Consider the following 40,870-nt stretch of genomic DNA (forward strand, 5'->3'; position numbering starts at 1 on the left):
CGCGTTGCCGTGCGCAGTGCCATGGTTCATGCTGGGTTGATCAACTGATGGGTTGACCAATCGGGGGGGGCCGTTCATGAGCGTCGACGAGAAGGGCAGGCGGATGCTCACGGAGTTCCGCGAATTCGCCATGAAGGGCAACGTCGTCGATCTCGCGGTCGGCGTCATCATCGGTGCGGCCTTCGGCGCCATCGTCACCTCGCTGGTCGGCGACATCATCATGCCGATCATCGGTGCAGCGACGGGCGGCCTCGACTTCTCGAACTACTTCGCCCCCTTGTCGAAGGCGGTGACCGCCACCAACTTAGCGGATGCGAAAAAGCAAGGCGCCGTACTTGCTTACGGTAGCTTCCTGACGCTGACGATCAACTTCATCATCGTCGCCTTCGTGCTGTTCCTGGTGATCCGCGCCATCAACACGCTGAAGCGGAAGGAAGAGACCAAGCCCGCGGAGCCGCCGAAGCCGTCGGCGGAGGTCGTGCTGCTGACCGAGATCCGCGATCTCCTCAAGAAGTGACGCGCGCGCTTCATCCAAACTGTTAGCATCGCTGCGCATCGCGCTCAGGTTTCGTCGCCATGGCTGAAAAGAACGAACGTCCGATCAAGGTCATGGCGGAAAATCGCAAGGCCCGCTTCAACTATGCGATCGAGGATACGATCGAGGCGGGGATTGCGCTGACCGGCACCGAGGTCAAGTCGATCCGCAACGGCAAGAGCACGATCGCGGAGTCCTATGCCGATTCCAAGGACGGCGAGATCTGGCTGATCAACGCCACCATTCCCGAATATCTGCAAGGAAACCGCTTCAATCACGAGCCCAAGCGGCCGCGAAAGCTGCTGCTGCATCGCCGGCAGATCAACAAGCTGATGGGCGCCGTCGACCGTGAGGGCATGACGCTGATCCCGCTCAAGCTCTATTTCAACGAGCGTGGTCGCGCCAAACTGCAGCTTGCGGTTGCAAAGGGCAAGAAGCTCCACGACAAGCGCGAGACCGAGAAGAAGCGCGACTGGAGCCGGGAGAAGGGCCGCCTGATGCGGGCGAGGGGATAGCGAGATGAACCAACGGAACCTGCTCGAGGTCGATTGGAGCCAGATTCCCGCACCCGAAGACGACGGCGCCGCCGCGCATCTGACCGGCATGACGTTGCCGCCGATCGGCCTGCTCGCGACCAACGACACCTCGGTGACGCTGTCGGCGCTGCGTGGCCGGACTGTGGTGTTCGCTTATCCCCGCACCGGCGAACCCGGCAAGATTTCGTTGGTCGACGATTGGGACATGATCCCGGGCGCGCGCGGGTGCACGCCGCAGACTTGCGCATTTCGCGATCTGTTCGCCGAGCTGAAGGGCGCCGGCGCCTCCCACGTGTTCGGCCTCTCGACCCAGAGCAACGCGTACCAGACCGAGATGGCGTCACGGCTGCATCTGCCGTTCCCCGTGCTGTCGGACGAGAAGCTGGCGCTGACGCGCGCGCTCAATCTGCCGACGATGGAGGTCGCGGGCCTGACGCTGATCAAGCGTCTTGCGCTGATCGTCGACGACGCCAGGATCACGCATGTGTTCTACCCGGTGTTTCCGCCCGACCGGAACGCAGGCGACGTCCTGGACTGGCTCAAGGCCAATCCGGCCAAAGCCTGAACCCGGGCGCTAATCGAGATCGGCCTTCACCTTCGCGAACACCGACCGGAACATGTCCGGCGTCAGCACGCCGGTATTCGTGTTGTAGCGCGAGCAGTGATAGCTGTCGTAGAGCCTGAACGCGCCGGCCTGATGCACGGCGCCGTGGCCGAAGGGGGCCTGCGAGGCCTTCAGGTTCAGCGGCTTGAGCACGCTGTCGTGCGCAATCCGCCCGAGCGCGATGATCGCGCGCAGCTTCGGCATCGTCTCGAGATTCGCGACGAGGAACTGGCGGCAGGTGTTGATCTCGACCGGCAGCGGTTTGTTCTGCGGCGGAACGCAATGCACTGCATTGGCGATCCGGCAGTCGACCAGCTTCAGGCCGTCGTCGGGACGCGCCTGATAGGTGCCCTTGGCAAATCCATATTCGAGCAGCGTGGCGTAGAGCAGGTCACCGGCGTAGTCGCCGGTGAACGGCCGTCCCGTGCGGTTGGCGCCCTGCATCCCCGGCGCGAGGCCGACGATCAACAGGCGTGCCTTGACGTCGCCAAAGGGCGCGACCGGCGCGTTGTGCCACAACGGCTCGCGCGCCCGGTTCGCCTCGCGAAAGGCGACCAGGCGCGGACAGAGCGGACAATTGCGGTCGGGAACGACGGTTGGAGCCTGGCGACTTGACCGGGCCGCCTCACTCCTCGAAGTCGTCATCGCCCCTCGGCGCCACGGTGGTTGCGCGCTGGAGGAATTGCGGGGCGTGGTGGCGGGCCTCGCGATCGCCGCGGTCGCGCGGGGCGGGGCGTTCGGAGGGATCGCGGCCGAGCTTGGATTGCAGCTCGACGAGGTCGGTGAAGACGTCGGCCTGGCGGCGCAGCTCGTCGGCGATCATCGGCGGCTGGCTGGCGATGGTGGAGATCACCGTGACCCGCACGCCGCGGCGCTGCACGGCCTCGACCAGGGAGCGGAAGTCGCCGTCACCGGAGAACAGCACCATCTGGTCGATGTGCTCGGCAAGCTCCATGGCGTCCACAGCGAGCTCGATGTCCATATTGCCCTTGACCTTGCGGCGGCCGGAGGCGTCGATGAACTCCTTGGTCGCCTTGGTGACGACGGTGTAGCCGTTGTAATCCAGCCAGTCGATCAGCGGGCGGATCGAGGAGTATTCCTGATCCTCGATGATGGCGGTGTAGTAGAACGCCCGAAGCAGCGTGCCGCGGCTCTGAAACTCCTTCAGCAGGCGCTTGTAGTCGATGTCGAAGCCCAGAGTTTTCGCCGTCGCGTAGAGATTGGCTCCGTCGATGAAGAGCGCGATCTTGTCGGTAGAGGAAGGTGACATTCAGTTTGCTCGCGTAGTGTTCGTGATTGATCGTTTATTGTTGGCGCGGCGGCAGGAGGCCGCGCAATTGTAGAGTGCCGCTAAAACCCATCGAAACCGCAAATCCGGAGAAGTCGGGGCAAACAAGGTATAGTTATGGCGGACTTTCCATACACCCGGCGCCGCCATCGATGGCAGCCCGGGTAACCACCCATCCCAGCCCCAATGTGGGGGTAGCAGAGCCGTTTGGCGAGGCCAAATCACAAATTGGCCTTGCGAAACCGCCCCAGCCCCTATAACTAGCCCCAATCATCCACATATTTCGTCCCACCCACAACGGAGCGACAGTCCATGGCTCGCGTCACCGTAGAAGATTGTATCGACAAGGTCGACAACCGGTTTGACCTGGTCCTGCTGGCCGCCCACCGTGCCCGCATGATTTCGTCCGGTTCACAACTAACGGTTGACCGCGATAACGACAAGAACCCTGTTGTGTCTTTGCGCGAAATTGCTGACACGACCATTTCGCCCGAGGACCTGCGCGAGGAGCTGGTGCACTCGCTCCAGAAGTTCGTCGAGGTCGACGAGCCCGAGCCGGATACGGTGCCGTTGATCGGTTCCGCGGGCGCGAGCGTCGATGCGGACGATACCGAAGTCGCCGTCGAGCGCATGACCGAAGAGGAGCTCCTGAAGGGACTCGAAGGCCTTGCGCCGCCCGAGGAGCAGCCCGAGGAAGACGAGTAAATCGTCCGTCGCGATCGTCGATGTCTTGTGATTTTATCAAAGGCCCGAACCGGTGTTCGGGCCTTTGCTTTTGTTGACGTTTTCGTGGTTACCATGCGTTGTACTTGGCGATGCGTCCTGTCACTGAATTGATCGGACACAAGCGCGATCGGAGCTAAGATGTATACAGCGGGCCGGCTCGGGCTCGTTTGAAGGCAGGACGGGATGGTATATCGGCGCCGCAGATCCACGCAGATGCAGGCCGCAACCGAATCGGTTGCCGTGGCCCCGACTGCGCCGGTCGCGCGCCCGGCCAAGCCGCGTGCGCGCATGATGCGTCAATATGACCTCGTCGAGCGCGTCAGGTCCTACAATCCCAACACCAACGAAGACTTGCTGAACCGCGCCTATGTCTACGCCATGAAGGCGCACGGCTCGCAGACCCGCGCCTCGGGCGATCCGTATTTCTCGCACCCGCTCGAAGTGGCAGCGATTCTCACCGACCTCAAGCTCGACGACGCCACCATCGTGGCCGCGCTGCTCCACGACACCATCGAGGACACCGAAGCGACGCGGGCCGAGATCGACCAGATATTCGGGCCGGAGATCGGCGCGCTGGTCGAGGGCCTGACCAAGCTGAAGCGGCTCGAGCTGGTGTCGCGCGAGGCCAAGCAGGCCGAGAATCTGCGCAAATTGTTGCTGGCCATTGCTGACGATGTCCGCGTGCTCCTGGTCAAGCTCGCCGACCGCCTGCACAACATGCGCACGCTGGATTTCGTGCCGACGGAGTCGCGCCGGCGCATTGCCGAAGAGACGCTCGACATCTATGCGCCGCTGGCGGGCCGCATGGGCATGCAGGAAATGCGCGAGGAGCTGGAGGATCTGTCCTTCCGCACCCTCGATCCCGAGGCCTATTCGGTGGTGATGCAGCGGCTCGACGCGCTCGCCGAGCGCAACCGCAACCTGATCGGCGAGATCGAGGACCAGCTCTCCAACAATCTGCGCCACCGGGGCTTAGGGGCGCGGGTCTATGGCCGCCGCAAGAAGCCGTTCTCGATCTGGACCAAGATGGAGCGCAAGTCGGTCGGCTTCGAGCAATTGTCCGACATCTTCGGCTTCCGCCTCGTCGTCAACGACATCGAGGCCTGCTATCGCGCGCTCGGCATCGTCCACACCACCTGGCCGGTCGTGCCGGGACGCTTCAAGGACTACATCTCGACGCCGAAGCAGAACGACTACCGCTCGATCCACACCACGGTGATCGGCCCCGGCAACCAGCGCGTCGAGCTGCAGATCCGCACGGAGGCGATGGACCAGATCGCCGAGCGGGGCATCGCCGCGCATGTCTTCTACAAGGAGGGCGTCGGCTCGCCGACCGAATTCCTCAAGCGCGAGTCCAATGCGTTCGCCTGGCTGCGCCACACCATCGGCATCCTCTCGGAGAGTGCCAACCCGGAGGAATTCCTCGAGCACACCAAGCTCGAACTGTTCCACGACCAGGTGTTCTGCTTCACCCCGAAGGGCAAGCTGATCGCGCTGCCGCGCCACGCCAACGTGATCGACTTCGCCTATGCCGTGCACACCGACGTCGGCAATAGCGCGGTCGGCTGCAAGATCAACGGCCAGTTCGCGCCGCTGTCCTCGGAGCTGCAGAACGGCGACGAGGTCGAGGTGCTGACCTCGGAAGCGCAATCGGCGCCGCCATCGGCCTGGGAGACGCTTGCGGTCACCGGCAAGGCGCGCGCCGCGATCCGCCGTGCCACGCGGACTGCGGTGCGCGATCAATATGCCGGTCTCGGCCGGCGCATCGTGGAACGCCTGTTCGAGCGCGCCAAGATCGAATACGCCGACGACAAGCTCAAGGGCGCGCTGCCGCGGCTCGCGCGCACCTCGATCGAGGACGTGATGGCGGCGGTGGGCCGCGGCGAGATCAAGGCCTCCCACGTCGCGCGCGCGATGTACCCCGACTACAAGGAGGAGCGCATCGCGCGCTACGGCGTCAAGAAAGGGCTTGCCGCCAAGCTCAAGGAGAAGTCGTCGGAGCCGCCGCGCAGCCCGGTCGCGATCCCGATCCGCGGCATCAATTCCGACCTCCCGATCAAGTTCGCACCGAATGGCGGCGCCGTGCCGGGCGATCGCATCGTCGGCATCGTCACGCCGGGCGAGGGCATCACGATCTACCCGATCCAGGCGCCGGCCCTGAAGGATTTCGAGGAGGAGCCGGAGCGCTGGCTCGACGTCCGCTGGGACATCGAGGACTCCGCGCCGCAGCGCTTCCCCGCCCGCATCAAGGTCGAGAACGTCAACGAGCCCGGTGCGCTTGCCCAGATCGCGACCGTGATCGCCGAGCACGACGGCAATATCGACAACATCAGCATGCAGCGCCGCTCGCCTGATTTCACGGAGACGACGATCGATCTCGAAGTCTACGATCTGAAGCACCTCAGCGCGATCCTGGCCCAGCTGCGCGCGAAGGCGGTCGTCGCCAAAGTCGAACGTGTTAATGGATAGACGTCTTCCGCAGCCGTCCGTCCCCCCGATTTCGTGAGTTTCTGAAATGCCCGCAATTCCGCTTCGCCTCGGCGTCAATATCGATCACGTCGCAACCGTGCGTAACGCGCGCGGCGGCCGCCATCCCGATCCGGTGCGCGCGGCGCTGATGGCCATCGAAGCCGGCGCCGACGGCATCACCGCCCATTTACGCGAGGATCGCCGCCACATCCGCGATGAGGACATGGCGCGGCTGAAGGCCGAGATCTCCAAGCCGCTCAATTTCGAGATGGCAGCGACCGACGACATGATGCGCATCTCGCTCGCCACCAAGCCGCACGCGGTGTGCCTGGTGCCGGAGCGCCGGCAGGAGGTGACCACCGAAGGCGGGCTGGACGTGGTCGGCCAGCACAACGCGCTCGCGCCCTACATCGCTCGGCTGAACGATGCCGGCATTCGGGTCTCCCTGTTCATCGCCGCCGATCCCGCCCAGATCGAGATGGCGGCGCGGCTGCGCGCGCCGGTGATCGAGATCCACACCGGCGCCTGGTGCGATGCCGTCGTCGACGGCCACACCGCCAAGGCCGAGGCCGAATGGCAGCGGATCGTGGCGGGGGTGAAGCTGGCGAAGGCCGCCGGGCTGGAGGTTCATGCCGGGCACGGGCTCGACTATGCGACGGCGGAGACGATTGCCGCGCTTCCAGAGATCATGGAGCTCAACATCGGCTACTACATGATCGGCGAGGCACTGTTCGTCGGTCTTGCCGAGACGGTGCGCTGCATGCGCGCGGCGATGGACCGCGGCCGGAGCCGGGCATGATCATCGGCATCGGCTCCGACCTGATCGACATCACCCGCGTCGGCAAGGTGATCGAGCGCCATGGCGAGCGCTTCCTCGATCGCATTTTCACCGCGGCCGAGCGGGCCAAGGCGGAGCGGCGGGCCAAGAACGAGAAGATGGTGGTGGCGACCTACGCCAAGCGCTTTGCCGCCAAGGAGGCCTGCTCCAAGGCGCTCGGCACCGGGATCCGGCGCGGCGTCTGGTGGCGCGACATGGGGGTGGTCAACCTGCCGGGCGGGCGGCCGACCATTCAGCTGACCGGCGGGGCGCTGGCCCGGCTCCAGGCCCTGACCCCGGAGGGGTTCGAGGCGCGGATCGACCTGTCGATCACCGACGACTGGCCGCTGGCGCAGGCCTTCGTGATCATTTCCGCCGTCCCGCTGCCGAAACCCTGAGGGGGCCCGGCGATTTTGAGATTTGTGTTGTAAATCAATATCTTATCCAGTTTTGATGCGATCCTTGATTGCGTGGCCTCCGACAACCGTCTAAAAGTCCGCGGACACAAAATCAGCTTGGTCGAATTCGGCTTTACGCCGGAATTGGCCCTCACTATCAGAATCAGGACAATCTCCTTGCGCCGCGAACCGGTGGGCCGTTCGCGGGAGGAGGGCGCTCTGTGATCGCCGGGCGGAATTGAGAGAGCAATGAGCGTGACTTCAGGAACGAAAACTGAGAGCGGCGTCGGTGAAACGATCCGGGTCGTGATCCACGCTCTCCTGATCGCGCTGGTGATCCGCACCTTCCTGTTCCAGCCGTTCAACATCCCGTCCGGCTCGATGAAGGCGACGCTGCTGGTCGGCGACTATCTGTTCGTCTCGAAATATTCCTACGGCTACAGCCACTATTCGATTCCGTTCTCGCCGCCGCTGTTCTCCGGGCGGATCTGGGGCTCGGATCCGAACCGCGGCGACATCGTCGTGTTTCGCCTGCCGAAGGACGATTCCACCGATTACATCAAGCGCGTGATCGGCCTTCCCGGAGACCGCATCCAGATGCGGGACGGGCTGCTCTACATCAACGACACGCCGGTCGAGCGGCAGCGCATGAGCGAATATGTCGGCGAGGAGCCCTGCGGCTCGGAAGGTGGCGGCATCTCCCGCGTGAAGCGCTGGAAGGAAACGCTGCCGAACGGGGTGTCCTATGAGACGCTCGATTGCGCCGATAACGGCTATGTGGACAACACCAATGTCTACACCGTGCCAGCCGGCCATTTCTTCATGATGGGCGACAACCGCGACAATTCCACCGATAGCCGCTTCCTCGGCCAGGTCGGCTATGTGCCGCAGGAGAATCTGATCGGCCGCGCCCAGATGATCTTCTTCTCCATCGCCGAAGGCGAGCATGCCTGGATGTTCTGGCGCTGGCCGTGGGCGGTGCGCTGGAATCGGTTCTTCAAAATCGTCCGATGAAAGACGAAGCCAAGGACATCGCGATCCAACCGACCGAGGCGCAAGCCGCTCCTGAGAGCGAAGCTGCAGCGAAGACGCCTGCAAAGAAGAAGCGGACACGGAGCAGCAAGGCTAAGGGCACCGATGCCAACGCGGCGCTCGAGGCGCGCATCGGCCATAGCTTCGCCGACCCGAATATGCTGATGCAGGCGATCACGCATGTCTCGGCGCTGAAGTCCGGGCGCAAGCGGGGCGACAGCTATCAGCGCCTGGAATTCCTCGGCGACCACGTGCTCGGGCTGGTCGTCTCCGACATGCTCTATCACGCGTTCCCGAACGCCGATGAGGGCGAGCTGTCCAAGCGTCTTGCCGAACTCGTGCGCAAGGAAAGCTGCGCCGACGTCGCCAAGTCGCTCGGTCTGCTCGACGACATCAAGCTCGGCTCGGTCGGCTCCAGCGCCGACGCGCGCCTGCGCAAGTCCATCCTCGGCGACATCTGCGAGGCCGTGATCGGCGCCGTCTTCCTCGACGGCGGGTACGCGGCGGCGTCCGAGTTCGTCAAGCGCAACTGGACCGAACGCATGCACAAGCCGCGCCGTCCCTTGCGCGATCCCAAGACCGTGCTGCAGGAATGGGCGCAGGGCAAGGGACTGCCGACGCCGGTTTACCGCGAGGTCGAGCGCACCGGCCCGCACCACGATCCGCAATTCCGCGTCGCGGTGGACCTGCCGGGGCTCGCGCCGGCCGAGGGCATCGGCGGCAGCAAGCGCGCGGCAGAGAAAGTAGCAGCTTCAGTGATGATCGAACGTGAAGGCGTTGGCGGCGGCAATGACGGCTGAAACAAGCGGCGAGGCGCCCACTGCCACGCGCTGCGGCTTCGTTGCGCTGATCGGCGCGCCGAATGTCGGCAAGTCCACGCTGGTCAACGCGCTGGTCGGGGCCAAGGTCACGATCGTCTCGCGCAAGGTGCAGACCACGCGCGCGCTGATCCGCGGCATCGTGATCGAGAACAACGCGCAGATCATTCTGGTCGACACGCCCGGCATCTTCCTGCCCAAGCGCCGGCTCGACCGCGCCATGGTTTCGACCGCCTGGAGCGGGGCGCATGACGCCGATCTCGTCTGCGTGCTGCTCGACGCCAAGACCGGGATCGACGAGGAGGCGGAGGCGATCCTCACCAAGGCGGCCAGCGTCAATCACGAGAAGATCCTCGTCATCAACAAGGTCGATCTGGTCCAGCGCGAGAAACTGCTGGCGCTGGCGCAGGCCGCCAACGAGCGCATGAAGTTCGCGCGGACCTTCATGATCGCGGCGATCTCGGGCGACGGCGTCGACGACCTCCGCAAGACGCTGTCCGAGATGGTGCCGGCGGGGCCGTTCCTTTACCCCGAGGACCAGATGTCGGACGCGCCGATGCGGCAGCTGGCGGCCGAGATCACGCGCGAGAAAATCTATCAGAAGCTGCACCAGGAATTGCCCTACCAGTCCACGGTCGAGACCGACAAGTGGGAGGAACGCAAGGACAAGTCGGTGCGGATCGAGCAGACGATCTTCGTCGAGCGCGAGAGCCAGCGCAAGATCGTGCTCGGCAAGGGCGGCGCCACCATCAAGTCGATCGGCGCAGACTCGCGCAAGGAGCTGATGCAGATCCTGGACGTGCCGGTCCACCTGTTCCTGTTCGTCAAAGTGCGCGAGAACTGGGGCGACGACCCCGATCGCTACCGCGAGATGGGCCTGGACTTTCCGAGAGAATAACCAAGAAAAGATCGGTATCCGATGAGCGTGCCCAGCAATGTCCGGCGCTTCGAAGCGCTGCTCTATGCATCGTTGATGCTGGACGCCTTGTCCGTTGCGGTCCAGGACCGCACGCCCAGTGCCGAGGTGACCGAGCAGATGATCATGACGGGGACCTTGCTCGCCGGCGGCATGATCCTGCTCCTGGTCTACTTCGTCTGGTTAGCTGCGCATTGGCGCAAGAACTGGCCGCGCTGGGTGCTGGCGGCGGCGCTCGTGCTGTCGGTGATCTCGCTCGGCCAGATCATCGGGGAGAAGGGAATGGAGCTCGACAGCGCCATCGAGATCGTCTCTTGCGCGCTGACGACGGCAGGCCTGTATTTCTCCTTCAGCGGCGACGCGCAAGGCTGGTTCAACGCGTGAGGTTTTCGCGCGGTGCCGTAGGGTGGGCAAAGGCGCGCCCTTGCGCGCCGTGCCCACCACAATCAATTTGCATCGGGTGGATCAAATTGGTGGGCACGCTTCGCTTTGCCCACCCTACGACAGCTCGAAATGCGGTAAGATTCCTCCCATGGAATGGACCGACGAAGGCATCGTGCTGGGCGTGCGGCGGCATGGCGAATCCAGCGCCATCGTCGAGCTCCTGACCCGCGGGCACGGTCGTCATCTCGGCCTCGTCCGCGGCGGCGCCGGCTCGCGGATGCGGCCCTTGCTGCAGCCGGGGAACAGCGTCAGCGCGGTGTGGCGGGCTCGGCTCGACGAGCATCTCGGCACCTACGCCATCGAAGGGCTGAAGCTGCGTGCGGCCACGTTGCTCGGATCATCCCACGGCGTCTACGGCGTCACCCATCTCGCCTCGATTGCGCGCCTCCTGCCGGAGCGCGATCCGCATGAGGAGATCTTTGCGCTGCTCGAACATTCGCTCGACGATTTCGAGGATATCGGTGGTGCGGCCGTGCACCTCATCCATTTCGAGCTGGCGATGCTCGCCGAGCTCGGCTTCGGGCTGGCCCTGGAAAACTGTGCGGTCACAGGCGAGACCACGGACCTGATCTATGTCTCGCCGAAATCCGGCGGCGCGGTGTCGCGCGGCGCGGGCGAGCCCTGGCGCGACCGCTTGTTGCGCCTGCCGCCGTTTCTGCGCCAGGGCGAGACCGCAAGCGACCTCACCGAGCAGGATCTCCAGGACGGCTTTCGGCTCACCGGCCTGTTCCTGCTCCGCCATGTGCTGGAGCCGCGTGGACTGGGCCATTCCGACGCGCGCGCGGGCTTCATCAACGCCTTGATCCGGCAGCAGGCGAAGGCGGCAATTCCCGCGCCATGAGCCGAGCGGGACTCTGCTTTGCCTCCGGGCATGGAGTTCCGGGGAACGAACTAGGGATGGTTGAGTTCGCTTCCTCAGGTTCCATAGCGGGGACAGCCTAAATGTTGATCAGAGGATTCGCCTTGTCCGCGGCGCTGCTTGCGTTTGCGCCTGATGCAATGGCCGGCGAGCCGCAGCCCGGCGTGTTTCGCCGGGCGTCCTGTACGGTCGTCCGGTATTATGTGGCGAAATATTCTGCTGCGGCCGCAGAGACATGGGCGCGGTCGAAGGGAGCGACGGAGGCTGAAATCGAGGCCGCCCGGCGGTGCCTGACCAATGTGCCGGCGCCGGCCCAAACGCCTGGTGGGACCCAGACCCAGACCGTGACAGCCGGCTGGGCCGGGCATTAGCCGCCCACAGGGAACCAATCCATCCTTGCCCGATTCGCTTCCACGGTTTAACCGGGCGGCATGGGAAAACGAATCGTTCCGCCGGAAGAACCGGCCGAAATTCACGAGGTGCCGCTGCGTGAAGCGCTCGAGGAGCGTTATCTCGCCTATGCGCTCTCCACCATCATGCACCGCGCGCTGCCCGACGCGCGCGACGGCCTGAAGCCGGTTCACCGTCGTATCCTCTACGGCATGCGCCTGCTCAGGCTCGACCCCGGCACGGCCTTCAAGAAATCCGCAAAAATCGTCGGCGACGTGATGGGCTCGTTCCATCCGCATGGCGACCAGGCGATCTACGACGCCATGGTCCGCCTCGCGCAGGACTTCTCCTCGCGCTATCCGCTGGTCGACGGCCAGGGCAATTTCGGCAATATCGACGGCGATAACCCAGCCGCCTACCGCTACACCGAAGCGCGCATGACCGACGTCGCGCGGCTTCTGCTCGACGGCATCGATGAGGACGGCGTCGAGTTCCGCGCCAATTACGACGGCCAGTCGAAGGAGCCGGTCGTGCTGCCCGGCGGCTTCCCGAACCTGCTCGCCAACGGCGCGCAGGGAATCGCGGTCGGCATGGCGACCTCGATCCCGCCGCACAACGCGGCCGAGCTTTGCGAAGCCGCGCTGCATCTGATCGAGAAGCCCGACGCCAAGTCCAAGGCGCTGATGCGGTGGGTCAAGGGGCCCGATTTCCCGACCGGCGGCATCTGCGTCGATTCCAAGCAGGCCATCGCCGAAGCCTACACCACCGGTCGCGGCTCGTTCCGCGTTCGCGCGCGGTGGGAGCAGGAGGAGGGCGCGCGAGGCGCCTGGGTCGTCGTCGTCACCGAGATTCCCTTCCTGGTGCAGAAGTCGCGGCTGATCGAGAAGGTCGCCGAGCTGCTCGACCAGAAGAAGCTTCCGCTGGTCGGCGACATCAGGGACGAATCGGCCGAAGACGTCCGCATCGTCATCGAGCCGAAATCGAAGAACGTCGATCCCGCGCTGATGATGGAATCGCTGTTCCGTCTCACCGAGCTCGAAAACAAGATTCCGCTGAACCTCAACGTGCTGATTAAGGGCCGCGTGCCCAAGGTGGTGGGTCTTGCGGAGTGCCTGCGCGAATGGCTCGACCATCTGCGCGATGTCCTGATCCGCCGCAGCAACTACCGCAAGGCCCAGATCGAGCACCGGCTGGAAGTCCTCGGCGGCCTCCTGATCGCCTATCTGAACATCGACAAGGTCATCAAGATCATCCGCACCGAGGATGAGCCGAAGCCGGCCTTGATGAAGGAGTTCAAGCTCACCGAAGTGCAGGCCGAAGCCATCCTCAACATGCGCCTGCGCTCCTTGCGCAAGCTCGAGGAGATGGAGATCCGCACCGAGGACAAGAACCTCCGTGCCGAACTCAAGGGCATCAACGCGGTGCTGGCCTCGGAAGCCGAGCAGTGGAAGAAGGTCGGCGAGCAGGTCGGCAAGGTCCGCGACATGTTCGGACCGAAGACGCCGCTCGGCAAGCGCCGCACCACTTTTGCCGACGCGCCCGAGCACGATCTGGCCGCGATGGAGGAGGCCCTCGTCGAACGCGAGCCGGTGACGGTCGTGGTCTCCGACAAGGGTTGGATCCGCACCATGAAGGGCCATGTCGAGGATCTCTCGGGGCTCGCCTTCAAGCAGGACGACAAGCTCGGCTTTGCGTTTTTCGCCGAGACGACCTCGAAGCTGCTGCTGTTCGCCACCAACGGCAAGTTCTACTCGCTCGATGTCGCGAAGCTGCCAGGCGGCCGCGGCCACGGCGAACCGATCCGCCTGTTCATCGACCTCGAGCAGGAGGCGGCGCCCGTCGCGCTGTTCGTCAACAAGGGCGGACGCAAATTCCTGGTCGCGAGCAGTGAGGGCCAGGGCTTTGTCGTCAACGAGGACGATTGCGTCGGCACCACCAAGAAGGGCAAGCAGGTCCTCAACGTCGACATGCCGAACGAGGCGCGCGTGGTTACCGAAGTGCTGGGCGACACCGTCGCGGTCATCGGCGAGAACCGCAAGATGCTGATCTTCCCGCTCGACCAGGTGCCGGAGATGGCGCGCGGCCGCGGCGTGCGGCTGCAGAAGTACAAGGACGGCGATCTCTCCGACGTTGCCGTGTTCGAGGCCAAGGCGGGCCTGACCTGGAAGGACTCCGCGGGCCGCGAGTTCTCCGCGACCATGAAGGAGCTGGCGGAGTGGCAGGGCACCCGCGCCGACGCCGGCCGCCTGCCGCCGAAGGGTTTCCCGAAGTCGAACAAGTTCGGCCGGGGGATCGGGTAGGGCGGGCTCGCGTCCCGGACGCGCTGCAACGCTCTTGGCGTTGCTGCGCAGAGCCGGGACCCATGCTGCACGGATTGCTCTGAGACATGGGCCCCGGCTCTGCAACGCACCGCACCGGACGATGCTTCGCATCGCCGGGGGCGCTGCGCTGCGTCCGGGGCACTCGTCAATGTGTGGTACACATCTGTCTCCCCTTCGCCATTGCGAGCGAAGCGACTTGTCCGCCGAAGCCTTTGGCGAAGGCGGGTGCAATCCAGAATCTCTCCGCGGCGGCAGTCTGGATTGCTTCGTCGCTTCGCTCCTCGCAATGACGCGCGGCGAAAGCGCCACTGTCCAAATGCCATCCTGCTGATATCATCAGCCATCCCGGTATTCTCCGTTGAGACCTAACGCGATGTACGATGTCATTGTTGTCGGCGGCGGCTCCGCTGGCGCGGCTGTTGCGGCACGGCTGTCCGAGGATCCTGCGCGGCGCGTGCTGCTGCTTGAGGCCGGCCGCGACTGGCGCGCCGATGAGGCGCCCTGGGAGGTGCGGACGCCGAATCCGATCCCGATCATCCACAAGCGCGAGTACCAGGAGAAATGGCAGTGGCCTGATCTGTTGTCGCGCCGCGTTGCCGGGCAGGAGGCGCGCTTCTACTGGCGCGGCAAGGGGCTCGGCGGCTCCTCGATGATGAACGGCCAGATCGCGATCCGCGGCGTTGCCGATGCGTTCGACGAATGGGCCGCCAATGGCTGCACCGGCTGGTCGGCCAGGGAGGTGATGCCGCTATTCTCCGTGATCGAGGACGATCTGGAGTTCGGCGATGCCGAGGGCCACGGCCGCGGCGGGCCGCTGCCGGTCTATCGCGCGCCGCCGGAGACTTGGGGACCGATCGATCGCGGCTTGCGCGATGCGGCGCTGGCGAGCGGCTATCCCTGGTGCGCCGATCTCAACGGCCCCGATGGCGAGGGCGTTGCCTGCTATCCCATCAACAGCCGCAACAGCCGCCGCATCAGCACCAATGAAGGTTATCTCGAGCCGGCGCGCGGGCGCGCCAATCTGGAGATCCGCGGCCATGCGCTGGTCGATCGCGTCCTGATCAGCGACGGAAGGGCAACCGGAGTCCGTGTTCATGTCGAAGGGCAGGGCACCCACGAGATCAGCGCGCGGCAGATCGTGCTGTGCGCCGGCGCCATCCACAGTCCGGCGATCCTGTTGCGCTCGGGCGTCGGCCCGGCCGAGGAATTGAAGGCGATGGGAATTGGCGTCGCGCGCGACCTGCCGGTCGGCCGCCACTACTTCGATCACCCGCTGTTTCGCACCACGATTCAGCTTCGCGAGGAACTGCGTCCCACCGACCCCGACACCCGTCACACCAATTGCTGCGTGACCTATTCCTCGGGTCTCGCCGAGGGCGGCAAGCGCGACATGATCCTGATCGCCTTCAATCATCGCGGCATCGGCAATCCCGGGGCGATCGGTGCGGGCCTGTTCAACGCCTATTCGCGCGGCACGCTGAAACTGGCCTCGACCGACCCCGCGATCGATCCCGTGGTCGAGGAGAACATGCTGGCCGATCCCCGCGACATGCTGCGCATGATGGATGCGGTGAGACGGCTCGCCGTGATCACGTCGCAGTCGGCGCTCTCAGGCATCGCGGACTGGATCCGGCTCGCCGACACCGATCTGACGCTGCCGCAGGCAGCTGCCCTGCCGGATCACGAACTCGATGCGGTGCTGCGCCGTGAGACCGGCGACATCCAGCACGCCGCCGGCAGCTGTCGCATGAGCGGCGCCGGGGATGCCGACGGCGTGGTCAATCCTGATGGCGCCGTGAAAGGCATCTCCGGCTTGCGTGTCGCCGACGCCTCGATCATGCCGTCCGACTGCCGCGCCAACACCCATTTCACCACGGTGGTGATCGGCGAAGCGATCGCGCGGATGATGATGCGGTAGCGGAATTGAGGGAGGCGCAGGGCGTCACAACACCGGTGTCATGCCTCGGCTTGACCGGGGCATCCAGTACGCCGCGGCGTCTTTTATCCGTCACGATTGCCTCTGAGATACTGGGTCGCCCGGTCAAGCCGGCGACGACACCGCGGGTGAGGTCAGGCCACCGTCACGTCAATGGTCATTTCCAACAGCAGGCGCACGTTCGCATTCTCGCGGCGCGTCTCGCCCGAGTCTTGCTTCTCGCACGCCCTCGAAAATGACAAGGGCGCAGGGAAGGCCGGGCGCCGGCTGGCACCCGAGATCCGTGCGCGACAGAAATGCACACGGGGTGGACCACAGGTGATGCCGGTCGCCCGGCCTTCCCTGCGCGAATGGTTTTAACGGTGTCCTTCGTGCTCTCCTCGGGGAGCGTTGCACTATTGCCCCCGTCGCCTTGCGGATGATCGATGCGCGCGCCGGTCGGCCGCCACATCACCGCAAGACTTGACGCACAGACCCCGGGCGTCGGGACCACACGACTTCTCCGTCCGCGCACGTCCTCGCTGGGAATCCGAGGGGTGGCGTGTGCTCGCCCCCGAAGCCATGCGAAGACGCTGTCAGCGTCGTGTCGTTCGCGCGGAAAGCCATTGCTCACGGCTGAAGCCGCCCTGCAATGCCCATCGCGCCCGACGCCGTCGCGTCCATCGCTGCCCAGCCCGCGGTTCGTGACGATCGCGATCCGCCCCTCGTCTCGGGCCAGGGTGATCAGTCTGTACGACAAATCCGAATTTCGGTAAAGTGGAATATTTTGCGGGGACGGGGCTTGACGGGCGACGTAGCGGAATTGGTCGGCTGTTTTGCCCGACGGGCGCGCTGCGACGAGCGTTTTTTTTGAGGACGGGTGTTCGCGAATGGCAGCTTCCAAGGGCAAAGCGGAAGTCGTTCCGCTTGGTCGCCATCGACGGCTTGCGACCCGGCCGGAAGCTGACCGAGTTCGTGTATGAACCATTTGAATTGTGACCCCGACCAAGGGTCGAAGAGGGTTCGGGGAAATAGCGATAGGCGATCTTTGGCCGCTCCCGACGCCCCAGAAGCGATCGGGCGAGTGAAGAAGGCTTTGAGCCAAAATGATGAGCAATCGAGCTATGCAGAAGCGCTCAACCTTCAATGTAAGGCAATTCGGAGTTGATGGTCGAAAGACGTTCTTCTTGCTGCTTCTCCTTTTCGCGATCCCCGCGGGCGACTGCTCCGCGCAGACACCTCCGCCCCCAGTCAGCGAACATGCGTTCGAGCGCGTGCCGCCGACAGTCGTGAAGAGATTGGCGACCCGCTTTTCGCTAGGCGCATTCGCCGGCCGCTTCGAGGAGACGCGGCTCGGCGCGGTTCGTGAAGCCGTGGGCGAAGGGACCGTCCAACACCAGGGCGACGCTGGAGGTAGCATCTATTGGCTGTGCTATAGGCGCGCGCAGCATCGATTATGGGTCGTGTCCAGCGGAGAGATGGGCGGCCCGGACCATCTTGTCACAGAGGTCGTGGAAGAGCTCACCGAGAAAGACACCGAGACCTCGGCAGATTGCGCCATCATCCCGGAAAAGTTCGCGCCCCTCGTCTTCGACGGCAAGCTGCATTTGGGTATGTCGCGTTTGGAGGTAGTCAAGGCGCTGGGACCGCCGTCGAAGTCGGAAGCTGCTCAGATGGTGTATTACCACGAAGGAAAGCTCGCGGACGGTTTCGATGAGACCGCATGGTTTATTCTCCGATTTCGTGAGGAAAAGCTCGTGTCCATGCGCGGCGGCAAGACCACGACGAATTGAAGTGGCAGCTATCCGCTCAATCTGGCGCTAAAGAGACGTTGTCTCTCGATCATAAAGCAGACGCCACTTCGGCGCCGCCAAGGTCCGCTTTTGCCCCTTGCCGAAGGTCTCGCTGGTCATTGGAATGTCGCCCCACAGAGGTAGAGCGGACATCGTTTGGTTCGGCTGGAGGCGCGGCTTTTGACCCGAAGCAGACGTCGCGGCCGATTGGGTGTCACCATCGATTCCCTCAATCGCTTCCTACCGGCCGTGCGGCGGTCGAGCACATCAATTTTCGACTGAATTTCGCTGGCCTGACGCGGAATGAGGTGCGACACTCGCGTCGCGCGGTTTTTGTCACGCAGTAGGCCAGCATGGCTGACATCCCGGCCACTCGCTATGTTAAAAGTGACGACGTCCATATTGCCTATCAGGTGATTGGTGACGGTCCGCGCGACCTGCTGTTCGTCCCGGGTTTTGTCTCCAATCTTGAGGCGCTCTGGCAATCGCCGGCGCGCACCGCCTTTTTCTGCAGGCTTGCAAGGTTTGCGCGGATCATCATGTTCGATAAGCGCGGCACCGGAATGTCCGATCGCGGCTCCCAGATATTCACGCTTGAACAGCGGATGCACGACGTGCAGGCAGTGTTGGACCAGGTCGGCTCCCGACGGGCCACCTTGTTCGGAATATCAGAGGGCGGTCCGATGTCGTTGCTCTATGCGGCGACCTATCCCGAGCGCACGTCGGCTCTGGTGCTTTACGGCACCTATGCACGACGCTCGTGGGCGCCTGACTATACATTCGCATGGACAGATGCGCAGTGGAGCACTTTCCTGGATGACATAGAGCACCACTGGGGCACGACTGATGCAATGAGTTTGCTGATGTGGGCGCCCAGCGTTGCCGGGAACAAGCACGCAGTCGAGCAAATTGCTGCCTACTTCAGGGCCTCGGCAAGCCCAGGCGCGGCATCTGCAATCATGCGTATGAACCGGGACATCGATGTCAGAGATATCCTGCCTGTCACGCGCGTACCGACGTTGATTTTGCATCGCACCGACGACCGCGTCATCGACGTAAAGCATGCCCGCTACATGGGCCAGCGGATTCCGCGCGCCAAACTGATTGAGCTCAACGGCGAGGACCATATGGTCTGGGTTGGCAATCAGGATGCAATTCTTGACGAGGTCGAAGAGTTCGTCACCGGGCATCGGCAAACAGCGGAGCCCGACAGGGTGCTTGCGACTGTGCTGTTCGTCGACATTGCGGGATCGACGGAACGCGCCGCCGCACTCGGCGACGGCGCCTGGCACGTGCTGCTCGATGCGTTCTATGCCAAAGCGCGGGGCGCGCTCGGCCAGTATCGAGGGCGCGAAATCAACACCGCCGGCGACGGGTTTCTTGCCACGTTCGACGGCCCGGCCCGCGCCGTGCGTTGCGCCAGCGCAATCCGTGATGCGGTGCGCCCGCTCGATCTGAAGATCCGTTGCGGTTTGCATACCGGCGAATGCGAATTCGTCGCTCACGACATTGTCGGCATTGCTGTACATATTGGCGCGCGTGTAGCGGCGCTAGCTGCCCCGGGTGAAGTTCTGGTCTCGCAAACGGTCCGCGATCTCGTGGCAGGATCCGGATTGGCCTTCGAAGAGAAAGGTACTCACCTGCTCAAGGGAGTCCCCGACCGTTGGCGTCTGTTCCGCGCCGTAACGGGCGAGCGCTTCGGTTGACGGCCTCTTTCATATTAGGCCAAGTCTGCGATGTCGCTTGTTGGCCCATCAGCGAAGTGACGCGCTCTCGGATTGACGTCCGCTCCGTGCGGCATGGCGGACTGGATCTGCTCACCCCGAGTTCTTCGCATCTTGACCCCGACTGAGACATTGGCGCTGGGCTTCTGTCGCTCGTTTTGCGTTCAGGACCAGGGCGGCTCTTCGCTCGTCCCGGCTGCCTCGTGGCGGATCGTGACATCCGCCGAACGCAACCCGGTCAGCAATACAGTTCTGACAGTGGCAGCATCAAATCCAATATCCTTGGCATTTGGTGGATGTGCCTCGCTGTTCTTCAATCGGAGCGCAAGGTGCAATTGCTCGCAAAGGTGCTGAACGACGAGATTGACCTGATCGTCAGTCATGATCGGCTTCTCCTGCGGCCATTCCGCTACCCAACCAGGTAGCGCACTTGAGAATCGGACGGTACGCGATTGGACCGCCCATGGGATCACCCTGTGCGATGACCATGGGCGGATGAATGAGACGCATTCGGTTCGCTGCAAGGCGCGAGTCCGAAATTCGACGACATCAGCAAGAGGGCGGCGCTCCCACGCAACTGTCGGCGTTTACGGCTACTTTATGCCCGAGGACCCATTAGGCTCTATGTGCACCAAAACCTCGCCGGTTGTGATTTCGGGAACTCCAAGATCGAGGTCAGGCAGACTTGCTTGAACAAACGCCAGTATCTTGGCATTTGCTGCATTGGCGCTTTCGCGGTCGTCAAATATCATCACGGCGATACCAGCACCGTCGCCCGCATCCAGCACAGAGTAAGATTTGAATCCGGGCGATTGCCTTAGGATCTCGCCGACGCCGCTCTTGGCGCGACGAGCAGCGTCCGCGACCGAACGAACCTTGGTATACTTGCGAATGACCATGTACATGGGGCCACCACGCGCCACACGCCCGCACGCATCAAACCACATCGGCCCTAGTCGGACTAGGGCCTACTACGGGATGGGTCACAGCGCCCGGTTGGGCGGACCGCGCAACGCGCCTTTTCCAATGAGCCATCCTCGCCCCGCAAGTGGAGGCCGAGGTGCTGAGGCTCAGGAGCCCTCGAACTTGAACGATACGTTGAGCTTGGCGCGATAGGCCTCAACTTTTCCGTTCTCATCCAGTTGCATATCGAGCTTGATGACCTCTGCAACGCGAAGATCCCGGAGAGATTTCGCAGCTTGCTCGACCGCATTGGCGGCCGCCTTCTCCCACGAGTCGCTGCTGGTACCGACCAGTTCTATGACCTTGTAGACGCTATCAGGCATGTCGTCCTCCTGTTCGGTATGACCGAGGAAATCTAGCATCAGGATCTCGACGCTGATACGCGGCTCTTGGCTCCGAATGGACTGCCGGGCCTGCGCCATCGTGTCCGTTCATGGCGGATCGATGGAAAAGCGTCCGATTGGCTGTCTCTTTTCAGTCTGCCCGGACCGGGAGGCAGCACGATCCGGTTGGCGCGCAAGCTCACGCTCGAACAAAACGGCTATGGCTCGCGCCGATCGCGAGAAAGATGCCCCAAGGAAGGAAGCTCTGGCTCGCACGCGGACCATCTCGGTCACCTGCCTCGCCGAAAAAGGGGTAAAGTGCCCCAGGGCTCACATCCGAGGAGCAACAACATGACCCTACTCCCCGAGCTGGTTCCCGCCAGGATCGACTGGCATGTCTTCGCGGTTATGAGCAACGCGATGCCGCCTCGAGATCCTGATGACGACGAAGAAGATGACGACGAAGAGGATGAGGACGAAGAGGATGAGGAAACCGACGAATCGCCGGTCGTGCGCGAGCCGGACGAAGACTAAGCGGGATGCTTGGAGGTAGCCTGAGCTTCAGTGAGGGCGATCCCCAGCCTTGCGTGCGGCGCACTGGTGCGTCCGGCGGCTTTCAAGGTCGGTCTGATTTCGAGAGCCGCGGATAGACGCTGAATGGACCAAAGTTTCGGCGCAGCTCTATCGGCGTTCACGGGTAGAGGAGGTGAGCATGACCCTCATATGGCTTGGTGTGCTGCTTGTTTTCGGCGGCATACTCCAGATGGCGTTTCAGCCCATCTGGCGAGGCCGATTCAGCGGTGGAAGGTGGCTTCGCTCCGGGCGTGACACGCTGGAGCCTGAAAGGCCAGGTGGCGGCTTCGGCATCAAATCGAACTGGCCTGGACTTGTAATGGTCGCACTTGGCGGCACTTTCTTGCTGGCCGGAGCTGCCATCTGAGCTGAAATGAATGTCTCGGGCGTCGCCCGTTTTCTGGCCGCGCCAATGTGCTGGGGCCGTGTCTCTTCCTGGCCCCAAAGCCACCATGCAGCTCCGTCGGCTTCGATGTCGCCTTCCAACCGCAAACCCGACACAACGAACCGACGAGTACGTGCCTCAAATCACCCCCGCCATCCGCAGCGCCACCCCGGCCGCGCATGAGCCCGCAAGCACGGTCAGCATCCCCAGCTTGAACCGGAAGATCGCAGTTGCTGCCGCGATTGCCAGCACCAGTGCGGGCAGATCGACGCTCGTCAGCACCGGCCTGTCGAAATCCAGCGGAAACGCATGCACCGGCACCGTCTCGCGGAACAGCGTGTGCAACGCGAACCAGATCGAGAGGTTGAGGATCACGCCGACGACGGCGGCGGTGATTGCGCTGAGCGCGCCGGCGAGGCCCGTGTTGCCGCGGAGCCGCTCGATATAGGGCGCGCCGACGAAGATCCAGAGGAAGCAGGGCGTGAAGGTGACCCAGGTCGCGAGCAGTCCGCCATACGTCGCAGCCAACAACGGCGACAGGCCGCCCGGATCGCGGAACGCGGCCATGAAGCCCACGAACTGGAGCACCATGATCAGCGGGCCCGGCGTGGTCTCGGCCATGCCGAGGCCGTCGAGCATCTCGTGCGGCTTCAGCCAATGATAGTGCTCGACCGCCTGCTGGGCGACATAGGCCAGCACGGCATAAGCGCCGCCGAAAGTCACCAGCGACATTTTGGAGAAGAACAGCGCGATCTGGCTGAACACGTTGCCTTGCCCGAGCGCGAGCAGCAACACGACCACCGGCACGAGCCAGAGCGCCAGCCAGAACGCGCCGACGCCGATCGCACGCGCGGTGTTGGGACGCACATGCTCGGGCACGGCTTCGCCGAGCATGCTGTCGATCAATGCCGTGCTGTCGCCATGGTCGTGACCGGCGGGGGCGAATTCGGGACGGCCGCTCCGCGCGCCAGCGTAGCCGATAAGGCCGGCGGCGATGATGATGATCGGGAAGGGAACCGCGAAGAAGAAAATCGCGACGAAGGCGATTGCCGCCAGCGCGATCATGACGCGGTTCTTCAACGCGCGCTTGCCGACGCGCACCACGGCCTCGACGACGATGGCGAGCACGGCGGCCTTCAGCCCGAAGAACAGCGCCTCGACGAAGCTGACATTGCCGTAGATGGCGTAGATGTAGCTGAGGCCCATGATGGCGATGATGCCGGGCAGGATGAACAGGCCGCCCGCCATCAGTCCGCCGGCGGTGCGATGCATCAGCCAGCCGACATAGGTCGCGAGCTGCTGGGCCTCCGGTCCCGGCAGCAGCATGCAGTAGTTCAGCGCATGCAGGAAGCGGCCTTCGGAGATCCATTTCTTCTCCTCGACCAGGATGCGGTGCATCACCGCGATCTGGCCCGCAGGCCCGCCGAAGCTCAGGCAGGCGACGCGGAGCCAGACGCGAAAGGCTTCACCGAAGCTGATGCCGTGACCGGCATCAGCCCCAGCTTGAACGTTACGGGTGTCCATTAAGCCTTCACCTTGTTGGTCGGCCAGTTGTGGGTCTCGGTGGTGGCATCACGGCACCAGCGGTAGAAGGCGTCGTACAGCGTCATGCCGGCCTCGAGCTGCGCGAGGTCGTCGTCATACATCCGCGACAGCCCGAGCGAGGCCGCGAGCAGGCCGGGCGCCTCCGGCGCGAGGTCGGGCCGCGCGGTGTCGGCGCCGCGCACCAGCGTGGCCAGCCGTAGCAAAGGCGGCGTCGCAATGCCGAACTCCTCGATCATCACGTCGAAAGTGCAGAGCTCGCCGCGGTGGCTCCAGAACACGTTCTCGATGTCGAAGGGGGCAGCACTGAATCGCTCGCCGACGGCGACCACCTCGGACGGCGCCACGTACAGGAACACCGCATTGGGATCGACGAAGCGGCGGATCAGCCAGGGGCAGGCGATGCGGTCGACCTTGGGGCGGGCCCGTGTGACCCAGACGGTGCGGCCCTTGGCATCGCGTGGCGGCAGCTTGCGGGCGTCGACCAGCGGCAGCTTGGCCGCCTTCCAGCCCTCGAAGCCGCCCTCCAGCGTCTCGGCCTCCACGCCGAGCTGGCGGAGCCAGGCCGCCGTGCCCTGCGCGAGCTTCTCACCGCGGAAGCACGAGACGACGGCCCGGCGGCCGGCGAAGTCGCCGCCCCAGTCCGTCACATTGTCGTGGCTGAGCTTGATGGAGCCGGGGATCAGCCGTCGGTCGGCGGCAAAATCCTCGTCGGTGCGCACATCGATCAGGGCAGGGCCGTTCGCCGTGCCGATCAGCCGTGCCAATTTGTCAGATGATATGGTCGTGAACGTAGACATGATGCGTCCTCGCATAAATCGAACGGGACGCGATACTTGGGCATGTCGCCTCGTGGGGAGATCGCTCAAATCCCCATGGCGCGGATTACAGCGAAACTAGGAAGCACTGTCAATCCGTGGGATGATTGGACCTTCGAAAAGTGATGCACGGCGACTATACTGTCCGCCAACAGAGCTGAATCTCCTGGAGAATTCGATGCATTCCCATTCCATCGAACAATGGACCCACGACCACGCCTTCCTCGGCCAGAAGCACGACGAGAACGAGCGGCGCACCTGGTTCGTGGTCGTCCTGACGCTGGTCATGATGGTCGGTGAGATCGTGGCCGGCTCGCTGTTCGGCTCGATGGCGCTGCTGGCCGACGGCTGGCACATGGGCACGCATGCCGCCGCGCTCGGGATCGCCGCCTTCGCCTATCGATTCGCGCGGCGGCACCTGGGGAATGCGCATTTCACCTTCGGCACCGGCAAGTTCGGCGATCTCGCCGCCTTCGCCAGCGCAATCATCCTCGGCCTGATCGCGGTCGAGATTGCCTATGAGAGCGTGCTGCGGCTGATCAATCCGGTGCCGATCGTCTATGGCGAGGCGATTGCGGTGGCCGCCCTCGGACTGTGCGTCAATCTCGCCAGCGCGTGGCTGCTGCGCGACAGCCACGATCATCACCATCACGGCCATGATCACGGCCACAGCCATGCGCATGATGACCACGACCATGATCATCACGGCCATCACCATCATCACGACAACAATCTTCGCGCGGCCTATGTCCATGTCATGGCCGATGCCGCGACCTCGGTGCTGGCGATCGCAGCTCTTGCCGTCGCCATGTATTCGGGATGGGTCTGGGCCGATCCGGCGGTCGGCCTGATCGGCAGCGTGGTGATCGCGAGCTGGGCGTTCGGCCTGATCAAGACGTCAGGCGCGGTGCTGCTCGACGTGCGCGCCGACGAGAAGCTGGAGCGGGTGATCCGGGCGCGCATGGAGGTCGGCGACGACCGCGTCACCGACCTGCATCTCTGGCAGGTCGGCCCCGGCCATTGCGCCGTCCTGCTCTCGGTGGTGTCCGACAAGCCGAAGCAGCCGGCGGTCTACAAGCGGCGGCTCGCCGGATTGAAGGGCCTCAGCCACATCACGGTGGAGGTCGAGACATGCCCGCATTGACGTGAACCGCGCAAGCGGAATTCCGCGGCGCGGCCGGGGTTGATCCTCGGTCGCAGCCCGCATAGCTCTACCGGAGGAACAATGATGCCCAGGATCACGTTCGCTGTCGCCATCGCTGCACTCGCTTTGTCCGGTTCCGCGGCGCTGGCGCAATCGGAAAAGGCCGGCGTCGAGAAGCTCTATGTGCTCAACTGCGGCGAGGGCACCGCAGGCGATATCTCGCGCTGGACGCCAGGCTTGAACGAAGGCAAGACGATGGACTTCGTCGACACCTGCTATCTCGTCAAGCACAGCAAGGGCTGGTTCCTGTGGGACACCGGCATCGCCGATTCCGTCGCAAGCATGCCCAATGGTCTCGTGCCCGCCGATCCCAAGGCCGTCACTTGGCGCCGGCCGAAGACGCTTGCCGCCCAGATCGAACAGCTTGGGCTGAAGCCCGATGACGTCAAGGCGATGGCGGTCTCGCACACGCATCCCGACCACACCGGCAATGTCGAGCTGTTCCCGCAGGCGACGCTCTTCGTGCAGAAGGCAGAATATGATTGGCCCGGCGCCAACAACGAGCCGCGCTTCAAGCCCTCGCACCCGGTGGAGCTGCTCACAGGCGACAAGGACGTCTTCGGTGACGGCAGCGTGACCATCCTGTCGACGCCCGGCCACACGCCCGGACACCAGTCGCTGCTGGTGAAACTGCCGAAGACCGGCGCGGTAGTGCTGTCGGGCGACGCCGTCCATTTTAGGGATAATTGGGACAACCGCCGCGTCCCCAGCATGAACGTCAACAAGGACCAGAGCGCGGCCTCGATGCAGAAGATCGCCGACACGCTGGCCAACGAGAAGGCGCAGCTCTGGATCAACCACGACAAGGCCCAGCGCGACAGCCAGAAAATGGCGCCGGAGTTTTACGATTAGCCGGCTTAGGTTTTTGGTGCCGTCACTGTGGGCGGGCTCGCGTCCGGCGTCTTCTTGGGCTTGAGGGTGCCGGCGTAGAATGAGATCAGCCAGATCAAGAGGAGGGCGAGGAGGTAGACGCCCCAGGCCTGCGGCGGGGTGGTGGCCCAGCGCAGGAGGCTTTTGAATGTGCGGGGCGGGCCAGCGTCCTCGGTCATGGCCCGCTTGTGCTTGAAACCTCGGGCATGGTCAATCGGGCCGCGGCTTGGTGCGAACCAGGAACAGCGCCGCCAGCGCCGACAGGCTGAGCGCGGACGAGACGATCAGCACCTTGGCGCCCATGAGGTCGATCAGCAGGCCGAAGGTCAGCGGCGCCACCGCCTGCGCCATGCGTGCCGGCGCGCCGATGATGCCGAGACGGTAGCCGAAATCCTTCGGCCCGAAAATCGACAGCGGCAGCGTGCCGCGCGCGATCGTCAAGATGCCGTTGCCCGAGCCGTGGAACAGCGCGAACGCGCTCGCCGCGGCGCCGCCGAAGATCGCAACGATCACCGCGCCGATCGGGTGGGTGAGGCAGGCGAGCCGGGTCGACCACAACGGATGGAAGCGGCTGAGGAAGCCGGCCTCCAGGATGCGCGCGCCGACTTGCGCCGGGCCGATCAGCGCGCCGGCCGCGATCGCCTCGACCGGCGTTGCGCCCGTCGTCTCGAGGATGCGGGGGAAATGCGCGGCCATCGCGCCGGTGACGGTCCAGACCGCCGCGAAGATGAAGGCGAGCAGGATCATGGTGCGGTCGAGCGGCAGATGCGGTTTCTCCGCCGCGGCCGCCGCCTGCTTGGCGCCCTTGATCGTCGGCAGCACGAAGAAATTGAGCGGCAGGCCGATCAGGATGTTGGCGGCCGCCCAGGCAAAGCAGGTCTCGCGCCAGCCGATATGCGACAGGCCCCAGGCCGTGAGCGGCCAGCCGACGGTGGAGGCGAAGCCCGCCATCAGCGTGATACCCGTGATGGGCCTGCGCGCCTCGGTGCCGTAAATGCGCCCCAGGGCGGCGAAGGCGGCGTCGTAGAGCCCCATCGCCATTCCGATTCCGAGCACGAGCCAGGCGATCACCATCACCGGGACGGAATGCGCGAAGCCAAGCAGCGCGAGGCCGGCGGCAATCGTCAGGTTCGAAGCCGACAGCACCTGCCGGCCGCCGACAAGATCGATCTGACGCCCGATGCGCGGGCCGAGCATCGCCGAGATCACCAGCGAGGCCGAGAACGCGCCAAAGATCCAGTTGGAGGAGACGCCGAGGTCGCGCGCCATGGGATCGGCGATCAGCGCCGGCAGATAATAGCTGGACGCCCAGGCCAGGGTCTGCGTGGTCCCGAGCGCCAGGATGATCGGAAGCTGGCGCTGGCTCATAGTCTTGTATTTCTGGTCGGCAGGGACATCGGTTCCATTTGCAGCCGGCACGACAGTGCGTCAACAGCGGTTGCGGCATATTCGACCTGCTGCAGGCGGGCGCCTTGGTTGCATGACGTTCGCGCGTGGCCTTCCGCTCGTCACGAATGCACGCCATAATGGCGTATGCAATTGACCTCGCGCCTTGCGCTGATGAACTGGCTGACCGGCCAGGGGCTCACGGGCCTTCCCGAAATCGACCTGCTCCGCGGCTTCTGCGAGCGCTGCCGCGCCGAAGGGCTGGAGCTGTCGCGTGCGCTGGTCGTGATCGACACGCTGCATCCGATCTACGAGGGCCGCGGCTTCCGCTGGAGCGACCGTCCCAGCAACGAGAGCGACGCGTTCGAATACGGCTCGACCGCCGAGGGCGACGCCGCCGCAAGCTGGCGCCGCTCGGTGTTCTTCCACATGCTGGAGCACGGCCACGACGAGATGGTGATCGATCTGGCCGACGCGCCGTCGATGGATTTCTCGCAGATCGGCGAGCTCGCCGAAAAGGGCCACAAGCACTATCTCGCCTTCGTGCACCGCTTCGGCGAGAATGGCGCGCTCGGCCTGATGGACTGCCTCTATTCCTGCTGGACCACGCGCCGCGACAGCGGCTTCAGCGAGGGTGAGCTGGAGGCGCTGCGCGATCTCGTCCCGGTGCTGGGGCTCGCGATCAAATCGGCGCAGCAGGTCGACATCGCGCGCACGCTCGGGCGCGTCTATCTCGGCCGCGACGCCTCCGAGCAGGTGCTGCGCGGCCGCATCTCGCGCGGCGTCACCGAGCGCATCAACGCCGTGCTCTGGTACTCCGATCTGCGCGGCTCGACCGGAATCAGCGAGAGCATCGGCCCCGACGAGATCATCCCGTTCCTCAACGATTATGCGCAGGCCGTGATCGACGCGATCCACGAGGCCGGCGGCGACGTGCTCAAGCTGATCGGCGACGGCGTGCTCGCGATGTTCTGGGGTGAGGACATGGCGGATGCGCGGCGCGCTGCGCTCCGCGCCGAGCATCTGTTCCGCAAGAACGTCGCGGCGCTGAACCGGCGGCGGGAGGCCGACGGCCGTCCCACCACGTCGGCCTATATCGGCCTGCATGTCGGCGAGGTCTTCTACGGCAATATCGGCAGCGAGGACCGGCTCGATTTCACGGTTGTCGGGCCGACGGTGAACGAAGTCAGCCGCATCGCCTCGATGAGCCGCTCGGTCGACCGCGAGCTGCTGGCATCGGCGGAATTCTACAAGGGCCTGGATGCCGCCGGCCGGCGCTATCTCGTGTCCACCGGCCGCTACGCGCTACGCGGCATCGGCCGCGCGCAGGATCTCTACACGCTCGATCCCGAGGTCGATGCCAGCGAGCCTGTGACGGGGAGCTACGAGCGATATCTGGCGAATTAGCCCGGCTGCAGCAAACACACACCGTCAGTGCGAGCGCAGCGAAGCAATCCAGGGTCTTTCTACGGAGGGATTCTGGATTGCTTCGTCGCGAAGAGCTCCTCGCAATGTCGGCGTAACTAGCAGCGCACCGCCACCTCATCCCCCACCATGTCCGGCTGCCGGTCCAGCGCCACGGCCGGCGACAGCCAGATCACCAGCGCCTGCACGCCGAATACGGCGGCCGCGAGATAAAGGCAGGCTTCCGCGCTCCAGAGGCCGCCGACGATCGCGCCCAGCGCCGAGCCGAGCGGGCGGGCACCGTAGCTCATGATGTTGATGGCGGAGACGCGGCCCAAGAGGCGCGGCGGCGTCACCGACTGGCGCAGCGTCGTGGTCGAGATCACCCACAGGATCGGCCCGACGCCGAGCAGGAAGAAGCTCAACGCCGCGAGCCAGGGCGAGGGGATCAGTACCGTCAGCGCCATCACAACAGCTGCAACGAAACCCGTGACCGGGCCGAGGCCGACGACGGTGCCGAACGCGAGCCGCTGCATCACGCGCGTTGCGAACAGCGCGCCGATCACCATGCCGACGCCGTACATGGTCAGCACCGTGCCGACGCCGGCGGCGGTGAGGCCGAGATGGCGCACGGCATAGGGCACGAACACCGCGATCTGCAGGAACCAGCCGGTGTTGAAGATGAACTGGGTGATGAACACCGGCCGCAGCAGCGGATGGTGGAATACGAAGGCCGCGCCTTCGCGGATGTCCTGGAGCGGATGGCGCCGCGGGGCGGGGGCACGCGCGGGTTCAAAGATGCCCGAGAGCAGCACGACAGCGATGGCCGAGAGCCCCGCGGCAAAGCCGAAGGCCGGGCTGGCGCCCCACCATCCCACAAGTGCGCCGCCGAGGGCGGGTCCGCTTGCGAAGGCGACGGTTCGCGCCAGCTCAATGCGGGCATTCGCCGCCGGCAGGAGGTCAGAGCTGACCAAGGACGGCACCAGCGCCGGCGCGGCCACGCTGTAGACCACTGTGCCGCACACGGCTGCGAAGCCGAGCAGCGCCAGCAGCGGAAGATTGAGGGCGCCGAGCGCGAGCAGCAGCACGATTGTCCCGAGGGCCACCGCCCGCAGCGCCTCGGCCCCGGCCATCAGCGAGCGACGCGAGATGCGGTCGGCGAGCAGGCCGGCCGGGATCGCGAACAGCACGAAGGGCAGGGTCAGTGCGGTCTGCAACAGGCCGGTCTGGCCTTCGGCGACCCCGAGCGTGAGCACGGCGACGATGGGAGCTGCGGCCAACGCGATCTGCTCGGCTGACTGCGCCGCGAGGTTGGACCAGGCGAGGCGGCCAAAGGTGTCGGGGAGGCGAGGCGGGTTTGACATGGCTCATTTCCTGCAAAGTCGGGTAGGCGCCAGTATCCGGCGCCAACGGCCGTCAAACCCACCCGCTTCCCGACACGGCGGCGAATAACGGCAGGAACGGGAACCCATGCCGCTAGATGCAGTTGCAAATGAGTTGCAATAAGACTCGATTTCGGTATTCTCGCCCCATGGATGCCCGATCGCCTGATTTGAGTCCCGACGCCGCCGGCTGGCGCGCTGATGCGCCCGTCACCAAAAGTCTCGCCGAGGTCAACGCCACGGTCGCCGTTCCGGCCGCTGGCCGCTGGTGGCGCCGGCTGCTCGCCTTTGTCGGCCCAGGCTATCTGGTCTCAGTCGGCTACATGGACCCCGGCAATTGGGCGACCGACCTCGCCGGTGGCTCCAAATTCGGCTACACGCTGCTGTCGGTCATCCTGCTTTCGAATTTGATGGCGATCCTGCTGCAGTCGCTGGCGGCACGGCTCGGCATCGTCACCGACCGCGACCTTGCGCAGGCCTGCCGCGCCACCTATTCGCCGGCGGTGAATTTGCTGCTCTGGCTGGCCTGCGAGGCGGCGATCATCGCCTGCGATCTCGCAGAGGTCATCGGCACGGCGATCGCGCTCAAACTCCTGTTCGGCATTCCCCTGATCGGCGGCGCGCTGCTCGCGGCGCTCGATGCCTTCCTGCTGCTGCTCCTGATGAACCGCGGCTTCCGTTTCCTCGAAGCCTTCGTCATCGCGCTGCTGGCGGTGATCGCGGTCTGCTTCGCGGTCCAGATCGTGGCTGCGGCGCCGCCGGTGGCGGAGGTCCTGCACGGCTTCATGCCGAAGAGCGAGATTTTCACCAACCCGGAAATGCTCTACATCGCGATCGGCATCATCGGCGCGACGGTGATGCCGCATAATCTCTATTTGCATTCCTCGATCGTGCAGACGCGCGCCTATGAGCGCAACGACACCGGCCGGCGCGAGGCGATCAAATGGGCGACGACGGACTCGACCATCGCCCTGATGCTGGCGCTGTTCATCAATGCCGCGATCTTGGTGGTCGCAGCCGCAACCTTCCACAAGAGCGGCCATTCCGACGTTGCCGAGATCGGCCAGGCCTTCGAGCTGCTATCGCCGCTGCTCGGCCTCGGCATCGCCTCGACGCTGTTCGCGGTGGCGCTGCTCGCCTCCGGCCTCAACTCGACGGTGACGGCGACGCTCGCCGGCCAGATCGTGATGGAAGGCTTTCTCGACCTGCGTCTGCCGAGCTGGGCGCGCCGCCTGCTCACGCGTGGCATCGCCATCGTTCCGGTGATCGTTGTTACGGCGATCTATGGCGAGCGCGGCACGGCGGATCTGCTGGTGTTCAGCCAGGTCGTGCTGTCGATGCAGTTGCCCTTTGCGGTGATCCCGCTGGTCCGCTTCGTCTCCGACCGTCGCAAGATGGGGCAGTTCGCGATTCCGGGATATATCGCGGCGATCGCGTGGATCGTCGCGGGCGTCATCGTGATTTTGAACGTGAAGCTGCTGGTGGATACGCTGTTCGGGTGAGGGCGGCGGCTATCTGTCCGGCCCGTTCAAGTGAGCCTTGCCCGGACGGCCCCCCGATCAGGCAGCGAGCATGACCTTTGCGAAAGCGAGCGTCTGCCCGGTTTGATGTGTTGGCTGGCGACGTTGCTTCCGTTTCGCGCGCAGGGGTTGCAAAACCTGGCGTCGGAACTCGATTTGGCAAACTGTCACTTTTCAATCTGTGCGGCGCGCGTATACTAGTTGCAATTGCTGACCGGGCGTACAATAATAACCCCTGTTTCAGCATTGATTTTGCTTCCGGCGGGATGATCGGCGGGTCCTGCGCCGGACCAAGAGCGGCCACTGCAAATCTCCGGGCTCATCTATCGGTTGTGCGCGAATATAGTTGGCGCACGAAATTTTTGGTTTGATCGTTTGGATTGATCGACAGCTTGTTTTTCTGCTGAGCGGGTTCGCGCCCCGAAGGGGCGATGTTCAAGCCAGAACGCGTTGGTAATTTCGTTCAAGTCATTGATGAGTGTGTGCTGCCGTGACCAGGTGTCCCGCTTGTTCAGCCCGTATTTCCCGCGAGCATCGCTTCTGCTCTCAATGTGGCGCGAGTCTCAATCGTAACGCGGAGGAGCCGGGCGCCCCGGAGCGCGATGCGCACGTCGTCCAGCTGCACCATCATCTTCCCGTTCGCTCGCAGATGCTGACTGAAAACAAGCAGGTCAGCGTGCTGTTCGTCGACGTCTGCAACTCGACCTCCCTTTTGCAGCATGTCGACCCCGAGGAAGCCCGGGCCTATCTCGGCAGGGCACTGGACCGGCTGGCTGAGGCGGTCGAGACCTATGGCGGCACGGTGAGCCAGTTGCTCGGCGATGGCCTCGTCGCCTTGTTCGGCGCGCCCGTGGCACAGGAAGACCACGCCCTGCGGGCGTGCCTTGCCGCTCTCAAGATGCAGAGAGCATCCATTCCAGCCCATGACGTCGGAGGCGTTGTCAGCCCGACGCTGCGCATCGGTATCAATTCGGGCGAGGTGCTGGTCGGTATCGTCGGACAATATCGGTGGTCCCATTACGGCGCGGACGGAAAGACAATCCATCTCGCCTCGCGGCTTGAAAAGATGGCGCCGCCCGGCGGCATCCTGATCAGCGCCGCGACGCAGCGGCTGGTCGCGCAGCAGATCGACACGCGTACCGCCGGCGTGCGGATCGTGCGCGGACTGGATGATCCGATCGAAGTGCATGAAGTCGTGGTCGAGACCGAAAGTTCGGCGGCAGCGCCGTTGACGCGGAAACAGCGCTGGGCGCCTCTGATCGGACGCGAAGACACGTTGAGGATCCTGGAAGGGGCCCTGGAGACCGTTCAAAGGTCCGGAATGCGAACCATCGGGTTGTGCGGCGATGCCGGGATCGGCAAGTCGCGCCTGATCGTCGACTGGATGGACAGCCTCGCGCGGGAGGGGGTTGAAGTCTGCTTTTCCCAGGCGAGAGGATATGCGAGCACGCGGGCCTACAGCACCGCCACCGATCTGACCGCAAGTTTGGTCGGGCTTCCGCAAACCAGCGCGGCGGACATTCGGCATTCCGCCAAGCAGACGTTGATCGCGAAATGGCCCGATGACGGCGCCGAGCATCTGGCGGCGGTCAATGATCTCTTGGGACTTGCGGCGCCGGATGAGGCCTGGCTGGCGCTGAACCCGGCGCAACGACGGCGCCGGATCGGCGAGGCGCTGCTCTGGCTCGTGCGCAGACGCGTGCGGTCCGGCGCGTTCCTGCTCGTGCTCGAGGACGTCTTCCTGGCCGACCGCGAGAGCCGGCGGCTGTTCGAGGGCCTGCTTCCCAAACTTCAGGCGCTGCCGGTCCTGATTTGCGTCACCTATCGCCCGGATTTCGACCATCAGTGGCGTCGAGCCTCCTGGTTTTCCGAGCGCGTGATCGAGCCGCTGGGCGACGGAGAAATGCTCCAGCTCGCGCGCGCCTGTCTCGGCGATGATCCGTCCGTGCTCGGCGTCATGACCGAACTGGTCGCGCGTGCCGACGGCAATCCCTTCTTCCTGGAGCAACTGGTCTTCACGCTGATCGATGACGGGTCGTTGGAAGGGACCCCGGGCGCCTACCGTTTGCAGAGGCCTTTCGGAGAGCTGCGCGTGCCGGGCTCCATTGCGGCGGTGATCGGGGCGCGGGTCGACAGGCTGCCCGAAGCCGCAAAATCGGCGCTCGAGGCTGCGGCCATCCTGGGCGATCCCATCACGCACGATTTGGTTGCCGCGATGCAGGCCGTGGACCTCGAGCGCGCCGAAGAACTGCTAGGCCTTTGTGTCGCGTCCGGATTGCTGACGAGTCCGGATCAGGCGAGGGGCTCGCACGGATCGCACGCCTTCGCGTTCCGCCATGCGCTGGTCCGTGACGTCGTGCTCGGGGTGCTCACGCGCGCCAGGCTCAAGGCACTTCATCGCCAGGCCTTCCTGGCGCTGCACGCCCAGCCCGGGGCCGCCGATGTCGATGCCGCGCCGGCACTGGCGCATCATGCCTTCGGGGGCGAGGAATGGGAGCAGGCGGCAAGATTCGCCGTCAAGTCGATGGCTCGTGCCATCTCGCGCTCGGCCAATCAGGAGGCCGTCCAGCTGCTGGAAAAGGGCATCCAGGCGGCACGGCGCGTCGAGGGCGCGACGACCGCCCAGACCCTGGAGCTCGCGCTTCGGCTGGAGGCCATTGGCGCAATGCTGGCTCTCGGGCAGATCGACGAGATCTTCGACAACATGGAGCGGGCTGAAGCCATCGCCGTGCAACTGAACGATCAGCGTGCAAGGGCGGCGGTTTCGACCGAGACGGCGGTGTTTCTGTGGATGCGCGGACGTTTCGAGCAAGGTCTGGGCTACGCTTCGCAGGGACTGGAAGCGGCTCGCCTCGCACAGCGTCGTCACATGATGATGGCGGCGCATCAGACCCGCCTCATGCATCTGCATGCGCTCGGGCGGTACGCGGACGCGGCGGCCGAAGGTCACATCCTGCTGTCGGACTACGAACCGGAATTGTCGGCGCATTATGTCCAGTCCGGCTGGGCTGCGATTCCGATCATCAACCTGTACGCATTTCATGCCAGCACGCTGTGGCGCCTCGGGGATGGCGGCGCCGCAGACGATTTCTGCGCCAAGAGCTATGAGATTCTGTCGAACATCGATCACCCATATTCCCGTCTGTTGATCGACACGGTCCAATCGCAGATCTGGGTCGAACGCGAGGAGCTCGACCGTGCCGAGTCCCTGATGCGCACGGGTGTGCAGCAATGCATGACGCACAACGTGCCGACGATGCTGTCCGTGTGCACCGGCGTTCTCGGCAGCGCGCTGGCGCGCAATGGCAAGGCTGCCGAAGCGGTGCCCATGCTGGAGAAGGGGTTCGCTGATCGCATCTACGAGGCGGCCGGCCCCTATGGCAGGACGTTCATGCGCGTGAGCCTGGGTGTCGCCTATCGCAAGCTCGGACGACTGGATGATGCGATCGCTGTCGGACGCAAGGCGGTCGAGCAGGCCGCTGAGGAATACGGACACCAGACCGAAGCCCTGTACGAGCTCGCCGAAACGCTGCGGCAGGCCGGCGATCAGGCCGGGGCCGAAGCGCATTTCAAGCGAACCGCCGAGGCGGCGGAGCGTCTGGGTATGCCTCACTACCGGAAACGGGCCGCTGCGGCGCTCGCAGATCGGCGGAAGGACGGGTACGCAGCATGAAAATCTCAGCTGGCACTCCTGATGCAATGCCGCCGGGGCTCCGCAGCCTCTCCTATGGGATCTTCTGTTGGGCCAATCGCCGTCCGAGGGCATTGCGAACCGTCGGTGCCCTGTTTCGGCTCTGGCCGTTCGCGGGCGGCTGGTTCGGCATGGCGGCCCGCGCCAGTGCGGTCAAGGGTGTGCTGACCAGGCCGCAGAGTTTCTCGAACTCGGCTCATGCGGCCAATCTGGCCGCCGGCGATTACCTGATTGGCATGGATCCGGGTCCTACCTACCACGACGACAGGCGTCTGCTCGATGACCGGTTGGCTTTGCTGGCTGCGAGCCTGCCGGCCGCGGCCGATCAGGAGGTTCAGCGACGCGTCCAGCAGCTTGGGCAGCTCGGGACGAACAAGTCGTTCGACCTCATTGACGATTACCTGATGTGGATCGTGTTTCGAGCAATGGATCCACTGTTCGGGGCGGCAACGGGCAAGGTGGTGGCGGGCGCGCATGGCAACGTCAACGATCCCGGGCTGCAACGGCAATATCTCCTGGAAATCAGGTATGTCGCAGGCCAGCTGCTTGCCGGAAGCACTGCGACGCTGAGGGTTCAGCGACGGGCGGAACTCTGCTCGGATGCGTTGCGGGCACGTATCGCCGCCGTGAGCCGCGACATCGAACAGGCTTGGGGTGTCCAGAGCACCGCCAGCACCATCACGCGGAATGCCGCCGGTCTTGCCTGGATTTCGCATCCGGTCACGGTGCAGTCGGGGGCACTGGCCGTGCAGGAGTTGCTCGGGCGCTCCAGGGTTCACCGGGCCTTGCGGGCCGAAGCCCAGCGGCTCGGGCCGGCCGGCGTTTGGCAAGACGCCAAGTTCCGCGATCTGGTGCGCGAGCACATGCTCGAGCTCATGCGCTTTCGGCCGATCTTTCCGCTGCTCGCGCGCGACGTGCCGCGCGATACGGAATTCGAGACCGGGGCGCGGCACAACGCGCCGTGCTCCGCCGGCGGCAAGATGGCGATCTGGTCGATCGCCGCCCTGTTCGATTCCAGGGTGGTCAAGAAGAGCGGTCGGTTCTGTCCCGCCCGCAATTGGGGGCCGCACCAGGATTTGCGCTGGCTGATGTTCGGATACGGCACCCGCCAATGTCCCGCCAAGGATTACGCGGTCGAGATCCTGACGAGTGCGCTGATTGGTCTGCTGATCCTGCCCGAGCTGCGGCTCACGCGGGGCGAGGGCAAGGCCATCGCCTATGACGGCCCGCTGATGTCTCGCATGCGCGTGAACTTCGTCTGACGGATTGGAAGGACAATCCATGCTCAAAATGGTCCGGCAGCAGATGATCTGCATCATTGCGCCAGGCTGGCGCGGCGCGGTGGATTTTTCGGACTCCGGAGACATGCAGTCCGCGCTGAATGCACTTCTTCAGGACGTTGCGGTCATTCAGTTCGCGTCCATCGCCCTGTTGCCGGCGCGCACGGACGCACAGGAGCAGGCGCCGTCGCTGATGCTCGAGCTTGCCGTCGAGGAAGGCATCGATCCCAAGGACATGCTGTACAGGCTGGTCCATCATCCCAGCGGCGCGATGTGGTCGCTCTTCAGCTCCTATTGGCCCGGCGGCGGGCCTCCGCTGGTGAGCGCGCGCAACGGGCAATTGTTCGACAAGCTGATCGGGTGGCTCAGTCTCGCCGATGGCGGCTTCGTCGGTCCTCGCGACAGAACGGCCCGGCAGATCAGGAAGGAGCACGATCTCCTGATATGGACCCGGGATGAGGGACGCAAGTTGAGAGCCATGTACGGCGATGATCGTGCATCATTCGCGCTTGCGCTGGCGCAGCGGGCATTCCAGGACCCGCGCTTCGACTGGGCGATGCAGCCTGCGCCGCGCTCCTATTGGCGCGGGAAGGGTGCGAGCATCTCCGCAAAGGTCGGCTATGGGCTCGTGGTTTTCGGCTTGTGGCTGGCCCTCGTCTGGCTCCTGGGCGCGCTGCCGCGCGGGTTGTTCGGCGCCATCACCTGGTTCGTCGGCGCATCCTATCCCCCGGTGCAGTCCGTGGTGGACGTCATCAGCAGTGTGAGCATGTGGATCGTGTGGGCGAGCATCAGGGCACTGCTCGCCTTTGTCGGGCTGCTGTTCCTGGGATGGCTGCTCCTGGTCGCGCTGCCGGCCCTGTTCGCGCCGTGGCGGCGCTGGGTAGACAGCGTCCGCCGCGAACTCGAACGACCGACCGAGACGTGGTCGTCATTCTCCACCCGTGTTGTCGGCTGGATCGTGGTCGTGCCGTTGCTCGTTGCCATTTTGGTGTGCGCGGTGGTCTTCGTCTTCTATCCCAAGCCGATCATGGAAGGGATCGAGGCTTTGACCGCGCGGGTTCCGGGATGGGAGCTCGCCCTCTTCGGCGTGCTTGCGATCGTCGCGCTGCTCTGCATCGGGTCCTTTTTCTCCTGGATCAATCGCCGGTTTGCGACCTTGAGCAAGTGGTTCTTTCATCCCTACGAAGACGATGTCACCCGGGCCCAGCAGGTTCATCCGTCAATCGACCAGTGCGAAGCGCTGTTGGCCAGTGGGACCGCGCACATGGTCAGCCTGACCGATATCCGCAGTCCGAACGGCTGGAGCGCCTGGTGGATCCGCGTGTCCCTGCGCGTCGTGACGTTCTTTGGGCGGGTGTTCTTCACGGAGGGGCGGCTCGGTGATGCACCGGGTATCCATTTTGGCCATTGGCACATTATCGAGGACGGTCGGCGCTTTCTATTCTGCTCGAACTATGACGGCAATTTCGGCGGTTACCTCGACGATTTCATCAACGGCGCGACGATAGGGACGACGTTGGCCTGGCGATGGACGACGCTGAGGCCGCGGGGATCGGCGGCGGTCGGGCAGCCGGACATCAAGGTGCCGCGCGATTTTCCGCCGACGCGTTTCGTGCTTTTTCGCGGCGTGAAGTGCGAGTTGAAATTCAAGTCCTACGCCCGCGACAGCATGCTTCCGCACATGTATCGCTTCGATGCGTGCAACGCGACGATCGAGGAGATCGACCTCGAGACCGGGCTGCGCGACGCCCTGTTCGGCGAGCGCAACGACAGGAACGACGACTTCATCATGAGGGCGATCGAAACATGAAGGCCTCGCATCTCTCCGAACAGCTCGCGGACATTCAGGGAATGCTCGGAAGCGGCTATGGCTGGTTGAAGACCAGCCGCTTCTGGCTGCTGACGATCAAGGCGGGCCGCGAGGACGATGCCCGGGCGTGGCTCGCAGGGCTCGTCGACAAGAAGCTGGTGGTCAGTGCCGCCGATGTCAGGAAATCGAGGACCCACCCCGTCGACGATGCCGTCGCGATCGCTTTCAGCTATTTGGGGCTGGCAAAGCTCGGATGCGACGAGACTGCTGCGCATCCGTTCCCGTCCCCGTTCAGCAGCGGCATGGGCTGCGACCTGCGCGCGTTGCTGTTGAGGGACAGTCCGCGAGAATGGCGCTGGTCCGATGTTGAAGGCGGTGCCGGCGGCCCCGTGCATGTCCTGGTTGGCGAATGGAGAATGCGACGGAGCGCTGCCGAGATGGCGAGCGCGCCGGAGAAGTCGGCAGAACTGGATCCTGATCCTGATGTGTTCGATGTCATCAAGGTCGACAACGATCCCTGCGCCTTCCAGCAAAAGGCGGGCGACGAGGAAGAAAGATTGTACGAGTCCTTCGGGTTCCGCGATGGCCTCGCGCAGCCCGTGATCAGCGAGCTCAGGGAGGAGCGCGGCGCCGAGCGCAAGAAGATCAGGCGGGATGCCGGCATCCTCTACGAGGACCGCGTCGTCGCCCCGGGGGAATTCATTCTGGGCTATCGCAACGAATACGACGAGCTGACCTATTGCCCCAACGTCAAGCGATGGCCCGGCGACGCCACGTATACGAGCGGCCGCTTCGCGCTGAACGGGACCTATCTCGCGGTTCGCCAGATCGAGCAGGATGTCGATGCGTTCGCGAAATTTGAAGCGGTATACGGCGAGGCTGTCTGCGAGAAGGTGATGGGCCGTCGAAAGAATGGAAAGCCATTGTCGTGGCAGGGCGATCCCGACGTTTCGATTTCGGATTCGGAAGCCGATGCATTTCGCTTTCGTGTCGACGACGCGAACGGCTTTGGCTGTCCGAAGGGAGCCCATATCCGCCGCGTCAATCCGAGGGATACGCTCGGCATCGACCTGCAATCGAGCATCAAGTCGGTCAAGCTGCACCGGCTGCTGCGCCGGGGGCGGCCCTATCGCGAGGAGGTTGCGAACGAAAAGCCGCGCAAGGGCATTTTCTTCATCGCCTGCAACGCCGATCTCGAGCGGCAGTTCGAGTTCATCTACCAGCGCTGGTTGCGAAATCCCCGGTTCGTCTGCCTCAACGACCAGGACGACCCTCTCGTCGGCAAGCCCGCTGCGACCAGGAGCTTCTCCATGCCGGGATTGGCAAGCGGCGAGGAAGTGTCCCTGGCCGCGTTTACGCAGACGCTGGGGGGAGGCTATTTCTTCCTTCCAGGAATCTCTGCGCTCAAATTCATCCTCGGGCGCGAGGGCAGTTCGAAGGCGGTCGGCCCAGAGGCCGTCGTAGCCTTGGCGCGCTGAAAGCCGGCGCGAGGCCGGACGGGGCAATCGTGAGGGTCAATCCTGCGGCTCGGACGCCGCGTCGCCCTGTGCGTCGACGCGCAGCCAGCCCGAGGGCGCGAGGCGCTGCTGCGGCAGGAAGCGGGCCTTGTAGTCCATCTTCTTCGAGCCCTCGATCCAGTAGCCGAGATAGACGTAAGGCAGCCCCTGCCGGCGGGCGCGGGCGATGTGGTCGAGGATCATGAAGGTGCCCATCGAGCGGCTGACCTGGCCCGGCTCGAAGAACGAATAGACCATCGACAGGCCGTCGCTGAGCACGTCGGTCAGCGCGACCGCGATCAGCTCCTCGCCACGGCCGGTGATGCCGCTGTCGGGGCCGCGCTTGCGGTATTCGATGATGCGGGTCTCGACATGGCTGTCCTCGACCATCATGGCGTAGTCGAGCACGGTCATGTCGGCCATGCCGCCATGGCGGTGGCGGGCGTCGAGATAGGCGCGGAACACCGAATATTGCTCGGAGGTCGGCACCGCGCTGCGCTGCTCGCCGATGATGTCGGAGTTGCGCGCCATCACCTTGCGGAAGTTGCGCGAGGGGCGGAACTCGTTGGCGACGACCCGGACCGAGACGCAGGCGCGGCACTGGTCGCAGGCCGGCCGGTAGGCGATCGACTGGCTGG

The 40,870-nt window shown here is 64.5% G+C and carries 37 protein-coding genes; 26 read left to right on the forward strand and 11 right to left on the reverse strand.

Going from position 1 to position 40,870, the window contains the following annotated elements; translation table 11 throughout:
• Positions 1–103 precede the first annotated feature (103 nt).
• Genes mscL through IC66_RS0136295 form a run of 3 tightly spaced genes read left to right on the forward strand, consistent with a single transcriptional unit; the run spans position 104 to position 1,636 of the window.
• Positions 104–517 (forward strand): large conductance mechanosensitive channel protein MscL, encoded by a 414-nt coding sequence (mscL, locus tag IC66_RS0136285; RefSeq protein ID WP_028144386.1) that lies wholly within the window; start codon positions 104–106, stop codon positions 515–517.
• Positions 518–576: 59 nt separating this feature from the next.
• Positions 577–1,050, forward strand: coding sequence for an SsrA-binding protein SmpB (smpB, locus tag IC66_RS0136290; RefSeq protein WP_018320004.1), 474 nt, complete (start codon positions 577–579; stop codon positions 1,048–1,050).
• 4 nt (positions 1,051–1,054) lie between these two features.
• Positions 1,055–1,636: a peroxiredoxin gene (locus IC66_RS0136295; protein ID WP_028144385.1), complete on the forward strand. Its 582-nt coding sequence runs from the start codon at positions 1,055–1,057 to the stop codon at positions 1,634–1,636.
• 9 nt (positions 1,637–1,645) lie between these two features.
• Here IC66_RS0136295 and IC66_RS0136300 read toward each other — a convergent pair whose 3' ends face one another.
• Positions 1,646–2,320, reverse strand: coding sequence for a uracil-DNA glycosylase (locus tag IC66_RS0136300; RefSeq protein WP_038950895.1), 675 nt, complete (start codon positions 2,318–2,320; stop codon positions 1,646–1,648).
• Positions 2,301–2,945 (reverse strand): LabA-like NYN domain-containing protein, encoded by a 645-nt coding sequence (locus IC66_RS0136305; RefSeq protein ID WP_028144383.1) that lies wholly within the window; start codon positions 2,943–2,945, stop codon positions 2,301–2,303. The genes IC66_RS0136300 and IC66_RS0136305 overlap by 20 nt, the downstream gene beginning before the upstream one ends.
• A gap of 330 nt (positions 2,946–3,275) precedes the next feature.
• On the opposite strand from IC66_RS0136305, the gene rpoZ reads away from it, so the two are divergent.
• From rpoZ to IC66_RS0136380, 14 genes are all read left to right on the forward strand, one after another.
• Positions 3,276–3,668 carry a DNA-directed RNA polymerase subunit omega gene (gene rpoZ / locus IC66_RS0136310; RefSeq protein ID WP_008133017.1) on the forward strand — a complete coding sequence of 131 codons (393 nt, stop codon included), beginning with the start codon at positions 3,276–3,278 and terminating at the stop codon, positions 3,666–3,668.
• A gap of 204 nt (positions 3,669–3,872) precedes the next feature.
• A complete protein-coding gene (locus tag IC66_RS0136315; protein WP_018320008.1) occupies positions 3,873–6,158 on the forward strand; it encodes a RelA/SpoT family protein in 2,286 nt (761 codons plus the stop codon).
• A gap of 46 nt (positions 6,159–6,204) precedes the next feature.
• Positions 6,205–6,957: a pyridoxine 5'-phosphate synthase gene (locus tag IC66_RS0136320; RefSeq protein ID WP_038950896.1), complete on the forward strand. Its 753-nt coding sequence runs from the start codon at positions 6,205–6,207 to the stop codon at positions 6,955–6,957.
• Positions 6,954–7,373: a holo-ACP synthase gene (gene acpS, locus IC66_RS0136325; protein ID WP_038950897.1), complete on the forward strand. Its 420-nt coding sequence runs from the start codon at positions 6,954–6,956 to the stop codon at positions 7,371–7,373. The genes IC66_RS0136320 and acpS overlap by 4 nt, the downstream gene beginning before the upstream one ends.
• A gap of 249 nt (positions 7,374–7,622) precedes the next feature.
• Positions 7,623–8,387 (forward strand): signal peptidase I, encoded by a 765-nt coding sequence (gene lepB / locus IC66_RS0136330; protein WP_018320011.1) that lies wholly within the window; start codon positions 7,623–7,625, stop codon positions 8,385–8,387.
• The gene (gene rnc, locus IC66_RS0136335) at positions 8,384–9,205 is read left to right on the forward strand and encodes a ribonuclease III (RefSeq protein ID WP_028144379.1); all 822 of its coding nucleotides are present in this window, start codon (positions 8,384–8,386) and stop codon (positions 9,203–9,205) included. Before lepB ends, rnc begins: the two co-directional genes overlap by 4 nt.
• A complete protein-coding gene (era, locus tag IC66_RS0136340; protein ID WP_028144378.1) occupies positions 9,195–10,121 on the forward strand; it encodes a GTPase Era in 927 nt (308 codons plus the stop codon). Before rnc ends, era begins: the two co-directional genes overlap by 11 nt.
• A 21-nt stretch (positions 10,122–10,142) precedes the next feature.
• Complete coding sequence (locus IC66_RS0136345; protein ID WP_028144377.1) at positions 10,143–10,523, forward strand: hypothetical protein; 381 nt, start codon at positions 10,143–10,145, stop codon at positions 10,521–10,523.
• Positions 10,524–10,671: 148 nt separating this feature from the next.
• A complete protein-coding gene (gene recO, locus IC66_RS0136350) occupies positions 10,672–11,424 on the forward strand; it encodes a DNA repair protein RecO (protein ID WP_028144253.1) in 753 nt (250 codons plus the stop codon).
• A gap of 101 nt (positions 11,425–11,525) precedes the next feature.
• Positions 11,526–11,813 carry a hypothetical protein gene (locus tag IC66_RS0136355; RefSeq protein WP_028144254.1) on the forward strand — a complete coding sequence of 96 codons (288 nt, stop codon included), beginning with the start codon at positions 11,526–11,528 and terminating at the stop codon, positions 11,811–11,813.
• 60 nt (positions 11,814–11,873) lie between these two features.
• Entirely contained in the window at positions 11,874–14,132 is a 2,259-nt protein-coding gene (gene parC, locus IC66_RS0136360) for a DNA topoisomerase IV subunit A (RefSeq protein WP_028144255.1), read from the forward strand.
• Between the two features lie 394 nt (positions 14,133–14,526).
• Positions 14,527–16,071, forward strand: a complete 1,545-nt coding sequence (locus IC66_RS0136365) for a GMC family oxidoreductase (RefSeq protein ID WP_038950898.1) — start codon at positions 14,527–14,529, stop codon at positions 16,069–16,071.
• A gap of 1,103 nt (positions 16,072–17,174) precedes the next feature.
• Positions 17,175–17,861 (forward strand): hypothetical protein, encoded by a 687-nt coding sequence (locus IC66_RS0136375; RefSeq protein ID WP_143279313.1) that lies wholly within the window; start codon positions 17,175–17,177, stop codon positions 17,859–17,861.
• 353 nt (positions 17,862–18,214) lie between these two features.
• Positions 18,215–19,567, forward strand: coding sequence for an adenylate/guanylate cyclase domain-containing protein (locus tag IC66_RS0136380; protein ID WP_028144258.1), 1,353 nt, complete (start codon positions 18,215–18,217; stop codon positions 19,565–19,567).
• Positions 19,568–19,749: 182 nt separating this feature from the next.
• Here IC66_RS0136380 and IC66_RS46695 read toward each other — a convergent pair whose 3' ends face one another.
• The 3 genes from IC66_RS46695 to IC66_RS0136395 form a co-directional block, all read right to left on the reverse strand.
• Positions 19,750–19,968, reverse strand: a complete 219-nt coding sequence (locus tag IC66_RS46695; RefSeq protein WP_157158161.1) for a hypothetical protein — start codon at positions 19,966–19,968, stop codon at positions 19,750–19,752.
• 210 nt (positions 19,969–20,178) lie between these two features.
• Positions 20,179–20,490 (reverse strand): hypothetical protein, encoded by a 312-nt coding sequence (locus IC66_RS0136390; protein ID WP_028144259.1) that lies wholly within the window; start codon positions 20,488–20,490, stop codon positions 20,179–20,181.
• A 165-nt stretch (positions 20,491–20,655) separates the two neighbouring features.
• Positions 20,656–20,970: a dodecin family protein gene (locus IC66_RS0136395; protein ID WP_271591059.1), complete on the reverse strand. Its 315-nt coding sequence runs from the start codon at positions 20,968–20,970 to the stop codon at positions 20,656–20,658.
• 252 nt (positions 20,971–21,222) lie between these two features.
• Between IC66_RS0136395 and IC66_RS0136400 the strand changes: the two genes are divergently transcribed.
• Positions 21,223–21,405, forward strand: a complete 183-nt coding sequence (locus IC66_RS0136400; protein WP_038950900.1) for a hypothetical protein — start codon at positions 21,223–21,225, stop codon at positions 21,403–21,405.
• Positions 21,406–21,967: 562 nt separating this feature from the next.
• Here the strand turns inward: IC66_RS0136400 and chrA are convergent.
• Together chrA and IC66_RS0136410 are read right to left on the reverse strand one after the other, a co-directional pair.
• Complete coding sequence (gene chrA / locus IC66_RS0136405; protein ID WP_028144261.1) at positions 21,968–23,353, reverse strand: chromate efflux transporter; 1,386 nt, start codon at positions 23,351–23,353, stop codon at positions 21,968–21,970.
• On the reverse strand, positions 23,353–24,171 hold the full coding sequence (locus IC66_RS0136410; protein WP_038950901.1) for a chromate resistance protein ChrB domain-containing protein: 819 nt from the start codon (positions 24,169–24,171) through the stop codon (positions 23,353–23,355). The genes chrA and IC66_RS0136410 overlap by 1 nt, the downstream gene beginning before the upstream one ends.
• A gap of 196 nt (positions 24,172–24,367) precedes the next feature.
• On the opposite strand from IC66_RS0136410, the gene dmeF reads away from it, so the two are divergent.
• Together dmeF and IC66_RS0136420 are read left to right on the forward strand one after the other, a co-directional pair.
• Positions 24,368–25,333 carry a CDF family Co(II)/Ni(II) efflux transporter DmeF gene (gene dmeF, locus IC66_RS0136415; protein WP_038950902.1) on the forward strand — a complete coding sequence of 322 codons (966 nt, stop codon included), beginning with the start codon at positions 24,368–24,370 and terminating at the stop codon, positions 25,331–25,333.
• Positions 25,334–25,414: 81 nt separating this feature from the next.
• Positions 25,415–26,245, forward strand: coding sequence for an N-acyl homoserine lactonase family protein (locus tag IC66_RS0136420; protein ID WP_028144264.1), 831 nt, complete (start codon positions 25,415–25,417; stop codon positions 26,243–26,245).
• Positions 26,246–26,250: 5 nt separating this feature from the next.
• On the opposite strand, the gene IC66_RS0136425 is transcribed toward IC66_RS0136420, so the two are convergent.
• Positions 26,251–26,442 (reverse strand): hypothetical protein, encoded by a 192-nt coding sequence (locus IC66_RS0136425; RefSeq protein ID WP_028144265.1) that lies wholly within the window; start codon positions 26,440–26,442, stop codon positions 26,251–26,253.
• Between the two features lie 31 nt (positions 26,443–26,473).
• Positions 26,474–27,631, reverse strand: a complete 1,158-nt coding sequence (locus tag IC66_RS0136430; RefSeq protein WP_028144266.1) for an MFS transporter — start codon at positions 27,629–27,631, stop codon at positions 26,474–26,476.
• A gap of 165 nt (positions 27,632–27,796) precedes the next feature.
• Here IC66_RS0136430 and IC66_RS0136435 point away from each other — a divergent pair, with 165 nt between their 5' ends.
• On the forward strand, positions 27,797–29,056 hold the full coding sequence (locus tag IC66_RS0136435) for an adenylate/guanylate cyclase domain-containing protein (protein WP_028144267.1): 1,260 nt from the start codon (positions 27,797–27,799) through the stop codon (positions 29,054–29,056).
• Positions 29,057–29,172: 116 nt separating this feature from the next.
• Here IC66_RS0136435 and IC66_RS0136440 read toward each other — a convergent pair whose 3' ends face one another.
• On the reverse strand, positions 29,173–30,417 hold the full coding sequence (locus IC66_RS0136440) for an MFS transporter (RefSeq protein ID WP_038950903.1): 1,245 nt from the start codon (positions 30,415–30,417) through the stop codon (positions 29,173–29,175).
• A 167-nt stretch (positions 30,418–30,584) separates the two neighbouring features.
• Here IC66_RS0136440 and IC66_RS0136445 point away from each other — a divergent pair, with 167 nt between their 5' ends.
• The 5 genes from IC66_RS0136445 (at position 30,585) to IC66_RS0136465 (ending at position 40,214) form a co-directional block, all read left to right on the forward strand.
• Positions 30,585–31,937 (forward strand): Nramp family divalent metal transporter, encoded by a 1,353-nt coding sequence (locus tag IC66_RS0136445; protein WP_038950904.1) that lies wholly within the window; start codon positions 30,585–30,587, stop codon positions 31,935–31,937.
• A gap of 667 nt (positions 31,938–32,604) precedes the next feature.
• Positions 32,605–35,628: an adenylate/guanylate cyclase domain-containing protein gene (locus IC66_RS0136450; protein WP_244429226.1), complete on the forward strand. Its 3,024-nt coding sequence runs from the start codon at positions 32,605–32,607 to the stop codon at positions 35,626–35,628.
• A gap of 149 nt (positions 35,629–35,777) precedes the next feature.
• Positions 35,778–36,908 carry a cytochrome P450 gene (locus IC66_RS0136455; protein WP_240536456.1) on the forward strand — a complete coding sequence of 377 codons (1,131 nt, stop codon included), beginning with the start codon at positions 35,778–35,780 and terminating at the stop codon, positions 36,906–36,908.
• A 19-nt stretch (positions 36,909–36,927) separates the two neighbouring features.
• Positions 36,928–38,736, forward strand: coding sequence for a hypothetical protein (locus IC66_RS0136460; RefSeq protein ID WP_038950907.1), 1,809 nt, complete (start codon positions 36,928–36,930; stop codon positions 38,734–38,736).
• On the forward strand, positions 38,733–40,214 hold the full coding sequence (locus tag IC66_RS0136465; RefSeq protein ID WP_038950908.1) for a Dyp-type peroxidase: 1,482 nt from the start codon (positions 38,733–38,735) through the stop codon (positions 40,212–40,214). The genes IC66_RS0136460 and IC66_RS0136465 overlap by 4 nt, the downstream gene beginning before the upstream one ends.
• Before the next feature lie 36 nt (positions 40,215–40,250).
• Here the strand turns inward: IC66_RS0136465 and IC66_RS0136470 are convergent.
• On the reverse strand, positions 40,251–40,870 hold a 620-nt coding region (locus IC66_RS0136470), incomplete at its 5' end, for an arginyltransferase (protein ID WP_038950909.1).

The organism is Bradyrhizobium genomosp. III (assembly GCF_000261705.1).
GTDB classification, from domain to species: domain Bacteria; phylum Pseudomonadota; class Alphaproteobacteria; order Rhizobiales; family Xanthobacteraceae; genus Bradyrhizobium; species Bradyrhizobium ottawaense.

Coding starts and splice junctions, on each gene's coding strand:
- mscL (WP_028144386.1), top strand. CDS start 104: ATGCTCACGGAGTTCCGCGAATTCGCCATGAAGGGCAACGTCGTCGAT.
- smpB (WP_018320004.1), top strand. CDS start 577: ATGGCTGAAAAGAACGAACGTCCGATCAAGGTCATGGCGGAAAATCGC.
- IC66_RS0136295 (WP_028144385.1), top strand. CDS start 1,055: ATGAACCAACGGAACCTGCTCGAGGTCGATTGGAGCCAGATTCCCGCA.
- IC66_RS0136300 (WP_038950895.1), bottom strand. CDS start 2,320: ATGACGACTTCGAGGAGTGAGGCGGCCCGGTCAAGTCGCCAGGCTCCA.
- IC66_RS0136305 (WP_028144383.1), bottom strand. CDS start 2,945: ATGTCACCTTCCTCTACCGACAAGATCGCGCTCTTCATCGACGGAGCC.
- rpoZ (WP_008133017.1), top strand. CDS start 3,276: ATGGCTCGCGTCACCGTAGAAGATTGTATCGACAAGGTCGACAACCGG.
- IC66_RS0136315 (WP_018320008.1), top strand. CDS start 3,873: ATGGTATATCGGCGCCGCAGATCCACGCAGATGCAGGCCGCAACCGAA.
- IC66_RS0136320 (WP_038950896.1), top strand. CDS start 6,205: ATGCCCGCAATTCCGCTTCGCCTCGGCGTCAATATCGATCACGTCGCA.
- acpS (WP_038950897.1), top strand. CDS start 6,954: ATGATCATCGGCATCGGCTCCGACCTGATCGACATCACCCGCGTCGGC.
- lepB (WP_018320011.1), top strand. CDS start 7,623: ATGAGCGTGACTTCAGGAACGAAAACTGAGAGCGGCGTCGGTGAAACG.
- rnc (WP_028144379.1), top strand. CDS start 8,384: ATGAAAGACGAAGCCAAGGACATCGCGATCCAACCGACCGAGGCGCAA.
- era (WP_028144378.1), top strand. CDS start 9,195: ATGACGGCTGAAACAAGCGGCGAGGCGCCCACTGCCACGCGCTGCGGC.
- IC66_RS0136345 (WP_028144377.1), top strand. CDS start 10,143: ATGAGCGTGCCCAGCAATGTCCGGCGCTTCGAAGCGCTGCTCTATGCA.
- recO (WP_028144253.1), top strand. CDS start 10,672: ATGGAATGGACCGACGAAGGCATCGTGCTGGGCGTGCGGCGGCATGGC.
- IC66_RS0136355 (WP_028144254.1), top strand. CDS start 11,526: ATGTTGATCAGAGGATTCGCCTTGTCCGCGGCGCTGCTTGCGTTTGCG.
- parC (WP_028144255.1), top strand. CDS start 11,874: ATGGGAAAACGAATCGTTCCGCCGGAAGAACCGGCCGAAATTCACGAG.
- IC66_RS0136365 (WP_038950898.1), top strand. CDS start 14,527: ATGTACGATGTCATTGTTGTCGGCGGCGGCTCCGCTGGCGCGGCTGTT.
- IC66_RS0136375 (WP_143279313.1), top strand. CDS start 17,175: ATGATGAGCAATCGAGCTATGCAGAAGCGCTCAACCTTCAATGTAAGG.
- IC66_RS0136380 (WP_028144258.1), top strand. CDS start 18,215: ATGGCTGACATCCCGGCCACTCGCTATGTTAAAAGTGACGACGTCCAT.
- IC66_RS46695 (WP_157158161.1), bottom strand. CDS start 19,968: ATGACTGACGATCAGGTCAATCTCGTCGTTCAGCACCTTTGCGAGCAA.
- IC66_RS0136390 (WP_028144259.1), bottom strand. CDS start 20,490: ATGTACATGGTCATTCGCAAGTATACCAAGGTTCGTTCGGTCGCGGAC.
- IC66_RS0136395 (WP_271591059.1), bottom strand. CDS start 20,970: ATGGCGCAGGCCCGGCAGTCCATTCGGAGCCAAGAGCCGCGTATCAGC.
- IC66_RS0136400 (WP_038950900.1), top strand. CDS start 21,223: ATGACCCTACTCCCCGAGCTGGTTCCCGCCAGGATCGACTGGCATGTC.
- chrA (WP_028144261.1), bottom strand. CDS start 23,353: ATGGACACCCGTAACGTTCAAGCTGGGGCTGATGCCGGTCACGGCATC.
- IC66_RS0136410 (WP_038950901.1), bottom strand. CDS start 24,171: ATGTCTACGTTCACGACCATATCATCTGACAAATTGGCACGGCTGATC.
- dmeF (WP_038950902.1), top strand. CDS start 24,368: ATGCATTCCCATTCCATCGAACAATGGACCCACGACCACGCCTTCCTC.
- IC66_RS0136420 (WP_028144264.1), top strand. CDS start 25,415: ATGATGCCCAGGATCACGTTCGCTGTCGCCATCGCTGCACTCGCTTTG.
- IC66_RS0136425 (WP_028144265.1), bottom strand. CDS start 26,442: ATGACCGAGGACGCTGGCCCGCCCCGCACATTCAAAAGCCTCCTGCGC.
- IC66_RS0136430 (WP_028144266.1), bottom strand. CDS start 27,631: ATGAGCCAGCGCCAGCTTCCGATCATCCTGGCGCTCGGGACCACGCAG.
- IC66_RS0136435 (WP_028144267.1), top strand. CDS start 27,797: ATGCAATTGACCTCGCGCCTTGCGCTGATGAACTGGCTGACCGGCCAG.
- IC66_RS0136440 (WP_038950903.1), bottom strand. CDS start 30,417: ATGTCAAACCCGCCTCGCCTCCCCGACACCTTTGGCCGCCTCGCCTGG.
- IC66_RS0136445 (WP_038950904.1), top strand. CDS start 30,585: ATGGATGCCCGATCGCCTGATTTGAGTCCCGACGCCGCCGGCTGGCGC.
- IC66_RS0136450 (WP_244429226.1), top strand. CDS start 32,605: ATGCTGACTGAAAACAAGCAGGTCAGCGTGCTGTTCGTCGACGTCTGC.
- IC66_RS0136455 (WP_240536456.1), top strand. CDS start 35,778: ATGGCGGCCCGCGCCAGTGCGGTCAAGGGTGTGCTGACCAGGCCGCAG.
- IC66_RS0136460 (WP_038950907.1), top strand. CDS start 36,928: ATGCTCAAAATGGTCCGGCAGCAGATGATCTGCATCATTGCGCCAGGC.
- IC66_RS0136465 (WP_038950908.1), top strand. CDS start 38,733: ATGAAGGCCTCGCATCTCTCCGAACAGCTCGCGGACATTCAGGGAATG.